The sequence below is a fragment of the Mycobacterium paraseoulense genome (assembly GCF_010731655.1).
Classification (GTDB): Bacteria; Actinomycetota; Actinomycetes; order Mycobacteriales; family Mycobacteriaceae; genus Mycobacterium; species Mycobacterium paraseoulense.
This window is the reverse complement of the sequence record NZ_AP022619.1, coordinates 5,486,155-5,543,115: the sequence shown is the minus strand read 5'-3', so window position 1 is coordinate 5,543,115 and position 56,961 is coordinate 5,486,155. Positions and strand designations below refer to the sequence as shown.

Annotated in this window: 58 protein-coding genes and 1 other RNA gene (1 of these 59 only partly in view); 39 read left to right on the top strand and 20 right to left on the bottom strand. The window is 68.5% G+C overall.

Annotation, left to right across the window (positions count from 1 at the left end; genetic code table 11):
• Positions 1–21: 21 nt before the first annotated feature.
• Positions 22–657, top strand: coding sequence for a TetR/AcrR family transcriptional regulator (locus G6N51_RS25905; protein ID WP_158086227.1), 636 nt, complete (start codon positions 22–24; stop codon positions 655–657).
• A gap of 20 nt (positions 658–677) precedes the next feature.
• On the opposite strand, the gene ssrA is transcribed toward G6N51_RS25905, so the two are convergent.
• From ssrA to prfB, 9 genes are all read right to left on the bottom strand, one after another.
• Positions 678–1,045: a transfer-messenger RNA gene (gene ssrA, locus G6N51_RS25900) on the bottom strand.
• Between the two features lie 90 nt (positions 1,046–1,135).
• Positions 1,136–1,981: a maleylpyruvate isomerase family mycothiol-dependent enzyme gene (locus G6N51_RS25895; protein WP_083172477.1), complete on the bottom strand. Its 846-nt coding sequence runs from the start codon at positions 1,979–1,981 to the stop codon at positions 1,136–1,138.
• 42 nt (positions 1,982–2,023) lie between these two features.
• Positions 2,024–2,773 (bottom strand): EamA family transporter, encoded by a 750-nt coding sequence (locus G6N51_RS25890; RefSeq protein WP_174814422.1) that lies wholly within the window; start codon positions 2,771–2,773, stop codon positions 2,024–2,026.
• 92 nt (positions 2,774–2,865) lie between these two features.
• Positions 2,866–3,375, bottom strand: coding sequence for an SsrA-binding protein SmpB (gene smpB / locus G6N51_RS25885; protein WP_163750833.1), 510 nt, complete (start codon positions 3,373–3,375; stop codon positions 2,866–2,868).
• 2 nt (positions 3,376–3,377) lie between these two features.
• Positions 3,378–4,271, bottom strand: coding sequence for a permease-like cell division protein FtsX (ftsX, locus tag G6N51_RS25880; RefSeq protein ID WP_083173433.1), 894 nt, complete (start codon positions 4,269–4,271; stop codon positions 3,378–3,380).
• Entirely contained in the window at positions 4,272–4,961 is a 690-nt protein-coding gene (gene ftsE, locus G6N51_RS25875; protein ID WP_067920955.1) for a cell division ATP-binding protein FtsE, read from the bottom strand. It abuts the gene before it with no gap.
• Between the two features lie 43 nt (positions 4,962–5,004).
• Positions 5,005–5,484 (bottom strand): hypothetical protein, encoded by a 480-nt coding sequence (locus tag G6N51_RS25870; protein ID WP_083173432.1) that lies wholly within the window; start codon positions 5,482–5,484, stop codon positions 5,005–5,007.
• Complete coding sequence (locus tag G6N51_RS25865; protein WP_083173431.1) at positions 5,481–6,476, bottom strand: mechanosensitive ion channel family protein; 996 nt, start codon at positions 6,474–6,476, stop codon at positions 5,481–5,483. Before G6N51_RS25865 ends, G6N51_RS25870 begins: the two co-directional genes overlap by 4 nt.
• Positions 6,466–7,587: a peptide chain release factor 2 gene (gene prfB, locus G6N51_RS25860; RefSeq protein ID WP_083173430.1), complete on the bottom strand. Its 1,122-nt coding sequence runs from the start codon at positions 7,585–7,587 to the stop codon at positions 6,466–6,468. Before prfB ends, G6N51_RS25865 begins: the two co-directional genes overlap by 11 nt.
• A 163-nt stretch (positions 7,588–7,750) precedes the next feature.
• Between prfB and G6N51_RS25855 the strand changes: the two genes are divergently transcribed.
• A complete protein-coding gene (locus G6N51_RS25855) occupies positions 7,751–9,118 on the top strand; it encodes an FAD-dependent oxidoreductase (protein WP_083173429.1) in 1,368 nt (455 codons plus the stop codon).
• Here the strand turns inward: G6N51_RS25855 and G6N51_RS25850 are convergent, their stop codons facing one another.
• Positions 9,119–9,535, bottom strand: coding sequence for a group III truncated hemoglobin (locus G6N51_RS25850; protein WP_083173446.1), 417 nt, complete (start codon positions 9,533–9,535; stop codon positions 9,119–9,121).
• 328 nt (positions 9,536–9,863) lie between these two features.
• Between G6N51_RS25850 and G6N51_RS25840 the strand changes: the two genes are divergently transcribed.
• The 3 genes from G6N51_RS25840 to G6N51_RS25830 are packed head-to-tail and all read left to right on the top strand — an operon-like array spanning position 9,864 to position 13,611.
• Positions 9,864–12,188 (top strand): nitric-oxide reductase large subunit, encoded by a 2,325-nt coding sequence (locus G6N51_RS25840; protein WP_083173428.1) that lies wholly within the window; start codon positions 9,864–9,866, stop codon positions 12,186–12,188.
• A 2-nt stretch (positions 12,189–12,190) separates the two neighbouring features.
• Positions 12,191–12,817 (top strand): hypothetical protein, encoded by a 627-nt coding sequence (locus G6N51_RS25835; RefSeq protein ID WP_083173427.1) that lies wholly within the window; start codon positions 12,191–12,193, stop codon positions 12,815–12,817.
• Positions 12,814–13,611, top strand: coding sequence for a slipin family protein (locus G6N51_RS25830; RefSeq protein ID WP_083173426.1), 798 nt, complete (start codon positions 12,814–12,816; stop codon positions 13,609–13,611). The genes G6N51_RS25835 and G6N51_RS25830 overlap by 4 nt, the downstream gene beginning before the upstream one ends.
• Before the next feature lie 31 nt (positions 13,612–13,642).
• On the opposite strand, the gene G6N51_RS25825 is transcribed toward G6N51_RS25830, so the two are convergent.
• Complete coding sequence (locus G6N51_RS25825) at positions 13,643–13,972, bottom strand: hypothetical protein (protein WP_083173425.1); 330 nt, start codon at positions 13,970–13,972, stop codon at positions 13,643–13,645.
• A 33-nt stretch (positions 13,973–14,005) separates the two neighbouring features.
• On the opposite strand from G6N51_RS25825, the gene hisN reads away from it, so the two are divergent.
• The 3 genes from hisN (at position 14,006) to G6N51_RS25810 (ending at position 17,519) form a co-directional block, all read left to right on the top strand.
• Positions 14,006–14,785, top strand: a complete 780-nt coding sequence (gene hisN / locus G6N51_RS25820; RefSeq protein WP_083173424.1) for a histidinol-phosphatase — start codon at positions 14,006–14,008, stop codon at positions 14,783–14,785.
• A gap of 84 nt (positions 14,786–14,869) precedes the next feature.
• Positions 14,870–16,279 carry an acyl-CoA dehydrogenase family protein gene (locus G6N51_RS25815; RefSeq protein WP_083173423.1) on the top strand — a complete coding sequence of 470 codons (1,410 nt, stop codon included), beginning with the start codon at positions 14,870–14,872 and terminating at the stop codon, positions 16,277–16,279.
• Between the two features lie 34 nt (positions 16,280–16,313).
• Positions 16,314–17,519: an acyl-CoA dehydrogenase family protein gene (locus G6N51_RS25810; RefSeq protein ID WP_083173422.1), complete on the top strand. Its 1,206-nt coding sequence runs from the start codon at positions 16,314–16,316 to the stop codon at positions 17,517–17,519.
• On the opposite strand, the gene G6N51_RS25805 is transcribed toward G6N51_RS25810, so the two are convergent.
• Positions 17,512–18,369 (bottom strand): oxidoreductase, encoded by an 858-nt coding sequence (locus G6N51_RS25805; protein ID WP_083173421.1) that lies wholly within the window; start codon positions 18,367–18,369, stop codon positions 17,512–17,514. The genes G6N51_RS25810 and G6N51_RS25805 overlap by 8 nt on opposite strands.
• Before the next feature lie 22 nt (positions 18,370–18,391).
• Between G6N51_RS25805 and G6N51_RS25800 the strand changes: the two genes are divergently transcribed.
• The 27 genes from G6N51_RS25800 to nuoN all read left to right on the top strand — a co-directional run bounded on the left by G6N51_RS25800 (position 18,392) and on the right by nuoN (position 45,407).
• Positions 18,392–19,390, top strand: coding sequence for an acrylyl-CoA reductase family protein (locus tag G6N51_RS25800; protein WP_083173420.1), 999 nt, complete (start codon positions 18,392–18,394; stop codon positions 19,388–19,390).
• Between the two features lie 22 nt (positions 19,391–19,412).
• Entirely contained in the window at positions 19,413–20,384 is a 972-nt protein-coding gene (locus G6N51_RS25795; protein ID WP_163750831.1) for an NADPH:quinone oxidoreductase family protein, read from the top strand.
• 171 nt (positions 20,385–20,555) lie between these two features.
• Positions 20,556–21,647, top strand: a complete 1,092-nt coding sequence (locus tag G6N51_RS25790) for a homogentisate 1,2-dioxygenase (protein ID WP_083173418.1) — start codon at positions 20,556–20,558, stop codon at positions 21,645–21,647.
• A 2-nt stretch (positions 21,648–21,649) separates the two neighbouring features.
• On the top strand, positions 21,650–22,831 hold the full coding sequence (locus tag G6N51_RS25785) for an alpha/beta hydrolase family protein (protein ID WP_083173417.1): 1,182 nt from the start codon (positions 21,650–21,652) through the stop codon (positions 22,829–22,831).
• A 47-nt stretch (positions 22,832–22,878) separates the two neighbouring features.
• Positions 22,879–24,084: a CaiB/BaiF CoA transferase family protein gene (locus tag G6N51_RS25780; protein ID WP_083173445.1), complete on the top strand. Its 1,206-nt coding sequence runs from the start codon at positions 22,879–22,881 to the stop codon at positions 24,082–24,084.
• The gene (locus tag G6N51_RS25775) at positions 24,081–24,989 is read left to right on the top strand and encodes a hydroxymethylglutaryl-CoA lyase (protein WP_163750829.1); all 909 of its coding nucleotides are present in this window, start codon (positions 24,081–24,083) and stop codon (positions 24,987–24,989) included. Before G6N51_RS25780 ends, G6N51_RS25775 begins: the two co-directional genes overlap by 4 nt.
• Positions 24,989–25,603 (top strand): TetR/AcrR family transcriptional regulator, encoded by a 615-nt coding sequence (locus G6N51_RS25770; protein WP_083173415.1) that lies wholly within the window; start codon positions 24,989–24,991, stop codon positions 25,601–25,603. The genes G6N51_RS25775 and G6N51_RS25770 overlap by 1 nt, the downstream gene beginning before the upstream one ends.
• 21 nt (positions 25,604–25,624) lie before the next feature.
• A complete protein-coding gene (locus G6N51_RS25765) occupies positions 25,625–26,860 on the top strand; it encodes an acyl-CoA dehydrogenase family protein (RefSeq protein ID WP_083173414.1) in 1,236 nt (411 codons plus the stop codon).
• Positions 26,857–27,855: a phosphotransferase family protein gene (locus tag G6N51_RS25760; RefSeq protein WP_083173413.1), complete on the top strand. Its 999-nt coding sequence runs from the start codon at positions 26,857–26,859 to the stop codon at positions 27,853–27,855. The genes G6N51_RS25765 and G6N51_RS25760 overlap by 4 nt, the downstream gene beginning before the upstream one ends.
• Positions 27,852–28,208, top strand: a complete 357-nt coding sequence (locus G6N51_RS25755; RefSeq protein WP_083173412.1) for a DUF6285 domain-containing protein — start codon at positions 27,852–27,854, stop codon at positions 28,206–28,208. The genes G6N51_RS25760 and G6N51_RS25755 overlap by 4 nt, the downstream gene beginning before the upstream one ends.
• A 10-nt stretch (positions 28,209–28,218) precedes the next feature.
• Positions 28,219–28,620: a nuclear transport factor 2 family protein gene (locus tag G6N51_RS25750; protein ID WP_083173411.1), complete on the top strand. Its 402-nt coding sequence runs from the start codon at positions 28,219–28,221 to the stop codon at positions 28,618–28,620.
• Positions 28,621–28,652: 32 nt separating this feature from the next.
• Positions 28,653–29,189 carry a YceI family protein gene (locus G6N51_RS25745; protein ID WP_083173444.1) on the top strand — a complete coding sequence of 179 codons (537 nt, stop codon included), beginning with the start codon at positions 28,653–28,655 and terminating at the stop codon, positions 29,187–29,189.
• A 30-nt stretch (positions 29,190–29,219) separates the two neighbouring features.
• Positions 29,220–29,633, top strand: a complete 414-nt coding sequence (locus G6N51_RS25740) for an Rv3143 family two-component system response regulator (RefSeq protein ID WP_083173410.1) — start codon at positions 29,220–29,222, stop codon at positions 29,631–29,633.
• A gap of 272 nt (positions 29,634–29,905) precedes the next feature.
• Positions 29,906–30,283 (top strand): NADH-quinone oxidoreductase subunit A, encoded by a 378-nt coding sequence (locus G6N51_RS25735; RefSeq protein ID WP_083173409.1) that lies wholly within the window; start codon positions 29,906–29,908, stop codon positions 30,281–30,283.
• 7 nt (positions 30,284–30,290) lie between these two features.
• On the top strand, positions 30,291–30,845 hold the full coding sequence (locus G6N51_RS25730) for a NuoB/complex I 20 kDa subunit family protein (RefSeq protein WP_083173408.1): 555 nt from the start codon (positions 30,291–30,293) through the stop codon (positions 30,843–30,845).
• Entirely contained in the window at positions 30,842–31,567 is a 726-nt protein-coding gene (locus tag G6N51_RS25725; protein WP_083173407.1) for an NADH-quinone oxidoreductase subunit C, read from the top strand. Before G6N51_RS25730 ends, G6N51_RS25725 begins: the two co-directional genes overlap by 4 nt.
• The gene (gene nuoD, locus G6N51_RS25720; RefSeq protein WP_083173406.1) at positions 31,567–32,904 is read left to right on the top strand and encodes an NADH dehydrogenase (quinone) subunit D; all 1,338 of its coding nucleotides are present in this window, start codon (positions 31,567–31,569) and stop codon (positions 32,902–32,904) included. The genes G6N51_RS25725 and nuoD overlap by 1 nt, the downstream gene beginning before the upstream one ends.
• Positions 32,901–33,659: an NADH-quinone oxidoreductase subunit NuoE gene (gene nuoE / locus G6N51_RS25715; RefSeq protein ID WP_083173405.1), complete on the top strand. Its 759-nt coding sequence runs from the start codon at positions 32,901–32,903 to the stop codon at positions 33,657–33,659. Before nuoD ends, nuoE begins: the two co-directional genes overlap by 4 nt.
• On the top strand, positions 33,656–34,987 hold the full coding sequence (gene nuoF, locus G6N51_RS25710; RefSeq protein ID WP_083173404.1) for an NADH-quinone oxidoreductase subunit NuoF: 1,332 nt from the start codon (positions 33,656–33,658) through the stop codon (positions 34,985–34,987). The genes nuoE and nuoF overlap by 4 nt, the downstream gene beginning before the upstream one ends.
• Positions 34,984–37,398, top strand: a complete 2,415-nt coding sequence (locus G6N51_RS25705; protein WP_083173403.1) for an NADH-quinone oxidoreductase subunit G — start codon at positions 34,984–34,986, stop codon at positions 37,396–37,398. The genes nuoF and G6N51_RS25705 overlap by 4 nt, the downstream gene beginning before the upstream one ends.
• Positions 37,399–37,406: 8 nt before the next feature.
• Complete coding sequence (gene nuoH, locus G6N51_RS25700) at positions 37,407–38,669, top strand: NADH-quinone oxidoreductase subunit NuoH (RefSeq protein WP_163750961.1); 1,263 nt, start codon at positions 37,407–37,409, stop codon at positions 38,667–38,669.
• A complete protein-coding gene (gene nuoI / locus G6N51_RS25695) occupies positions 38,662–39,207 on the top strand; it encodes an NADH-quinone oxidoreductase subunit NuoI (protein ID WP_083173401.1) in 546 nt (181 codons plus the stop codon). The genes nuoH and nuoI overlap by 8 nt, the downstream gene beginning before the upstream one ends.
• A 32-nt stretch (positions 39,208–39,239) precedes the next feature.
• The gene (locus tag G6N51_RS25690) at positions 39,240–40,028 is read left to right on the top strand and encodes an NADH-quinone oxidoreductase subunit J (RefSeq protein ID WP_142275085.1); all 789 of its coding nucleotides are present in this window, start codon (positions 39,240–39,242) and stop codon (positions 40,026–40,028) included.
• Complete coding sequence (gene nuoK, locus G6N51_RS25685; protein ID WP_007168303.1) at positions 40,025–40,324, top strand: NADH-quinone oxidoreductase subunit NuoK; 300 nt, start codon at positions 40,025–40,027, stop codon at positions 40,322–40,324. Before G6N51_RS25690 ends, nuoK begins: the two co-directional genes overlap by 4 nt.
• A gap of 21 nt (positions 40,325–40,345) precedes the next feature.
• Positions 40,346–42,232 carry an NADH-quinone oxidoreductase subunit L gene (gene nuoL / locus G6N51_RS25680; RefSeq protein ID WP_083173400.1) on the top strand — a complete coding sequence of 629 codons (1,887 nt, stop codon included), beginning with the start codon at positions 40,346–40,348 and terminating at the stop codon, positions 42,230–42,232.
• Positions 42,233–42,243: 11 nt separating this feature from the next.
• Positions 42,244–43,821: an NADH-quinone oxidoreductase subunit M gene (locus tag G6N51_RS25675; RefSeq protein WP_083173399.1), complete on the top strand. Its 1,578-nt coding sequence runs from the start codon at positions 42,244–42,246 to the stop codon at positions 43,819–43,821.
• Entirely contained in the window at positions 43,818–45,407 is a 1,590-nt protein-coding gene (gene nuoN, locus G6N51_RS25670) for an NADH-quinone oxidoreductase subunit NuoN (protein WP_083173398.1), read from the top strand. Before G6N51_RS25675 ends, nuoN begins: the two co-directional genes overlap by 4 nt.
• A gap of 2 nt (positions 45,408–45,409) precedes the next feature.
• On the opposite strand, the gene G6N51_RS25665 is transcribed toward nuoN, so the two are convergent.
• The 5 genes from G6N51_RS25665 to G6N51_RS25645 form a co-directional block, all read right to left on the bottom strand.
• Positions 45,410–45,802 carry a hypothetical protein gene (locus tag G6N51_RS25665; RefSeq protein WP_232078589.1) on the bottom strand — a complete coding sequence of 131 codons (393 nt, stop codon included), beginning with the start codon at positions 45,800–45,802 and terminating at the stop codon, positions 45,410–45,412.
• 64 nt (positions 45,803–45,866) lie between these two features.
• Entirely contained in the window at positions 45,867–47,132 is a 1,266-nt protein-coding gene (locus tag G6N51_RS25660) for a DUF58 domain-containing protein (RefSeq protein ID WP_083173397.1), read from the bottom strand.
• Between the two features lie 7 nt (positions 47,133–47,139).
• Positions 47,140–48,117 carry an AAA family ATPase gene (locus G6N51_RS25655; protein ID WP_083173396.1) on the bottom strand — a complete coding sequence of 326 codons (978 nt, stop codon included), beginning with the start codon at positions 48,115–48,117 and terminating at the stop codon, positions 47,140–47,142.
• Positions 48,114–48,596, bottom strand: coding sequence for a hypothetical protein (locus G6N51_RS25650; RefSeq protein WP_083173395.1), 483 nt, complete (start codon positions 48,594–48,596; stop codon positions 48,114–48,116). Before G6N51_RS25650 ends, G6N51_RS25655 begins: the two co-directional genes overlap by 4 nt.
• On the bottom strand, positions 48,593–49,537 hold the full coding sequence (locus G6N51_RS25645; protein ID WP_180134412.1) for a DUF4129 domain-containing protein: 945 nt from the start codon (positions 49,535–49,537) through the stop codon (positions 48,593–48,595). The genes G6N51_RS25650 and G6N51_RS25645 overlap by 4 nt, the downstream gene beginning before the upstream one ends.
• 155 nt (positions 49,538–49,692) lie before the next feature.
• On the opposite strand from G6N51_RS25645, the gene G6N51_RS25640 reads away from it, so the two are divergent.
• Entirely contained in the window at positions 49,693–51,072 is a 1,380-nt protein-coding gene (locus G6N51_RS25640) for a 13E12 repeat family protein (RefSeq protein ID WP_276055334.1), read from the top strand.
• Between the two features lie 11 nt (positions 51,073–51,083).
• Here G6N51_RS25640 and G6N51_RS25635 read toward each other — a convergent pair whose 3' ends face one another.
• Together G6N51_RS25635 and G6N51_RS25630 are read right to left on the bottom strand one after the other, a co-directional pair.
• Positions 51,084–51,956, bottom strand: coding sequence for an SDR family NAD(P)-dependent oxidoreductase (locus G6N51_RS25635; RefSeq protein ID WP_083173392.1), 873 nt, complete (start codon positions 51,954–51,956; stop codon positions 51,084–51,086).
• Positions 51,953–52,555, bottom strand: coding sequence for a TetR/AcrR family transcriptional regulator (locus tag G6N51_RS25630; RefSeq protein WP_083173391.1), 603 nt, complete (start codon positions 52,553–52,555; stop codon positions 51,953–51,955). Before G6N51_RS25630 ends, G6N51_RS25635 begins: the two co-directional genes overlap by 4 nt.
• A gap of 74 nt (positions 52,556–52,629) precedes the next feature.
• Here G6N51_RS25630 and G6N51_RS25625 point away from each other — a divergent pair, with 74 nt between their 5' ends.
• The 3 genes from G6N51_RS25625 to G6N51_RS25615 all read left to right on the top strand — a co-directional run bounded on the left by G6N51_RS25625 (position 52,630) and on the right by G6N51_RS25615 (position 56,316).
• Complete coding sequence (locus tag G6N51_RS25625) at positions 52,630–53,781, top strand: phosphotransferase family protein (protein WP_083173441.1); 1,152 nt, start codon at positions 52,630–52,632, stop codon at positions 53,779–53,781.
• Entirely contained in the window at positions 53,781–54,896 is a 1,116-nt protein-coding gene (locus tag G6N51_RS25620) for a hypothetical protein (RefSeq protein ID WP_083173390.1), read from the top strand. The genes G6N51_RS25625 and G6N51_RS25620 overlap by 1 nt, the downstream gene beginning before the upstream one ends.
• A gap of 73 nt (positions 54,897–54,969) precedes the next feature.
• Positions 54,970–56,316: a flavin monoamine oxidase family protein gene (locus tag G6N51_RS25615; RefSeq protein ID WP_083173440.1), complete on the top strand. Its 1,347-nt coding sequence runs from the start codon at positions 54,970–54,972 to the stop codon at positions 56,314–56,316.
• Here G6N51_RS25615 and G6N51_RS25610 read toward each other — a convergent pair.
• Positions 56,311–56,961, bottom strand: the 3' portion of a protein-coding gene (locus G6N51_RS25610) for an alpha/beta fold hydrolase (protein WP_083173389.1). 306 nt of this gene lie beyond the right edge of the window; only the last 651 of its 957 coding nucleotides appear in the window; its start codon lies beyond the right edge, outside the window; the stop codon is at positions 56,311–56,313. The two genes, G6N51_RS25615 and G6N51_RS25610, sit on opposite strands and share 6 nt — an antisense overlap.

Sequence of the window (56,961 nt, the reverse complement as noted above, 5' to 3'; positions counted from 1 at the left end):
GGCGGGCGTAAGAAGGTGATGGTGCAAAGTTCACCGCCACAGCGACGAGCGCGAGGCTCGCTGACCGCGGACGCGATCGTGGAAGCCGCCTTCGCGGTAGCAGCGGACTCATCGATCGATGAGCTCAGCATTCCACTGGTCGCCAAATCGCTGGGAGTGGGCGTAACCAGCGTCTATTGGCACGTGCGCAACAAGTCAGAGCTTCTCGACGCCATGACCGATCGCGCGTTGCGTCGCAGCGGGTTGCCGGCCTTCGTGGAGTCGGACGATTGGCGCGAGTCGTTGCTGGCGCACGCCCGCGGAGTGCGACAGACGTTCGTCGGTGATCCGGTGTTGACGGACCTGATACTCATTCGAGGTGCTCTGAGCCCCTTGGCGCGACGTCTCGGTGCACGGGAGACCGCGAAGGCGATCGCCTGCATGATCGAAGGTGGACTCGATGAGCAGACGGCTCAGGAAACGTATGCGGCGGTCTCGGAGCTCGTCCGGGGTTCGGTACTTCTCGAACGGTTGGCGCACAAGCACCGCGCAGCACTCGAGATCGAATTCGCCGATGACGTCGGGTTCACCGACGCCGCGCTGAGACGAGACGATCGAGCATTCGAGCTCCTCTTGACGTCCCTGCTCGCTGACGTCGCGCGTCGGACCACCGATTGAGTCGCGGCGCTGAACCTCCAAAGTGGAGCTGCCGGGAATCGAACCCGGGTCCTACGGCATTCCCTCAAGGCTTCTCCGTGCGCAGTTCGCTATGCCTCTGCTCGGATCTCCTGGTCACGCGAACTAGCCAGGATGACGATCCCAGTCGCTGTTGGTGTCCCGATGAGTCCCGCGACCGAACTCATCGGTGGATCCCTCTAGCTGACGCCAGGCTCCGGGTCGAGGGAGTTCCCGGTCTGACGGACTAGCTGTCGCTTAGGCAGCGAGAGCGTAGTCGCGCTGATGTGAATCGGCGCTTATCTGTTTGCAACGACGCTTACGGTGGTCTCTTGCCTGCACCGGCACGCTTCCCTTGATTCGATGCGCGAAGTCGAAACCGTTCAGCCCCTCGCATCCCCGCCGATTTTCGGCAGGACAATCCATAATACGCTGCTATCAACGTGCGGCAACGGACTTATCTTCCCGGTGCCCGCTGCGATCAGATCACGAAATTCAGATGATCGACGATCCGGGCGGCCACGCCTTCGTCGCCGCCAAGGTCGATGCTTTGCGACCGAGCGGTGCACATGCGCCGCCCGCCGGCGAGCCTGGTGAACTGCAGCCCGTCCACCCGAATCGTCACGGTCGGCTCCCGGCCGCCGAAGTCGTCGACCAATTGGGCCCTGCCGTCGACGCTGACGCGGATGTCCCGGGTGAGCGGGCCGGTCAATTCAAACAGGACCCGCGAGCCCTCCGGTGCCTTGGCCCGCTTGCCCACCACGTAGCCCATCGTGGCGGCGATCTCGTCGAGGGATAGTTCCGACGCGGGCCCGACAAGCTGGTCATCGGAAGCGGGCCGCCCTAGCGCGTCGCGAATGTCCTGCTCGTGCATCCAACAGTCGAACACCCGGACCCGCATGAACCGCCCGTAGCTCTCCGGACCGACCGGCGTCAGAGTCACCGCGTCCCACTCTCCGTCGGGCATGCCCGTCAGCGCTTTGCGCCGCTGGTCGGTGATGTCCCTGAACCGGTTGAGCACCTCGGCACCGGGTTCCCCGCTGAGGTGACGGACCCAGCACTCGTTCATCGCACCGATGTCGTTGCGGACGTGCTCGAGCGTCGAGACGTCGATGTCGGGTTGGGGCGCGTGGACGCCGGCGAGGAACGACTCGGTACCGATTATGTGCGCCACCAACGCCTTGACGTCCCAACCGGGCAGCGGGCTGGCCGCCTCCCACTCCGCTTCCGGCAACCCGTCCAGCAGCGCGGTGATGTCGTCCCACACCGCGAAGAGACCGGCGAGCACATCGGACTTGTCGAGCTTGGTGACGGGGCGATCGGCCATTCTCGGATAGTAGGCCGGTCGGCTACCGGGCGGGCGCAGGCGTCAGCTTGCGGCGATCATGGCCACGGATCCCATGGCCATCACCATGCCGAACCCCTGCCAGCGGGTCAGTCGCTCGCGCAAGACGAGCATCGCCAGGATCACGGTTGCCGCCGGGTAGAGCGAGATCAGGATGCTGGCCAGCGAAAGCAACCAGGTGTGCAGCGCCAGCAGCATGGTCACGTTGGCACAGATGTCCAAAAGGGCCACGGCCCAGGCCAGCTTCATGGGCTGCCCGCGCGGCGCGCGCAGGTTGTTGCTGGCCGCCGCCATCACGAAGATCACCACGGTCGCCGAGAGCCGGGCGAACACCAGCGGCCACAGTTTGCATGCGTACGGCGCCTGGTGCAGAAACACCAGGTTCAGGCCCATTGCCGTGCCGGCCAGGAGCGTGAGCCACGCCACCTTCGGGGTGAATCGATACGGCGTGACGCCCTGGGCGGTGGCCTCCCGGCTCACCAGCATGACCGCGATGAGGGCCAGCACCACCCCCGCCGAGGCCCCTGGCCCCGGCCGCTCCCCCAGCGCCACACCGACCGCCACCGGCACAGCGGCGTTGAGGACGGCCGCCAACGGTGAGACGACCGAGATCGGCCCGGCACCCAGCGCCGCGAAGAACGCCCACATGCCGACCGCCATGCCGACGCCGTAGAGGCAACCCCAAAAGATGGCACCGCGCGAAATCGGCCCGCCCACGGCCACGGCCAACGCGCCCAGCAGGAATGTCTCGATCGGGTAGACCACCAGCATCACGCGCAGCGCTGCCACCCGTCGAGCGGCTACACCGCCCACGAAATCGCTGACGCCGTAGGTAACGGCAGACAGCTGGGCGTAAGCGGCCCCGATCAGTTCATGCCCTTGGCTCGGCGACCCAACTCACGGACCACTTCGCGCTGGGCATCGCGGCGGGCCATGTCCTGACGTTTGTCGTGCGCTCGCTTGCCGCGCGCCAACGCGAGCTCGACCTTGACCTTTCCCTCGGAGAAATACAGAGACATCGGCACGAGGGCGAGGTTACCATCTCGTATCTTTCCGACCAGACGGTCGATTTGTTGCCTATGTAACAACAACTTTCGATTCCGACGGGGCTCATGGTTCGTCCAGCTACCGTGCTGGTACTCGGGAATGTACAAGTTACGCAACCACACTTCGCCGTCGTCGACGGTTGCGAAGGCGTCGGCCAGCGATGCATGGCCCTCGCGCAGGCTTTTCACCTCTGTCCCCTGTAAAGCCACGCCGGCCTCGAACTCTTCGAGTATCGAATAGTTGTGCCGCGCTTTGCGATTGGTGGCCACAATCTGTTTGCTGCCACGCTTGCCGCCCGCCCCCTTGGCCCGGCCGGGATCCTTGGCCATAGCTACCGCCGGATGTAGAGGCGCAAAGTCGCGTACGCGGTCAGGCCTGCCATCGACACGCCGAGCAGGAACAACCACGGCGAGATGTAGAGGATGTCGGCATAGTCGACCTTCGCGATCAAATGGGCTTGGTAGAACTGGCTGAGCGCGTTGTCGAGGAACCAGGCCCGCACCAGAACCAGGCCGGCGATCGCGATGGCCACACCGATGGACGCGGCCAGCATCGCCTCCACCAGGAAGGGCAACTGGGTATACCAGCGGCTGGCGCCGACCGACCGCATGATCCCGATTTCGGTGCGCCGCGTGTACGCCGCGACTTGGACCATGTTGGCAATCAACAGGATCGCCCCCACGGCCTGCACCAGGGCGACGGCGAACGCGGCGTCGCGCAAACCGTCCAGAACCGCGAACAGCCGGTCGATCAAATCCTTTTCGTTGAGAATGCTGCGCACCCCGGGCTGCCCCTGCATCGCGGCATCGAACTCCGCGTGCTGTTCGGGGTTGTTCAACTTGACGATGAACGACGCGGGAAATGATTCCTTGCCGGCGACGTCCTTGAACTCCGGGAACTTCTTGATCGCTTCGTTGTAGGCGTCCTGCCGGTTGACGAAGCGCACCGATTTGACGTCCTGTCGCGCATCGATCTTGTCCCGCAGCGCTTTGCATGGGCCGGACGAGCACGTCGCGTCGTTGGCGGAGATGTCGTCGGTGAGGAACACCTGCGTCTCGACGCGGTCCAGATAGATCTCCCGCGAGTTGTCCGCCAGCCGGACCACCAGCAGTCCGCCACCGAACAGGCCGATGGAGATGGCCGTGGTGAGGATCATCGCGGCCGTCATCGTGACGTTGCGACGAAGACCGGTCAGGACCTCGTTGAACAGGAAGCCGAAGCGCACTTAGCGGTCCATCCCATAGATGCCGCGCTGCTCGTCGCGAACCAGCCGCCCCAGAGACAACTCCACGACGCGCTGGCGCATCGAGTCGACGATGTGGTGGTCGTGCGTCGCCATCACCACCGTCGTCCCGGTGCGGTTGATCCGCTCCAACAAATCCATGATGTCCTTACTGGTGTCGGGGTCGAGATTGCCAGTCGGCTCGTCGGCCAGCAGAACCAGGGGCCGGTTGACGTACGCGCGCGCGATCGCCACGCGCTGCTGTTCACCACCGGACAACTCGTTCGGCAACCGGTTGGCCTTGCCCGACAGGCCGACGGTTTCCAGCACCTCGGGCACCACCCGGTTGATCGCGTCGGTCCGTTTGCCGATCACTTCCAGCGCGAAGGCGACGTTCTCGTACACCGTCTTTTGCTGCAGCAGGCGAAAGTCCTGGAAGACGGTCCCGATCACCTGACGCAACTTCGGTATGTGGCGGCCGCGCAACTTGTTGACATGGAACTTCGAGACCCGGATGTCGCCGGACGTCGGGTTCTCCTCACCGAGCAGCAGCCGCATGAACGTCGACTTGCCCGAGCCCGACGGGCCGATCAGGAAGACGAATTCACCCTTGTCGATTTTGACGTTGACGTCCTCCAACGCCGGACGGGCCGACGCTTTGTACTTCTTGCTGACATGGTCCAGGGTGATCATCACGGCACGCCAGTGTAGCCGTGCGTTTCGCTGGCAAGCCAAGTCAACTGGCTGGCGGCGGTGAACTTGGCGCCGGACCGGGCCCCGGCTGCGGTAGCTGGGGCGGCGGTGCGGTCGGGCTCGTGCTGGGTGGGCAGAACGGCGGCGGCAGCAGACAAGGCAGCTGCGGCAGCTGAGCCGGCGGGGTGGTGGTCGTCGTCACCGGTGGTGGCGGCGGTGGCGGCGGCGTGCTCGTCGGGGTCGGCGTGTAGGTGGGGGTGGCCGGCGGCTGCTGCACGCGGCTGCGGGGCACCCAGGTGTAGTTCGGGTCGGGGACGAAACCCGGCGGCACCACCTGTTGCGCCGGCGGCTTGGGCGCCGGTTCCGGGCGGTAGGTGTCGTAGACCCACCACACGGCGAAGAATGCGACGATCAACACGATGGTCGACGTGCGGACTCGCCCGCCGAACATGTAGTGCGGCCAGCGACGATCCGCATCGGAGTCCTCGCTGCGCTTCTCGAAGATGCTCAGGGTGAACTTCAACGCTTCTGCACCGCGCCTTGCACGTCATCGCCGATTCGCTCTTCGGCGGCCTGGGCGGCCGGGACCGACGGGTCGTCCACCAGGCCCACCGTCGCGTCCGCCGCGGTCATGATGCCGACGCGGGCCAGCGCCCGAATGACCAGGACGCGCAGTTGCCGGCCGGCCTCGAACTGCTTGCCCGGCAGGGTGCGGGCCACCAGTCGCAGGGTGACGGTGTCGACTTCGATGCTCTCGACGCCCATCACCGTGGGGGCGTCCAACAGCAATTCGCCCAACACCGGGTTGTCCATAGCGCGGTCGCATTCCTGGTGCAGGACCTCGTTGACCCGGTTCAGGTCGGCGCTGGTGGACACCGGAATGTCCACCACCGCGCGCGCCCAGTCCTTGGACAGGTTCACGACCTTCACGATCTGCCCGTTGGGAATGGTCAGGACCTCGCCGTCGGGCGAGCGCAGCCGGGTCACTCGCAACGTCACGTTCTCGACGGTGCCGCTGGCTTCCGTCGCCGAGACGACCGTGAGGGTGACCAGATCTCCGAAGCCGTACTGGCGCTCCGCCAGGATGAAGAACCCGGACAGCAGGTCCCTGACCAGCTGCTGCGCCCCGAAACCCAGCGCGGCACCGACCACCGTGGCCGGCGCGACCAGTCCCCCGACCGAAAACTGCAGCACGTCGGCGATCTGCATCATCACCCAGATGGCGATGAGGACCACCGACACCCAGGAGATCACCGAGGCCATGGCCTGGCGGTGTTTGGACGCTTCCGAGCGCACCAGCGCGTCGCTTTCGGCGAAGCCCAAGTTGAGCTGACGGGTCACCTGCTGGGCCACCCAGTTGACGAACCGGGCCGCCAGCACCGCCACGATCAACACCATCACGATCCGCAGACCGCGGGTGATGATCCATTGCCCGACTTCGCCGCGCCAAAAGTCGTGCCAGCCCAGCGCCTTTGCCAAGGCGGTCGAGGCGGAAAAAGTTGTGTTAGTCGTCATCTTTTCGATTGCGCCACCGGATTCCCGCTTCCAGGAACCCGTCGATGTCTCCATCCAGGACGGCGGCCGGATTGCCGACCTCGTACTCGGTCCGCAGGTCCTTGACCATCTGATACGGGTGCAGAACGTAGGAGCGCATCTGATTGCCCCACGAACTGCCGCCTTCGCCCTTCAACGCGTCCAGCTCGGCGCGTTCTTCGGAACGCTTGCGCTCCAACAACTTTGCCTGAAGCACCCGCATCGCCGAAATCTTGTTCTGCAGTTGCGATTTTTCGTTCTGGCAAGTCACGACGATACCCGTTGGGATGTGCGTTAAACGAACCGCCGAGTCGGTGGTGTTCACCGATTGGCCACCCGGACCGCTGGAGCGGTAAACGTCAACGCGCACATCGCCTTCCGGGATGTCAATGTGATCGGTGGTATCCACCACCGGAAGAACCTCGACTTCGGCGAACGACGTCTGGCGCCGACTTTGGTTGTCGAACGGGCTGATCCTCACCAATCGATGGGTGCCCTGCTCGACGGACAACGTGCCGTAGGCGAACGGGGCGTGCACCGCGAACGTGGCGCTCTTGATGCCCGCCTCCTCGGCATAGGAGGTGTCGAACACTTCGACCGGATACTTGTGCTGTTCGGCCCACCGCATGTACATGCGCATCAGCATCTCGGCCCAGTCGGCGGCGTCCACGCCGCCGGCGCCGGATCGGATGGTGACCAGGGCTTCGCGTTCGTCGTACTCACCGGAGAGCAGGGTGCGCACCTCGGTGGCTTCGATATCGGCGCGCAGCGCCTTCAGCTCGGCGTCCGCCTCGGCGAGCGCTTCGACTTTGCTCGCCGCGCCTTCGGTCTCCTCGGCCGCGAGTTCGTAGAGCACCGGCAGGTCGTCGAGGCGCCTGCGCAAGTCCCCGACCCGGCGCAACTCCCCCTGAGCGTGCGACAACTCGCTGGTCACCCGCTGCGCGCGGGTCTGGTCGTCCCACAGCTGGGGATCGGACGCCTCCTGCTCGAGCTTCTCGATGCGGGTGCGTAGACCGTCCACATCCAGCACCCGCTCCACCGTGGTCAGGGTGGAGTCAAGGGCGGCGATGTCGGCTTGACGGTCGGGTTCCACAGCCGACCACGTTACCGGGACCTCCCAAGCGCCCCGGCTCCCGGCGAGTGCTCAGGCCACGACCAGCGGTCATGCGTTTAGCATCGAGTCACGATCATGTGCGCCCCGCGCTGCGCGCCGACAGCCCCCTGCGCGCTGACCGGGCACGAATAGAAGGTCGAGTATGCGCCCATACCACGTTGCCATCGTCGGCTCCGGACCGTCGGGGTTCTTCGCCGCGTCGTCGCTGCTCAAGGCGGCCGACACGGCCGAGGACATCGATGTCGCGGTCGACATGCTGGAGATGCTGCCCACGCCGTGGGGGCTGGTGCGTTCCGGCGTCGCGCCCGACCACCCGAAGATCAAGTCGATCAGCAAGCAGTTCGAAAAGACCGCCGAGGACCCGCGCTTCCGCTTCTTCGGCAACGTGGTCGTTGGTGAGCACGTGCATTCCAGCGAGCTGGCCGAGCGCTACGACGCCGTCGTCTACGCCGTCGGGGCACAGTCCGACCGCGCGCTCAACATCCCCGGGGAGGACCTGCCGGGCAGCGTCGCGGCCGTCGACTTCGTCGGCTGGTACAACGCGCACCCCAATTTCGAGCAGGCCACTCCCGACCTCTCGGGTGCCCGCGCGGTGGTCGTCGGCAACGGCAACGTGGCGCTCGACGTGGCGCGCATCCTGGTCACCGATCCTGACGTGCTGGGGGTCACCGACATCGCCGATCACGCGCTCGAGTCGCTGCGACCGTGCGGCGTCGAGGAGGTGGTGATCCTCGGCCGGCGTGGGCCCCTGCAGACCGCGTTCACCACCCTCGAGCTGCGTGAGCTGGGAGACCTCGAAGGGGTTGACGTGATCGTCGACCCCGCCCAGCTGGAGGGCGTCACCGACGAGGACGCGGCCGCCGCGGACAAGACGACGAAGCTGAACCTCAAGGTATTGCGCGATTACGCCGCGCGCACGCCGCGGCCGGGCCATCGTCGGATCGTGTTCCGGTTCATGACTTCGCCGATCGAGATCAAGGGCGAGGGCAAGGTGGAGCGGATCGTGCTGGGCCGCAACGAGCTGGTGACCGACGAGAACGGGCGGGTGTCCGCCAAGGACACCGGCGAGCGCGAGGAGCTGCCCGTTCAGCTGGTGGTGCGGTCGGTCGGCTACCGCGGCGTGCCCACCCCGGGCCTGCCGTTCGACGACAAGTCCGCCACGATCCCCAACACCGCCGGCCGGATCGAGGGCAGCCGCAACGAATACGTCGTCGGCTGGATCAAGCGCGGACCGACCGGTGTCATCGGTACCAATAAGAAGGACTCGCAGGAGACCGTCGACACCCTGCTGGCAGATCTGCACAGCGCCAAAGACGGTGGCCTGGCCGAGTTCCCCGACGACCACGCCGGCAAGCTGGCCGACTGGCTCGCCTCACGCCAGCCGAAGCTGGTCACCTCCGCACACTGGGAAATCATCGACCGTCACGAGCGTGCCGCCGGCGAGCCGCACGGGCGCCCCCGCGTCAAGCTGCCCAACCTGAACGAGCTGCTGCGGATCAGCCACGGCTGATCACGAGGCGACGGTGGCGAGCAGCTCGGGCGCATCGAGTCCGGTCAGCCGGCGGTGCATGGCCCACGCGATCCTGGCGGCCTGAATCTTTGCCCGTTCAGCCGCTGCCCCGCAATACATTTCGTCGACGGTGTCGTGCCAGATGGTGAGCCAGCGCAGAAAGTGCCGGTTGGACAGGGGTGTCCGCCGGTGGATGTCGCGGTGCGCCTGCAGCGCGCTACCGCGGTACCGTCCGGCGCGAAACAGCACCGTCTCCCAGAAGTCGCACATCGTCGGAATGTGTGAGTCCAGACCGACGGCCAGCAGCTCGGAGAACGGCGCGGCCAGCACCTCGTCGGCCAGCGCCCGTCCGTAGAAGCGGCGCAGGAGCGCCTCCACGTCGGCGCGGTCGATCAGATCGGTGCTCGCTTCAGCCATCGTCACATCCCGGGTTGGTCGTTAGCTTGCTCGGCCGCCGTCGACCCGTCCACACCCACGACCACCGCCGGAGCCGGAAGGCTATTGCTCATCGCGGCCTCCTCTGCTGAGCTGTACGCGGGAAATTTCATCTGGCTGAGCCATGAGGTTATGGCGGGGAAACGACCCTCTCCCAGGGGCATTGGTCCCGAAACAGATGCCATTGGCCACCAGGGGACGCGCGGCGGCGGAGGTTGCCGTTCGCACCCGACCACAACGGAATACAAGCTGTTTGCGCAGATGGACAGCGGGGCACGACCACCCATCACCGGAGACCGGAGACTCGCGTATGGCCGCTCGACAGACCGCTCAACCGACTTCCTCGGAGCCCCTGGTGGGCAAAGGCTGGATCCAGGGCGTCGCCCTGGTCATGATCTTCGGCTTTCTGGTCATGGGCATCCTGGCCTACCGCACCTACTCGGCATCGATGCCGATGCCGGACAAGGTCGTCAACGAATCCGGTCAGCTGCTTTTCACCGGCGATGACATCACCCGGGGGCAGGAGCTCTACCAGGCCCGGGGCCTCATGGAATACGGCTCGGTGCTGGGGCATGGCGCATACCTGGGGCCGGACTACACCGCCGAATACCTGCGGATGGCCACCCAAGACGACGCCGATCAGCTGAGGGCTCAGGGGGTGGCCGATCCGCGTGAGCGAGTGGTCACCGAGTTCCGCACCAACCGGTACAACCCCGGCACCAAGACGTTGGTGTTCACCGACCGCCAAGCCGCGGCCTTCGACCACATCCAGAGCCACTACGCCGCCTACTTCGGTGAGAACTCGACCAAATACGGGCTGCTGCCCCACATGATCACCGACAAGGCACAAATCCACGACCTGACCGCGTTCTTCGCGTGGACCGCTTGGGCCGGTGCGGCCGAACGCCCCGGCCACAAATACAGCTACACGAACAACTGGCCGGCCGAGCCGCGGGTCGACAACGGCCCGACCGCTCCGGTGATCGTGTGGTCGGCGCTGTCACTGATCGCGTTGCTCGGTGGCATCGGCATCATGTTCGCGGTCTACGGGCGGTGGAGCCAGAAGGTCGGCTGGCACGGCGCCGAGTCGTCCACACTGTCGTTCCGCCAACCGGGCGAGGTGAGCCTGACGCCGGCCCAACGGGCCACGATCTGGTTCTTCGCGATCGTTTCGGTGCTGTTCCTGGCGCAGACGCTGCTGGGGGCGGCGGCCGAGCATTACCGGGCCGACTTGTCGAACTTCTTCGGGCTGGATTTGGCCCGCGTCCTGCCGTACAATCTGGCCCGCACCTGGCATGTGCAACTCTCGCTGTTCTGGACCGCGGCGGCCTTCCTGGCCGGTGGGATCTTTTTGGTGCCGTTCATCTCCCGCCGCGAGCCGCGCCGTCAGGGCTTGCTGGCCTACGTGTTGCTGGGCGCGGTCGCGGTGGTGGTGTTCGGCTCGCTGATCTGCGAGGCGCTATCCATCTACGGAGTGATCCCGCATGGGCTGCTGTCCCAGCAGTGGGAGTATCTCGACCTGCCGCGGCTGTTTCAGATCCTGCTGATCGTCGGCATGTTCGTCTGGATTGCGATCATCTTCCGGGGCATGCGCGCCCGGCTCAAGGCCGAGTCGAAGATGAACATGCCGTGGTTGTTCTTCTTCTCCGGACTGGCGATCCCGGCGTTCTACACCGTCGGGCTGTTGGCCAGCAGCGGCACGCATTACACCGTCGCCGAATTCTGGCGGTTCTGGGTGGTGCACCTGTGGGTCGAGGACTTCCTCGAGCTGTTCACCACCGTGATGGTCGCCTACATGTTCGTGCTGCTGGGCGTGGTGCGCGAACGGATCGCGCTCGGCGTGATCTTCCTTGACGTCATCCTGTACTCCGCCGGCGGTGTCATCGGGACGATGCACCACCTGTACTTCTCGGGCACCCCGGTGGAACACATGGCGCTGGGCGCCTTCTTCTCGGCGGCCGAGGTCATTCCGCTGACCTTCCTCACCGTCGAGGCGTGGGCGTTCCTGCAGCTCGGTTCGCGGCAACAGTCCGGCGACACCAACCCCTTCCCGCACCGGTGGGCGGTCATGTTCCTGGTCGCGGTCGGATTCTGGAACTTCTTGGGGGCCGGCATCTTTGGCTTCCTGATCAACCTGCCGATCGTGTCCTACTACCAGATCGGCACCGCACTGACCGCCAATCACGCGCACGGCGCGATGATGGGGGTCTACGGCATGCTCGCCGTCGGCTTGGCCATGTTCGCCTTCCGCTACGTGATCCCCGCGGACAAGTGGCCGGAGAAGTTGGCACGAACCTCGTTCTGGTGCATGAACATCGGTCTGGCGTGGATGGTGTTCGTCACCCTCTTACCGCTGGGCGTGCTCCAGCTCTACCACTCGGTCAACGACGGCTACTTCGAGGCACGTTCGCTGGGCTACATCACCAGGCCCGGCAATGCCGTCCTGGAATGGCTCCGGCTGCCCGGCGACGTCATCCTGATCGTCGGCGGCGTGCTGCCGTTCGTCTGGATCGCCTGGACCGCGTTGCGGCATTTCCGCACGGGCACAACGGTTCAGGAGTTGCCCGAACACCCGCTCTACGCCGAGGCCCCCACCGAGCCGGAGACCGGCGCCGCGGTGTCGGCGAAGGACTGACCGTGACTCAACCGGCCGCCACCGTATGGCTGATCGCCGGGTACTCCCTTGCGCTGCTCGCCATCGGCTGGAGTTTCGACTCGATGGCGCGACGGGCGTCGGCGCGCGCCGCGCGCTGGCGCACGGGGCAATTCACCTACCGGCCGGACCACGACGCCTGGGTGTGTCCGCGCGACCACTGGCTGTGGCCCACTTCGTTCGATCCGGGTCACCGGGTCATGCGATACCGCGCCCTACCGGTCGTGTGCAACAGTTGTCCCATCAAATCCAGCTGCACGACATCCGACCACGGCCGGGAGATCAGCCGTGAGGTGGACCCGTGGCCGCATTCGGACGCGGGGCGGTTCCACCGCGGGATCGCCTGCTGCGTGGCGGGCTTCGGAATCGTGCTGCCCCTGGCGACGTTGGCCGCCAACCACTCGGGCGCTGACGTGCTGGTCTTGACGGGAACCATCGGAGTCGTCGCGCTGCTGGGCCTGCCGCTGCTCCGTCACCTGTGGAACACCCCGTCCAACGCGCCCGAGCACCTTCCCCACCGCACCGCGCTCGAGGACCGGGCCGCCGCGGCGATAGACAGGTATTCCACTCGTTGGGGCAGCTGGGAAAGCAAGGAGGGCAACCCGACATGATTGCCGTCGTGATCGTCGTCGTCGCCGCCGCGATCGTGGGGCTTGCCGTGCTCGCGACGTGGTCGCTGGCTGTGCTGCGCGAGTACGAACGCGGAGTCGTCTTCCGGATGGGGCATGTCCGCCCGCTGTACGGTCCCGGGCTTCGGCTACTGATCCCCTTCTTGGACAAGATGATCCGCGTCGACCAGCGGCTGGTGACGCTGACCATTCCGCCGCAGGAGGTGATCACCCGCGACAACGTGCCCGCCAGGGTCAACGCCGTGGTGATGTTCCAGGTGATGGAACCGCTGAAAGCGATTCTGGCGGTGGAGAATTACGCGTTAGCCACCTCACAGATCGCCCAGACGACGCTGCGTTCGCTGCTGGGCCGGGCCGACCTGGACACGCTTTTGGCCCACCGCGAGGACCTCAACAGCGATCTGCGCACCATCATCGAAAAGCAGACCGAACCGTGGGGCGTGCAGGTCCGCGTCGTGGAGATCAAAGACGTCGAGATCCCCGAGTCGATGCAGCGGGCGATGGCCCGCGAAGCCGAAGCCGAGCGCGAACGCCGGGCGAAGGTCATCAACGCCCGCGGCGAATTGCAGGCCTCCGAGGAACTGCGCCAAGCGGCGGAGACCCTTTCCAAGAGCCCTGCCTCGCTGCAATTGCGTTATCTGCAAACGCTGTTGGAATTGGGGGCGGACCAGAATTCGACCGTCGTCTTCCCGTTGCCCGTGGACATCATCACACCGTTCCTGCGGCATCCGGAGGCACTACAGGGCGTCGTCGATAACGTCAACAATCGGCGATGAATTCCGCCGCCCCGCCGCCGGCTGACTGCCGCTACACCGGGGGCGGCTCGGGCGGGGCCAACCTCCAGTTGTCCGGATTCTTCGGCGAATACACCACGGGAAACAACTGGCCCATGGTCGGCCAGTGCTCGACGTCGACCGCCATGCGCTGATACACGGCGTGCTCGCTGACGGTGGGCCCGTTGATCACGCCGGCGATGGTGACGAACTGTTCACCGGTGGCGTCCGGTCGTGGGCTCACCCCGGTCACCAGCAGCGTGCCGTTCAGCAGCTCGCCGCGGGGGCCACGCGGACGGAACCGCTGGGCGAGGGCGACGGCCAAAACGGCCACCAGAAGGATCAGCACACCGAATTCCCACACGCCGCCATGGTAGAGCCGTGGTAGGACTGCGTCATGAGTCGGGACGATCTGACGCTGGCGCAGACGCTGGCCGACCGCGCGGACGCGCTGACCTCGGCCCGGTTCGGCGCGCTGGACCTGCGCGTTGACACCAAACCCGACCTGACCCCGGTCACCGACGCCGACCGCGCGGTGGAGACGGAACTACGGGAGACGCTGGGACGCGAACGTCCGCTCGACAGCATCGTCGGCGAGGAGTTCGGCGGAACCACCACGTTCACCGGACGCCAATGGATCATCGACCCCATCGACGGCACCAAGAACTTCGTGCGCGGCGTGCCCGTGTGGGCCAGTCTGATCGCACTGCTCGAAGACGGTGTCCCCACGGTCGGCGTCGTCAGCGCGCCCGCACTGCAACGTCGCTGGTGGGCCGCGCGCGGCGAGGGCGCCTTCGTCACGGTCGACGGCGCACCGGCGCGCCGGCTGACGGTTTCTTCTGTGGCGCAACTGGATTCGGCCAGCCTCTCATTCTCGAGCCTGTCCGGCTGGGCGCAGCGCGGACTGCGAGAGCGCTTCATCGCGCTGACCGACGCCGTGTGGCGGGTGCGCGCCTTCGGCGACTTCCTCTCCTATTGCCTGCTGGCGGAAGGGGCCGTCGACATCGCCGCCGAGCCCGAGGTGTCGGTATGGGATCTCGCGGCGCTCGACATCCTGGTGCGCGAGGCCGGCGGGAACCTGACCGGCCTGGACGGCGGCGCCGGACCGCACCGCGGCAGCGCCGTGGCGACCAATGGGCGGCTGCACGAAATCGTGCTCCGTTCACTGGCGCTGTGAATTAGTTAACAAGTGTTCTCTGTTATCTTACTCCGGAGTAAGATAGGCTTGTCCGCACCGCCCCGACAACTACAGGCTGACGACATGACCGACACTCGTTCCGGTTCACCGAAGACTTCAGAAGCCGCCCGCTCCCGCCGCAAACGCAAAGACCGGCAGAGCGGAATCGGCCTGCAACCGCACAAGCGCACGGGCATCGACATCGCCATCGCGCTGCTCACCCCGCTCATGGGCCAGGAGTTCCTGGACCGCTACCACCTGCGCGATCCGGTCAACCGCGGCCTGCAGTACGGCACCAAGACCATCTTCTCCACCTCGGCCGCCGCCTCCCGTCAGTTCAAGCGACTGCAGAACCTGCGCGGCGGACCGACCCGGCTCAAGTCGAGCGGCAAGGACTACTTCGACCTGACGCCCGACGACGACCAGAAGATGATCGTCGAGACGCTCACCGAGTTCGCCGAGGAGGTGCTGCGGCCCGCGGCTCACGACGCCGACGAGGCCGCGGCCTACCCGCCCGACCTGATCGCCAAGGCCGCCGAGTTGGGCATCACGGCGATCAACATCCCCGAGGATTTCGACGGCATCGCCGCGCACCGCTCCAGCGTGACCAACGTGCTGGTGGCCGAGGCGCTGGCCTACGGCGACATGGGTCTGGCCCTGCCGATCCTGGCCCCCGGGGGTGTGGCCGCCGCGCTGACCCACTGGGGCAGCGCGGACCAGCAGGCCACCTATCTGCACGAGTTCGCCGGCGACAACGTGCCGCAGGCCTGCGTCGCGATCGCCGAGCCGCGGCCGCTGTTCGACCCCACCCGCCTGACGACCACCGCGGTGCGCACCCCGAGCGGCTACCGCCTCGAGGGCGTGAAGTCTTTGGTCCCGGCGGCGGTCGATGCGGAACTGTTCGTCGTCGGCGCACAGCTGGACGGCAAGCCCGCCCTGTTCATCGTCGAGTCGTCGACGAAAGGCCTTACCGTCAAAGCGGATCCGAGCATGGGCCTGCGCGCGGCGGCACTGGGCCACGTGGAGCTCTCCGGGGTTTCGGTCCCGCTGAGCGCGCGGCTCGGTGAGGACGAGGCGACCGATGACGACTACTCCGAAGCGATCGCGCTGGCCCGGCTGGGGTGGGCGGCGCTCGCGGTGGGCACCTCGCACGCGGTGCTCGACTACGTCGTGCCCTACGTCAAGGAGCGCGAAGCCTTCGGCGAGCCGATCGCGCATCGCCAGGCCGTCGCGTTCATGTGCGCCAACATCGCCATCGAGCTGGACGGGCTGCGGTTGATCACCTGGCGCGGCGCGGCCCGCGCCGAGCAGGGCCTCCCCTTCGTCCGCGAGGCGGCGTTGGCCAAGCGGCTCGGCGCCGACAAGGGCATGCAGATCGGCCTGGACGGCGTGCAGCTGCTCGGCGGCCACGGCTTCACCAAGGAACACCCGGTCGAGCGCTGGTACCGCGACCTGCGGGCCATCGGCGTGGCCGAGGGCGTCGTCGTCATCTAGGCCGTCACCGATCCGGACTACCGAAAGACCAACCATGGCAATCAATCTGGAACTGCCCCGCAAGCTGCAAGCGGTCGTCGTCAAGACCCATCAGGGCGCCGCCGAGCTGATGCGGCCGATCGCCCGCAAGTACGACCTCGCCGAACACGCCTACCCGGTCGAACTCGACACGCTGTACAACCTGTTCGCGGGCGCGTCCGAATCGATCGAATTCGCCGGGGCCGACAACCTGGGCGACGAGAACCAGGACCGGGACCAAAACCACAACGGCGCCAACATGGCCGCGCTGCTGCAGACTTTGGAGGCCTGCTGGGGCGACGTCGCGATGATGCTCTCGGTCCCCTATCAGGGCTTGGGCAACGCGGCGATCTCCGCCGTCGCCACCGACGAACAGCTGGAGCGCCTGGGCAAGGTGTGGGCGGCGATGGCCATCACCGAACCGGGCTTCGGCTCCGACTCGGCGGCGGTGTCGACCACCGCCAAGCTGGACGGCGACGAGTACGTGATCAACGGCGAGAAGATCTACGTCACCGCCGGCTCGCGGGCCACCCACATCGTGGTGTGGGCCACGCTGGACAAGTCGCAGGGCCGTGCGGCGATCAAGTCGTTCATCGTTCCGCGCGAGCACCCCGGCGTCACCGTCGAACGGCTCGAGCGCAAGCTCGGCATCAAGGGCTCCGACACCGCCGCGATCCGGTTCGACAACGTCCGAATCCCCAAGGAAAACCTGCTCGGAAACCCCGAAATCGAAGTCGGCAAGGGCTTTTCGGGGGTGATGGAGACCTTCGACAACACCCGGCCCATCGTGGCCGCCATGGCGATCGGGGTCGCCCGCGCCGCCCTGGAGGAGATCCGCAAGATCCTCACCGAGGCCGGGGTGGAGATCTCCTACGACAAACCGTCGCACGCCCAGAGCGCCCCGGCGGCGGAGTTCCTGCGGATGGAGGCCGACTGGGAGGCCGCCTACCTGCTCGCGCTGCGCGCGGCGTGGCAGGCCGACAACAAGATCCCCAACTCCAAAGAGGCCTCGATGAGCAAGGCCAAGGCCGGCCGCATGGCCAGCGACGTGACCCTCAAGTCTGTCGAATTGGCCGGCACCACCGGCTATTCCGAGCAATCGATGCTGGAGAAGTGGGCGCGCGACTCCAAGATCCTCGACATCTTCGAGGGCACCCAGCAGATTCAGCAGTTGGTGGTCGCCCGCCGCTTGCTGGGCCTGTCGTCGGCCGAGCTCAAATAGCGACCGCGTCCAGCCGCTCGCGGGTGTCGTCGTCGAGTTGGACGGACGCGGCGTCGAGGTTCTCCTCCAGGTGACGCACCGACGAGGTGCCGGGGATCAGCAGCACATTGGGCGCCACGCTCAGCGTCCACGCCAGCGCGACCTGCGCCGGCGTCCGTCCGAGCCGATCGGCGACCTCGACCACCAGTTCGTGGGTGAGCACGGGGTTCGGCTGGATGAAGGCGGCCCCCAGCGGGAAGAACGGAACGAACGCGATACCCCGCGCCGTGCACTCGTCGAGAACGGGCTGCGACGACCGGTCGATGAGATTGAAAGCGTTTTGCACGCACGCGATTTCGGTGCGGTCCAGGGCGTGCAGCAGGTGTTCGCGATTGACGTTGCTCAGCCCGATGCCGCCGATCAACCCCGCCTCGCGCGCTTGGATCATGACCGAAAGCTGGTCGTCGAACAGCTGATCCGGACCGTCGCTTTCGAACACGCGCAGGTTGACCGCGGCCAATTGGTCGACGCCGAGGGCGCGCAGGTTGGTCTCGATGTCGCGGCGCAGGTCGGCCGGTGCGTCGACCGGCAGCCAGCCGCCGCCGTCGTCGCGGCGCCCGCCGACCTTGCTCACCAGGGCCAGGTTCTCCGGATAGGGATGCAGCGCCTCGCGGATCAGCTCGTTGGCGACGTCGGGGCCGTAGAACTGGGCGGTGTCGATGTGATCGACGCCGAGTTCGACCGCCCGCCGCAACACGGCCAGCGCCTCGTCGCGGTCCCGGGGCGGGCCGAACACGTTGGGGCCCGGCAACTGCATGGCGCCGAAGCCGACCCGGGAGACCGAAAAGCGACCGAGTGGAAAGGAATCCATACGGTGAGGTTAGCGTCGAGGCATGGACACGTTTCAAGCGCTCGTCGCCCGCGAAGATGGTGACCGGATAACCGCCTCGGTCGAGACATTGAGCGACTCGGATCTGCCGCCCGGTGAGGTGACGATCCGGGTGCTCTATTCGAGCGTCAACTACAAGGACGCGTTGGCGCTGACCCCGCGCGGCGGCGTGGTGCGCGGCTACCCGGTGGTGCCGGGTATCGACCTGACCGGCGAGGTCGTCGAGTCGCAGTCCCCCGACTTCCCCGTCGGCGAGCAGGTGCTGGCCCACGGGTATCAGATCGGCACCGGCCACCACGGCGGCTACGCGCAATACGCGCGGCTGCCGGCCGACCAGGTCGTCGCGCTCGGCGCGTTGAGCCCGCGCGATGGCGCCGCGATCGGGACCGCCGGCTTCACCGCCGCGATGAGCGTGCAGGCGCTGATCGACTGGGGCGTCCAGCCCGGCGCCGGATCGGTGGTCGTCACCGGCGCCTCCGGCGGCGTGGGCTCGGTCAGCGTCGATTTGCTGGCCGCCGCGGGGTATCGGGTGGTCGCCTCGACCGGGAAGGAGTCGGCGGCCGGGCTGCTGAAAGAGCTTGGCGCCGCGGAGGTTATCGGCCGGCTGCCGGAGGATCCCGACGCCAAACCGCGGCCGCTGGCCAAGGCGCGCTGGGCGGCCGCGGTGGATTGCGTGGGCGGCGCGACGCTGGCCGACGTGCTCAGTGCCGTCGACTACGGCGGGGCGGTGGCCTGTAGCGGCCTGACGGGTGGTCCCGCGTTGCACACCACGGTGATGCCGTTCATCTTGCGCGGTGTCGCGCTGCTCGGGATGGATTCGGTGCTGATGCCGATCGACCGGCGCCGCAAACTGTGGGCGCTGCTGGGTGATTCGTTGCGTCCGCGTCATCTGGACGCGCTCATCAGCGAGGTCGACGTCAAGGACGTGGTCGAGGTGCTGGACCAGGTGCGCGCCGGCAAGTTCACCGGGCGGGCGGTGGTGCGGGTCGCCGACGGATTTTGAGCCGGCAGTAGGCTGTCCGACCATGCGAGCTGCACGGGTGACCCGGCTGGACGGTCCGGACGCGATCGAGGTGGCGGAGGTCGACGAACCGTCGGGTGACGGCGTGGTCGTCGAGGTGCACGCCGCCGGTGCCGCCTTCCCCGACGCCCTGCTGACCCGGGGCCTCTATCAGTACCGCCCCGAGCCGCCGTTCGTGCTGGGGGCCGAGATCGCCGGGGTGGTGCGCTCGGCGCCGGGCGACGCACACGTGCAGGCCGGCGACCGGGTCGTCGGACTGACCATGCTCAGCGGCGGCATGGCCGAGGTCGCAATCCTGCAGCCCGACCGGGTGTTCAAGCTTCCCGACAACGTGAGTTTCGAGGCGGGTGCCGGCCTGCTGTTCAACGACCTGACGGTGTACTTCGCCCTGACGGTGCGCGGCCGGCTGGCCCAGGGCGAGACGGTGCTGGTGCAGGGCGCCGCCGGCGGCATCGGGACGTCGACGCTGCGGCTGGCGCCGCTGCTCGGGGCGTCGCGCACCATCGCCGTGGTCAGCACCGAAGAGAAGGCGGACGTCGCGACGGCCGCCGGGGCCACCGACGTGGTGCTCGCCGACGGGTTCAAGGACGCGGTCAAGGAGCTGACCGGCGGACGCGGCGTCGACGTCGTGCTCGACCCGGTCGGCGGCGACCGGTTCACCGATTCGCTACGGTCCCTCGCCCCCGGCGGGCGGCTGCTGGTCGTCGGCTTCACCGGCGGGGACATCCCGACGGTGAAGGTGAACCGGTTGCTGCTCAACAACATTGACGTGGTGGGCGTGGGCTGGGGGGCGTGGACCGCGACGCACCCGAACGCGCTGGCCGAGCAGTGGGCCGGGCTCGAGATGCTGCTCAGCTCGGGCCGGCTGGCCGCACCCAACCCCGAGGTCTATCCCCTGGATGAGGCCGCCGCCGCGGTGGCGTCCCTGGAGAACCGCACCGCCAAGGGCAAGGTCGTGGTGCGCGTCCGGAATTGACGCCGGCCGAACCGGCCGCGCCCGGTCGGGGTGGGCTTCGCAGGATCTGATAGCGCGGGCGATATCAGACCGTGGCAGCCGCGCATGGTCGGCGGATCCGGCCTTGTGCGCGCCGGAAACGAAAAGTAATGTCACTTTCAGTTTTGTAGTCGCCCGAACCGGGGGTCACCCATGGAATCCTTCGTCCACATGCGAAAAGGCAAGACGCCGCGGCGCCTGCATGCCGACCTCGACGGCCTCAAGGACGACGAGCTCGGCCGGGGCGGATTCACCGGCCGCACCGCGAACCTCTACCGCCGTCACGACCCCACCGCCTACCGGTCGGTCGGCCCGCTGCGCCCCGTCGACGTGCTGGCCGGCGAGCTCAAGCCCAGCGATGCCACCGACGCCGACGGCGGTCCCCTGCTGATGTTCAGCAACGCCGACTGCCGAATCCTGTTGAGCCGTCGCCACGAGCCGATGCCGTTCTACGTACGCCATGTCGACGGCGACCTGCTGTGCTTCGTGCACCGGGGCGCCGGTCTGCTCGAAACCGAGTTCGGCCCCCTGCGTTACTCCGAAGGCGACTGGGTCTACCTACCCAAGGCGTGCACCTGGCGCCAGGTGCCGGATGGCGAGACGACGCTGCTCATGGTCGAGGCGACCGACGAATTCCGGGTGCCCCCGCCCGGGCCGCTCGGCCGGCACTTCCCGTTCGACCCGTCGCAGGCCACCATCCCCGAACCGGCACCCATCGACGACGACGGACGCGACGAGTACGAGGTCCGGCTGATCCACGAAGGCGGGCCGACAACGCTGTTCTACCAACACCATCCGCTCGACGTCGAGGGCTGGCGCGGTGACAACTTCGCGTTCACCTTCAACATCGCCGACTACAACGTCGTGACCTCCGACAGCGTGCACCTGCCGCCGACGGTGCACCTGTTCATGCAGGCCACCGGCGTCTACGTGATGAACTTCCTGCCGAAGCCGGCCGAAGGGGTTCCGGGGACCGAGCGCACTCCGTGGTATCACCGCAACGTCGACTATGACGAGATCGCCTTCTTCCACGGCGGCTCGCTCTACGGCATCCCGATGCCGCCCGGCCTGATTTCCCATGCGCCGCAAGGCGTTCACCACGGCGCACCGGAAAAGGCCCGGGAACGGGCGCGCCGCAAGTTCGACGACTACTCCCGCGTCGATTGGCAAGTGATCGCCGTCGACACCCGCCGGCGCCTGACCCCCTCGGCCGAGGTGCTGGCGCACGACTTAGGACAACACTGACCATGACGACCCGCCACGAATACGACCGATTCCCCTATCTCGTTGCCTTCCAGAACGATTCCGGCGTCCGCGACGTGTACGGCGGCCTCGCCGAGATCACGGTGCTGGAGAGCTACCTGCTCAAGCCGAAGGACAAGCCGTCGGACACCGTGCTGGTGTTCATGCATCCCATCGGCGGCGGCGCCTACCTGCCGATGATCAATGCGCTGGCCCGGGCCGGCCACCACGTCATCTACTGCAACAGCCGGTTCCGCGGCACGGACTCGGCGCTGCTGATGGAGAAGGTCGTCGAGGACCTCGGCGAGTGCATCAAGGACGCCAAGAAGCGGCTGGGCTATCAGAAGGTGGTGCTGGCGGGGTGGAGTGGCGGCGGCTCGCTGTCGGTGTTCTACCAGCAGCAGGCCCAGCACCCGACCATCACGTCGAGCCCGTCGGGGGACGGCCCGGACCTGACCGCCCTGGACCTGATCCCCGCCGACGGCATCATGCTGCTGGCGGCGCACATCAGCCGGCACGGCACGCTGACCGAATGGCTCGACGCGTCGATCCTCGACGAATCCGACCCCACCAAGCGCGATCCCGAGCTGGACCTGTACAACCCGGACAACCCGAACCAGCCGCCCTACCGCCAAGAATTCCTGGCCCGGTATCGCCGGGCACAGGTGATGCGCAACCGCCGGATCACCGCGTGGGTCAAGGAGAAGCTGGCCGAACTGAGGGCCGCCGGACGTCCGGACGAGGAGTTCTGCTTCGTGGTGCACGGCACCATGGCCGACCCGCGCTGGCTGGACCCGACCGTCGATCCCAACGAACGCACCCCGGGAACCTGCTACCTGGGGGATCCTCAGGTGGTGAACATGAGCCCCGTCGGGCTGGCCCGCTTCTCCACGCTGCGGGGCTGGCTCTCGCAATGGAGTTACGACGACGCCCGCGGCGACGGGGTGGCCTGCGGCGCCGACCTCGCGGTCCCGGCGCTGGTGATCGGCAACCTGGCCGACGACGCCTGCACCCCCAGCCACACCCGACGGCTCTTCGACGCGATCGGGCATCACGACAAGGAGATGCACGAAATTCCCGGCGCCACCCACTATTACGCGGGGCCCGACCAGCGCGACAAGCTGCGCGCGGCCGTCGACATCGTCACCGACTGGCTGGTCCGTCACGACTTCGCGGGCAGGCAATGACGACCGCCGGCGACGATGCAGAGCGCAGCGATGACCAGGAGCGGCGCATGGCACCGGCCGGACCGCTGGACGGCATCCGGGTGCTCGAGCTCGGCACGTTGATCGCGGGCCCCTTCGCCGGCCGGTTGCTGGGCGACATGGGCGCCGACGTCATCAAGGTGGAACCGCCCGGCGCCCCCGACCCGTTGCGCACCTGGGGTCAGGCCGAGCTCGACGGGGAGCACGTCTTCTGGACCGTCCACGCGCGCAACAAGAGGGCGGTCACCCTGGACCTGCGCCGCCCACGCGGCCGCGAACTGTTCTGCGACCTCGTCGAGAAGTCCGACATCGTCGTGGAGAACTTCCGCCCGGGGACGCTGGAGAAATGGGACCTGGGCTACGACGTGCTCAGCGCCCGCAACCCGGGCATCATCCTGGTCCGGGTGTCCGGTTACGGGCAGACCGGGCCCGACGCCCGCAAGGCCGGCTATGCCTCGGTGGCCGAGGCGGCCAGCGGGCTGCGGCACCTCAACGGTTTCCCCGGCGGCCCGCCGCCCCGGCTCGCGCTCTCCCTCGGCGACAGCCTGGCCGGCATGTTCGGCGCCCAGGGTGCGCTGGCCGCGCTGTACCGCCGCGGCGTCACCGGGCGCGGCCAGGTTGTGGACGTCGCGCTGACCGAATCCTGTTTGGCCGTGCAGGAATCCACCATTCCCGACTACGACGTCGGCGGCGTGGTGCGTGGACCGTCGGGCACCCGGCTGGAGGGCATCGCGCCGTCCAACATCTACCGCAGCGCCGACGGCTCGTGGGTGGTGATCGCCGCCAACCAGGACACCGTCTTCGCCCGGCTGTGCAAGGCGATGGGCCGCCCGGAGCTGGCCGTCGACGACCGGTTCGCCACGCACGTCGCGCGCGGGCGCAACCAGGACACGCTCGACGAGATCATCGGCGCGTGGGCCGCGGAACGTGAGCCCGGTGACATCATCGAAACCCTCAGCGCCGCGGGGGTGATCGCCGGTCCGATCAACACGGTCGCGGAGGTGGTCAACGACCCGCAGCTGCGGGCCCGCGGCATGCTCGTCGAGCACTACGACGAGCGGGTGCGGCGCAACGTCCTGGGCCCGGGCATCGTCCCGGTGCTCTCGGAGTCCCCGGGCCGGGTCCGCGCCGCCGGTCCCGCCCGGCCCGGCCAGCACAACGACGACGTCTACATCGGGCTGCTGGGCAAGAGCGCCGAGGAGCTCGACGAGCTGCGGGCGGAGGTGGTGATATGAGCGGGCACGTGACCATCCGCGAGGTCGCGCTGCGCGACGGCCTGCAGATCGAGACGCCGATCCCGTTGGCGGACAAGCTCGAACTGCTGGCGGCGATCGCCGCGACCGGGGTCCGCGAGGTGGAGGCCACCGCGTTCGTCTCGCCGTCGAAGGTGCCGTCGATGGCCGACGCCGCCGAGCTCGCCGCGCACCTGCACGACTACCCCGACATCGAGTTCTCCGCCCTGGTGGCCAGCCCGAACGGCGCCAGGCGTGCCGTCGCGGCGGGGCTGCGCTCGATCGAGTACGTGGTGGCCGCCGACGACGCGTTCAGCATGGCCAACGTCGGGCGGACCAGCGCCGAGGCCACCGCGGCGATCGACGAGATCGTCGCCATCGCGCACGACGGCCCCTCAAGCTTTCCGGTGACCGTCGAGGTGGTCATCGCCACCGCGTGGGACTCACCGTTCGAAGGCCCCACCCCGCCCCGGCGGGTGCTCGACATCGCCGCGGCCGCCCGCGACCGCGGCGCCGACCGCCTGTCGATCGCCGACACGATCGGCACCACCACCCCGGGGCGCGTGAGCTCCCTGATCGCACAGGTGCTTCCGGTGATCGGCGACCTGCCGCTGGGCGGTCATTTCCACAACACCCGCGGCTGCGGGCTGGCCAGCGCCTACGCCGCGGTCAGCTCCGGAGTGACCCGACTGGACGCCTCGGTCGGCGGCCTGGGCGGTTGTCCGTTCGCACCGGGGGCCACCGGTAACATCGCCACCGAGGATTTGGTGTACCTGCTGCGCGACAGCGGCATCGACGTCGACGTCGACCTGCAGGCCGCCATCGCCGCGGCCGGCGTGGCGAAGTCCGTTGTCGGCCACGACCTGCCGAGCGCGCTGCTGCGGGCCGGCGACCGGATGCGCACCTGATGCCCGCCCAGGACACGCTCACCGCCAAGGGCCGCCAGACCAGGCAGGCCATCGAGCAAGCCGCACGAAAGCTGTTCGCGGAGCGTGGTTTCCACGGCACCACCCTGGCCGACATCACCTCGGCGGCGGGCAAGTCGCCCGCGGTGTTCTACCGGTATTTCGCCGACAAGGAGGACCTGCTCGCCGCCCTGGCCGAATCGTTCCTGCACGACGTCGTGACACCGTCCGGGCTGAGCCTCGAGCTGCCGGAATCGCCGGACGACGACGCCTTTTTCACCTCGGTGGTCACCGGCTACTGGAACATGTTCAAACAGAACATCGGCATCATGATCGCCGTGGCCCAGCTCGCCGCCACCCAGCGCCGGTTCGCGGCCGTGCAGAACGAATTCCGCCGTTTCGGCATGGACATCGTCGCAGCCTCGGTCCGCCGCGCCCAGGAGCAGGGCTACGGAACCGAGCTGGATCCGCAACACACCGCGGCGGCCATCGCCCTGCTGTTCGAGAACTTCACCACCGTGTTCGTCGGCCCCTCCAACCTGGGCATCAAGATCAGCGACACCGACGCCATCGCCACCCTGTCGACGATCTGGAAGAAAACCCTCTACGGCGCTTGAGCCTTTCCAAAGGAGACACCTGTGGATTTCACACTGCCCGAACACCTTCCGGGCCTGCTCACCGAGATGGACGAGTTCATCGAGTCCGAGATCAAACCGCTGGAGCGCGAACACATCCAGTATTTCGACAAGCGCCGCGAACATGCCCGCACCGACTGGGACAACGATGGCATCCCCACCCGCGAGTGGGAGGACCTGCTCGCCGAGATGCGCAGACGCGCCGACAAGGCGGGCTGGCTGCGGTACGGGCTGCCGGCCGCGCTCGGCGGCCGGGACGGCACCAACGTCGACATGGCGGTCATCCGGGAACACCTCGCCCACAAGGGTCTTGGCCTGCACAACGACCTGCAGAACGAGTCCTCGATCGTCGGGAACTTCCCCCAGGTGATCATGATGGAGCGCTTCGGCACCGACGAGCAGCGACGGCTGTGGTCCGAGGCGCTGATCACCGGCGAACGGTCCATGGCGTTCGGCCTGACCGAGCCGCAGCACGGCTCGGACGCCACCTGGCTGGAGACGCGCGCGCAGGCCGACGGTGACGGCTGGGTGATCAACGGGTCCAAGCGGTTCAACACCGGGGTCCACCGCGCGACCCACGACCTTGTCTTCGCCCGCACGTCCGGTGAGCCGGGCCAGGCGCGGGGCATCACGGCGTTTCTGGTGCCGACGGATGCGCCCGGCTTCGACATTCCCTACTACTGGTGGACGTTCAACATGCCGACCGATCACGGCGAAGTCCGGTTGACCGACGTCCGGGTGCCCGCCGACGCGGTGCTCGGCGAGGTGGACCGCGGCCTGGAGGTCGCGCAGACGTTCTTGCACGAGAACAGGATTCGGCAGGCGGCCAGCAGCCTGGGCGCGGCGCAGTACTGCATCGACCGCGCCGCCGAATACGCCGGCCAACGGAGCGTCTTCGGCAAACCGCTGTCGGTCAACCAGGCAGTGCAGTGGCCGCTGGCCGAATTGCAGACGGAAGCCCAGATGGTGCGGCTGCTGGTGGCCTACGCCGCCTGGCACCTGGACCGGGACCACCACATGGAGGTCTCGGACAAGGTGTCGATGGCCAACTATCGGGCCAACCGACTCGTCTGCGACGCCGCCGACCGGGCCATGCAGATCTTCGGTGGCCTGGGCTACAGCCGCCACGAGCCGTTCGAGCACATCTATCGGCACCACCGCCGCTACCGGATCACCGAGGGCGCCGAGGAGATCCAGATTCGCCGGGTGGCGCAGCGGCTGTTTAAGTTTGGCAAGTGACGACGACCGAGGAGCTGGCCTCTCGACTCGCCGCGAAACTCACGCCGGTGCTGGGTGCCGATGTCACGGTGCAGAACCTGCGCGCCTTGACCGGCGGCGCGAGCCGATCCACCTGGGCGTTCGACGCCGTCACCGGCGACCGGCGCCACGCGCTGATCCTGCGCACCGGCGCGCCCGACGACCTGCACGCCGGCATGGAGCTGGAGGCGCGCGCGCAGGCCGCGGCGGCCGCGGCCGGCGCCCCGGTCCCCCACGTCCTCATCGCCGACGATTCGCCTGCCGCACTGGGCAATCCATTTCTGATCTGCGACGAGATCGCGGGCGAGACCATCGTCCGGCGCATTCAGCGTCAGCTCGACGCCGCGGGTGGGCAAGCGGCCCGGGCGGGGCTGCTGGGGCAGTGCGCGCAGGCCCTGGCGGCCATTCACCGCGCCGACCCGTGCATCCCCGGCCTGGCGGACGAGGACCCGCTTACGCAGTGGCGTGAGCGGCTCGACGCCATGGGTGACACGACGGCCACGTTCGAGTGGGCGTTTCGCTGGCTCGAGCTCAACCGGCCTCGAAAGGGCCCGCCGTCGGCGGACGTCCTGGTGCACGGCGACTACCGGATGGGCAACCTCATCGTCGACGGCTCCCGCCTGGCCGCCGTCCTCGACTGGGAGCTGGTGCACCGCGGCGACCCGTACGACGACCTCGCCTGGTTCTGCATCCGGGCCTGGCGCTTCGGCGCCCCGGCCAGCCTCGGCGCGGGCGGCCTCGGCAGCATCGAGAGCTTCCTTCGCGCCTACGAACAGGCCGGCGGGACCAGCGTCGACCGGGTGGCGTTCCACTGGTGGCTGGTGCTGGCCACGCTGCGTTGGGGCGTGATCTGCCGCTACCAGGCGGAGCGGCATCTGACCGGTCAGTTCCGCTCGGTGGAACTGGCCGCGATCGGTCGCCGCGTGTGCGAGACCGAGTGGGACCTGCTCGACCTGCTCGAAGAGGTCCCCGAATGATCGGGCCGTACGGCCGTCCCCTCGCGGCCGAGCTGGTGGCCGCGGTGGCCGAATTCCTGGAGACCGACGTGCGGGCGGCGACCAGCGGGCAGGTCAACTTCCACGCGAGGGTGGCCGCCAACGCGTTGCGCATCGTCGAGCGCGAACTGCTCGACGAGAGCGAGTCCGAGTCCCGCGCCGCGCTGACCGACCTGGGGTTCGCCGACGAGGAAGAGCTGGCCGCCGCGATCCGGGCGGGCGAGCTGGACGGACGGGCCCGGGAGGTCACCGCCTGCCTGCGCACCCTGGTGCGGCGCCGGGTGGCGGCCGCCCACCCCGGATACGACAGCGCCGACGGCGACGACAGCGAATAGGAGCGACATCATGACCGCTGCGAGTAAGGAAATCGTGGCCGACGCGGCCGACCGCCTGTTCACCGCGATCGAAAAGGGCGACGTCGCCGCGGTTGACCGCATGTGGAGCGAGGACATCACGGTCTGGCGGGCCGGCGCGCGGCGCGATTCTTCGGCGCCGGACGGCAAGGCCCGGGCGCTGCGGGTCATCGACTGGTTCATCGGCGCGACCACCGAACGCCACTACGAAATCCTGGACCGGCAATTCTTCGAGGGCGGCTTCGTCCAGCAGCACGTGCTGCACGCCACCGGCCATGCGGGCCAATCGATCTCGATGCGCGTCTGCATCGTGATCAGGGTGGGCCCCAACGGCCGGCTCGACCGGATCGACGAGTACTTCGACCCCGCCGAGATCGCGCCACTGATGGGATAGCCGTTAGATTCGCCACGAGAGATGGGGTGACGATGACGACTCTGGAAACACTGCTGAACGATCCCGACATGGCCGGGGTGTGGAACCTCGTCCCGGACCGCTCGGCGATCACCTTCAAGATCGCCAACATGTGGGGCCTGCTGCGCGTCAAGGGCCGGTTCACCGAGTTCGGCGGCGACGGCCAACTGACGGGCAAGGGCGCGGTTTTCGGCCGCCTGGACATCCGCGCCGCATCGCTGGACACCGGGATCGGCCGCCGCGACAAACACCTGCGCTCGGCCGACTTCTTCGACGTCGAGCGATTCGGTGAGATCAGCGTCGTCGTCACCGGGGTCCAGCCGACCAAGGGCAAGGCCGCCGAGCTGCGGGCGGCCTTCACCATCAAAGGCATCACCGCGCCGCTGCCGCTGCCCGCCACGATCACCGAGCTCGACGACGGGTCGATCCGGATCGCCGCCGAGGCCAAGATCGACCGCACCCAGTTCGACCTGGGCTGGAACCGCCTCGGCATGATCGGATCGACGGCCACCGCGGCGGCCGAAGCCGTCTTCGCGCGGGCTGCCCAGTAACGCCGGTGCGACACCAGTAGCATCTGCACCGTGTCGGACTCCAGCCCCGAATCCAGCGTCGCCCTGCGGATCCTGGTCTACAGCGATAACGCCAGAACCCGCGAACAAGTGATCCGGGCGCTGGGCAAGCATCTGCATCCGGACCTGCCCGAGCTGACCTACCTCGAGGTGGCGACCGCCCCGATGGTGGTGCGGCAGATGGACGAGGGCGGCATCGACTTGGCCATCCTGGACGGGGAGGCCACCCCCACCGGCGGCATGGGAATCGCCAAACAACTCAAGGACGAACTCGCGACGTGCCCGCCGATCGTGGTGCTCACCGGACGCCCGGACGACGCCTGGCTGGCGAACTGGTCGCGGGCCGAGGCCGCCGTGCCGCATCCCATCGATCCCATCGTGCTGGGCCGCACGGTGCTCGGACTGCTGCGCACCCCCACTCGCTAGCGCATTAACCTGCGTCGATACCGCGCCCGTCGGCTCGCCGGCGGGCGCCGATGCGGCGTTGGTCCGGCGCGGGCCACCCGCGGCGACGGGCCGCCCGGTTGCGGCGACACAAAAACGAAACGAATACCCCCACCCCGACAAAACGCACCCGCCTTCACGACGCTATGTTGTGGAGGTCACTGTGATTGCCCGCGGCCCGGGTACGTCACAGCAGCCCGGCCCCCCGCCCGGCCGCCGCACCGGCGACCCGTACGAGGAGATCTTGGAGCGAGTTGAACGTCTACATACCCATCCTGGTACTCGGAGCGATAGCCGCGGCCTTCGCCGTCGGATCGGTGGTGATCGCGAGCCTGGCCGGCCCGTCGCGCTACAACAGGTCGAAGATGGCCCCCTACGAGTGCGGCATCGAGCCCACCGCAACGCCGGTGAGTGGCCCGCACGCGACGCCCGGCCAGCGGTTCCCGGTGAAGTATTACCTGACCGCAATGCTGTTTATCGTCTTCGACATCGAAATCGTGTTCTTGTATCCCTGGGCGGTCAGTTATGACGCGCTGGGAACGTTCGCGTTGGTCGAGATGGTGGTGTTCATGCTCACGGTTTTCGTGGCGTACGCCTATGTGTGGCGCCGCGGCGGCCTGACGTGGGATTGAGGTAGACGTGGGTCTCGAAGAACAGCTGCCCGGTGGGATTCTGCTGTCCACGGTCGAGAAGGTGGCCGGCTATGTCCGCAAGAACTCCCTGTGGCCGGCGACGTTCGGGTTGGCCTGCTGCGCCATCGAGATGATGGCAACGGCCGGGCCGAGATTCGACATCGCGCGGTTCGGCATGGAGCGGTTCTCGGCGACTCCGCGACAGGCGGACCTGATGATCGTGGCCGGGCGGGTGAGCCAGAAGATGGCACCGGTGCTGCGCCAGATCTACGACCAGATGGGCGAGCCGAAGTGGGTGCTGGCCATGGGCGTGTGCGCGTCGTCCGGCGGGATGTTCAACAACTACGCGATCGTGCAGGGCGTGGACCACATCGTCCCGGTGGACATCTACCTGCCCGGCTGCCCGCCGCGCCCGGAGATGCTGCTGCACGCAATCCTCAAGCTGCACGAGAAGATTCAACAGATGCCGCTTGGCGTCAACCGCGAAGAAGCGATCGCCGAGGCCGAGCAGGCGGCGCTGTCGGCCCGGCCCACGATCGAGATGCGCGGGCTGCTGCGATGAGCTCGCCGGATCACGACCCTCAGGAAGCGGCGACCGAAGGCGGTGGGCCGCCCCGCGCCGACGGCGAGGTGATCGGCGTGCGCCGCGGCATGTTCGGCATCTCCGATTCCGGCGACACCACCGGCTACGGGCGGCTGGTGCGGCAGATCACCCTCCCGGGCGGCAGCCCGCGGCCCTACGGCGGCTACTTCGACGACGTGGTGGACCGGCTGGCCGAGGCGTTGAGCGGCAGCGGTGCCGAATTCGAAGAAGCGGTCGAGAAAGTCGTGGTGTACCGCGACGAGCTGACGCTGCACGTTCGCCGCGACAAGCTGGTGGCCCTGGCCCAGCGCCTGCGCGACGAACCGGAGCTGCGGTTCGAGATGTGCCTGGGCGTCAGCGGGGTGCACTACCCCAACGAGACGGGCCGCGAACTGCACGCGGTGTACCCGTTGCAGTCGATCACGCACAATCGCCGCGTCCGCCTGGAAGTGGCTGTGCCCGACGAGGATCCGCACATCCCGTCGCTGTACGGGGTCTATCCGACCTGCGACTGGCACGAGCGCGAAACCTACGACTTCTTCGGCATCATCTTCGACGGACACCCGTCGCTGACCCGCATCGAGATGCCCGACGACTGGCATGGCCACCCGCAACGCAAGGACTATCCCCTCGGCGGCATCCCGGTGGAGTACAAGGGAGCCCAGATACCCCCGCCCGACGAGCGGAGAGCGTACAACTGATGAGCACAATCACTGACTCGACCAACGGTGGGGGCGGCGCCGAAAGCCCGGAGACCGTGCTGGTCGCCGGTGGCCAGGACTGGGACCAGATCGTCGACGCCGCCCGCAAGGCGGACCCCGGCGAGCGGATCGTCGTCAACATGGGTCCCCAGCACCCGTCCACGCACGGGGTGCTGCGGCTGATCCTGGAGATCGAAGGGGAAACGGTCACCGAGGTCCGCTGCGGAGTCGGCTACCTGCACACCGGGATCGAGAAGAACCTCGAATACCGGTACTGGACCCAGGGCGTCACCTTCGTGACCCGAATGGATTATCTGGCACCGTTTTTCAACGAGACCGCGTACTGCCTGGGCGTGGAGAAGCTGCTCGGCATCACCGATCAGATCCCGGAGCGGGTCAACGTCATCCGGGTGATGATGATGGAACTCAACCGGATCTCCTCGCATCTGGTCGCACTCGCCACCGGCGGCATGGAACTGGGGGCGATGACCCCGATGTTCGTCGGTTTCCGCGGCCGCGAGATCGTCCTGACCCTGTTCGAGAAGATCTCGGGTTTGCGGATGAACAGCGCCTACATCCGGCCCGGGGGCGTCGCGCAGGACCTGCCGCCGGGCGCGGAGACCGACATCGCCGAAGCCCTCGAGCCGCTGCGCCAGGTGCTGCGCGAAATGGGCGATCTGCTCAACGAGAACGCCATCTGGAAGGCCCGCACCCAGGACATCGGCTACCTCGACCTGACCGGCTGCATGGCGCTGGGCATCACCGGGCCCATCCTGCGCGCCACCGGGTTGCCCCACGATCTGCGCAAGAGCGAGCCGTACTGCGGATACGAAAACTACGAATTCGACGTGATGACCGCTGACACGTGTGATGCTTACGGCCGCTACATGATTCGCGTCAACGAGATGTGGGAGTCGATCAAGATCGTCGAGCAGTGTCTGGACAAGTTGAAGCCGGGCCCGATCATGGTCGAGGACCGCAAGATCGCCTGGCCGGCCGACCTGAAGGTGGGCCCGGACGGCATGGGCAACTCACCGGAGCACATCGCCAAGATCATGGGCGGCTCGATGGAGGCGTTGATCCACCACTTCAAGCTGGTCACCGAGGGCATCAGGGTTCCGGCGGGCCAGGTCTACACCGCGGTGGAATCGCCGCGCGGGGAGCTGGGCGTGCACATGGTGAGTGACGGCGGCACCCGGCCCTACCGGGTGCACTACCGCGACCCGTCGTTCACCAACCTGCAGTCGGTCGCCGCAATGTGCGAGGGCGGGATGGTGGCCGACCTGATCACCGCGGTCGCCAGCATCGACCCGGTGATGGGCGGGGTGGACCGGTGACCGGCCCGCAAGGACAGCCGGTCTTCATCCGGCTCGGACCCCCGCCGGAGGAACCCAACGCGTTCGTCACCGAGGGTGCGCCGCAAACGTATTCACCCGAGGTCCGGGCGCGGCTCGAGGTCGACGCCAAGGAGATCATCGGCCGCTACCCCAACAAGCGCTCCGCGCTGCTGCCGCTGCTGCACCTGGTCCAGGCCGAGGACTCCTACCTGACCCCGGCCGGCTTGGAGTTCTGCGGCGAGCAGCTGGGGCTCACCGGCGCCGAGGTGTCGGCGGTGGCGAGCTTCTACACGATGTACCGCCGCGGGCCCACCGGCGACTACCTCGTCGGCGTCTGCACCAACACGCTGTGCGCGATCATGGGCGGCGACGCCGTATTCGACGCCCTGAAAGAGCATTTGGGCATCGGCAACGACGAGACCACCCCCGACGGGTCGGTCACTCTGCAACACATCGAATGCAACGCCGCCTGCGACTACGCCCCGGTGGTGATGGTCAACTGGGAGTTCTACGACAACCAGACACCGGAGTCGGCGCGCGACCTCGTCGACTCGCTGCGCTCCGGTGAGCCAAAACGTCCCACCCGCGGCGCCCCGCTGTGCGCCTTCCGCGAGACGTCGCGCATCCTCGCCGGCCTGCCCGACCCGCGCGCCGACGAAGGCCAGGGCGGCGCGGGTGAGGCCACCCTGGCGGGTCTGAGGGTCGCCAAGGAACACGGCATGTCCGCGCCCACTCCCCCGGCGGGCCGGTCATGACGAACTCACAGGCGACGCCGCTGACCCCGGTCATCAGCCGGTTCTGGGACGACCCGCAGTCGTGGACTCTGGAGACCTACCGGCGTCACGACGGCTACGAGGCGATGAAGAAGGCGCTGGCCATGGCGCCCGACGACGTGATCGCCACCGTCAAGGACTCCGGGTTGCGGGGCCGCGGCGGGGCCGGCTTCTCGACCGGGACGAAGTGGTCGTTCATCCCGCAGGGCGACACCGGCGCGGCCGCCAAGCCGCATTACCTGGTGGTCAACGCCGACGAGTCGGAACCCGGTACGTGCAAAGACATTCCGCTGATGCTGGCGACGCCGCACGTCCTCGTCGAGGGCGTCATCATCGCCGCTTACGCGATCAGGGCCAGCCACGCGTTCATCTACGTGCGCGGGGAGGTGCTGCCCGTGCTGCGCCGCCTGCAGAACGCGGTGGCCGAGGCCTACGCCGCCGGTTACCTGGGCCGCGACATCAACGGCTCGGGCTTCGACCTGGAGCTGGTGGTGCACGCCGGCGCCGGCGCGTACATCTGCGGTGAGGAGACGGCGCTGCTCGATTCGCTGGAAGGCCGGCGCGGCCAGCCACGGCTGCGGCCGCCGTTCCCCGCGGTGGCGGGGCTCTACGGCTGCCCGACGGTGATCAACAACGTCGAGACCATCGCCAGCGTGCCGTCCATCATCCTCAACGGGGTCGAATGGTTCCGGTCGATGGGCAGCGAGAAATCCCCTGGCTTCACGCTGTATTCGCTGTCGGGGCACGTCGCCAAGCCCGGCCAGTACGAGGCCCCGCTGGGTATCACGCTGCGCGAGTTGCTCGCCTACGCCGGCGGGGTGCGGGCCGGGCACCGGCTCAAGTTCTGGACACCCGGCGGGTCGTCCACCCCCCTGCTCACCGACGAGCACCTCGACGTGCCGCTGGACTACGAGGGTGTGGGCGGGGTGGGCTCGATGCTGGGCACCAAGGCGCTGGAGATCTTCGACGAAACCACCTGCGTGGTGCGCGCCGTGCGCCGCTGGACCTACTTCTACAAGCACGAGTCGTGCGGCAAGTGCACCCCCTGCCGGGAGGGCACCTTCTGGCTGGACCAGATCTACGAGCGGCTGGAAACCGGCAGGGGCACCAGCGAGGACATCGACAAGCTGTTGGACATCTCCGACACCATCTTGGGAAAGTCGTTCTGCGCGTTGGGCGACGGCGCCGCCAGCCCGGTCATGTCGTCGATCGAGTACTTCCGCGACGAATACGTGGCCCACGTCGAAGGCGGTGGATGCCCGTTCGATCCCCGAGACTCCATGCTGATGGCCAACGGAGGTAACGCGTGACGCAGGCGGCCAAGACCGAGACCGGCGACGAGGTGCGTCCGCCGGACATGGTGACGCTGACCATCGACGGCAACGAAATCAGCGTGCCCAAGGGCACATTGGTGATCCGGGCCGCCGAGTTGATGGGCATCCAGATCCCCCGGTTCTGCGACCACCCGCTGCTCGAGCCGGTCGGCGCATGCCGGCAGTGCCTGGTCGAGGTCGAGGGGCAACGCAAACCGATGGCGTCGTGCACCACCGTCGCCACCGACGACATGGTCGTGCGCACGCAGCTCACGTCGGAGGCCGCCGACAAGGCCCAGCACGGCGTGATGGAGCTGCTGCTCATCAACCACCCGCTGGACTGCCCGATGTGCGACAAGGGCGGCGAGTGCCCCCTGCAGAACCAGGCGATGTCCAACGGCCGCACCGATTCTCGCTTCACCGACGTCAAGCGCACCTTCGCCAAGCCGATCAACATCTCCGCCCAGGTGCTGCTGGACCGGGAGCGCTGCATCCTGTGCGCGCGCTGCACGCGGTTCTCCGAGCAGATCGCCGGCGACCCCTTCATCGACATGCAGGAGCGCGGCGCCCTGCAGCAGGTCGGCATCTACGCCAACGAGCCGTTCGACTCGTACTTCTCGGGCAACACCGTGCAGATCTGCCCGGTGGGCGCGCTGACCGGAACGGCCTACCGTTTCCGGGCCCGCCCGTTCGACCTGGTGTCCAGCCCCAGCGTCTGCGAGCACTGCGCGTCCGGCTGCGCCCAGCGCACCGACCACCGCCGCGGCAAGGTGCTGCGGCGGCTGGCCGGCGACGACCCCGAGGTCAACGAGGAGTGGAACTGCGACAAGGGCCGGTGGGCGTTCAGTTATGCGACGCAGCCCGACCTGATCACCACCCCCCTGATCCGCGACGCGGACGGATCGCTGGTGCCCGCGTCGTGGTCGCACGCGATGGCGACGGCGATCGGTGGCCTCGCTGCGGCCCGCGGGCGCACCGGCGTGCTGGTCGGCGGCCGGGCCACCCTGGAAGACGCCTACGCGTACTCCAAGTTCGCCCGAATCGTGTTGGACAGCAACGACATCGACTTTCGCGCCCGTCCGAGCTCGGCCGAGGAGGCCGACTTTCTGGCGGCGCGGGTCGCCGGACGGCGGGACGTCAGCTACGCGGACCTGGAATCGGCGCCGGCGGTGCTGCTGGTCGGCTTCGAGCCGGAGGACGAGTCGCCCATCGTGTTCCTGCGGCTGCGCAAGGCCGCCCGCAAGCACCGGCTACCGGTGTACGCGGTGGCGCCGTTCGCCACCCGGGCGCTGGCGAAGATGTCCGGACGACTGATCAAGACCGTTCCCGGGGCCGAGGCGGCGGCCCTGGACGGGCTGGCCACCGGTGAGGTGGGCGACCTGCTGTCCACCACCGGCTCGGTCATCCTGGTCGGGGAACGCCTGGCCACGGTGCCCGGCGGATTGTCCGCCGCCGCCCGGCTCGCCGACGCCACCGGGGCGCGGCTGGCGTGGGTGCCGCGCCGGGCCGGCGAGCGGGGCGCGCTGGAGGCCGGCGCGCTGCCCGCCCTGCTGCCGGGTGGTCGCCCCCTCGGCGACGAGACCGCCCGCGCGCAGATCGCCGCGGCCTGGCACGTGTCCGAATTGCCTTCCGCCGCCGGGCGTGACGTGGACGGCATGCTGGCCGCCGCTGCCGACGGAACGCTGGGCGCCCTGCTGGTCGGCGGCGTCGAACCCGACGACTTCGCCGACCCGGAAGCGGTGCTGGCGGCGCTGGACGCCGCGGGCTTCGTGGTCAGCCTGGAGCTGCGACACAGCGCCGTGACCGAGCGCGCCGACGTGGTGTTCCCGGTCGCGCCGACGGCGCAGAAGGCCGGGGCCTTCATCAACTGGGAGGGCCGCTACCGCCCGTTCGGCCCGGCGCTGCACGGCACCACCCAGCAGGCCGGCCAGTCCGATCATCAGGTGCTCGACGCGCTGGCCGACGAGATGGGCGTCTACCTCGGGCTCTCGACCGCCGAAGCGGCCCGCGCCGAGCTGTCCGGGCTGGGCACCTGGGACGGCGGCTGGGCCGCCGGCCCGGGCGTCGCGACCCCGGAGCCGACCGAGGTGGGCGCCGGCGAGGCGGTGTTGACCGGCTGGCGGATGCTGCTGGACAACGGCCGCATGCAGGACGGCGAGCCGCACCTGGCCGGGACGGCGCGCCAACCCGTGGCGCGGCTCTCGGCCGACACGGCGGCCGAGATCGGCGCCGCCGACGGCGACGCGGTCACCGTCAGCACGCCGCGCGGCTCCATCAGCCTCCCGCTGGTCGTCACCGACATGCCCGACCGGGTGGTGTGGCTCCCGCTGAACTCGCCGGGCTCGGCCGTGCACCGGCGGCTGGGCGTAACGCTGGGCAGCACAGTGAAAATCGGAGTGGGCTCATGACGAACTCCCTGACCGCCTTCGGTCACGACCCCTGGTGGCTGGTGCTGGGCAAGGCGCTGGCCATCTTCGTGTTCCTCATGCTCAACGTGCTGGTCGCGATCCTGCTCGAACGCAAGATCCTCGGCTGGATGCAGCTTCGGCCCGGCCCCAACCGGGCGGGCCCGTGGGGCGCCCTGCAGAGCCTGGCCGACGGAATCAAGTTGGCGCTCAAGGAAACCATCACCCCGGGCGGCGTCGACAAGTTCGTCTACTTCGCGGCGCCGGTCATCTCCACCATTCCCGCGTTCACCGCCTTCGCCTTCATCCCGTTCGGGCCGGTGGTGTCGGTGTTCGGCCACCGCACACCGCTGCAGCTCACCGACCTCCCGGTCGCGGTGCTGTTCATCCTCGGGTTGTCGGCGATCGGGGTGTACGGCATCGTGCTGGGCGGCTGGGCATCCGGGTCCACCTATCCGCTGCTGGGCGGCGTGCGCTCCACCGCGCAGGTCATCTCCTACGAGGTGGCGATGGGGTTGTCGTTCGCGGCGGTGTTCCTCTTCGCCGGCACCATGTCGACGTCGCAGATCGTCGCGGCGCAGGACCGCGTCTGGTACGTGTTCCTGCTGCTGCCGTCGTTCGTCATCTACCTGATCTCGATGGTCGGCGAAACCAACCGGGCGCCATTCGATCTGCCCGAGGCCGAGGGCGAGCTGGTGGCGGGATTCCACACCGAGTACTCGTCGCTGAAGTTCGCGATGTTCATGCTGGCCGAGTACGTCAACATGATGACGGTGTCGTCCCTGGCCACCGCGTTGTTCTTCGGCGGGTGGCATGCGCCGTGGCCGATCAACATGTGGGCGGGGGCCAACACCGGGTGGTGGCCGGTGCTGTGGTTCACCGCCAAGATGTGGACCTTCCTGTTCATCTACTTCTGGCTGCGGGCCTCATTGCCCCGGCTGCGCTACGACCAGTTCATGGGGCTGGGCTGGAAGCTGCTGATCCCGGCCTCGCTGGTCTGGGTGTTGATCGCGGCGGTGATCCGCACGCTGCAGAACCAGGGGTATGCCCATTGGACCCCGTTGCTGGTGGCCTGCAGCATCGTGTTCGCCACGGCGCTGGTGCTGTTGCTGCGAAAACCGTTCGCCACACCCGGGATTCGCGCGCTGGAGCGCCAGCTCCGCCGGCAGGCCAAACAACTCCCGGCCGGACAGCCGCCCGCACCGGTATTCCCGACACCGCCGCTGCCGATGAAGTCCCTGGCGGCTGCGAGCAAGGAGAAAGCACGTGGCTAAGTTCTTGGACGCCGTGGCCGGATTCGGCGTGACGTTCGGATCGATGTTCAAAAAGCACGTCACCGAGGAGTATCCGGAGAAGCCGGGCCCCGTCGCGCCGCGCTACCACGGCCGCCACCAGCTCAACCGCTACCCGGACGGCCTGGAGAAGTGCATCGGGTGCGAGCTGTGCGCCTGGGCCTGCCCGGCAGACGCGATCTACGTCGAGGGCGCGGACAACACCGAAGAGCTGCGGTACTCACCCGGCGAACGCTACGGCCGGGTCTACCAGATCAACTATCTGCGCTGCATCGGCTGCGGGTTGTGCATCGAGGCGTGCCCCACCCGGGCCCTGACGATGACCAACGACTACGAGATGGCCGACGACAACCGCGCCGACCTGATCTACGAAAAGGACCGGCTGCTCGCGCCGCTGCTGCAAGACATGACCGCGCCGCCGCACCCCCGGGCGCCCGGCGCCACCGACAAGGACTACTACCAGGGCAACGTCACGGCCGACGGCCTGCGCGAGATCCAACAGGCCGGAGACTCCCGGTGACTCCGTCAACGGTCCAACTGCTGGCTTCCAATCTGGCTTCGGATCTGGCTTCCGACACCATCGTCCGCACCTCCACCGGCGAAGCGGTGGCGTTCTGGGTGCTGGGCGCGCTGGCGCTGATCGGCGCGATCGGGGTGGTGCTGGCGGTCAACGCGGTGTACTCGGCGATGTTCCTGGCGATGACGATGATCATCCTCGCGGTGTTCTACATGATCCAGGACGCGCTCTTCCTGGGCGTCGTCCAAGTCGTGGTCTACACCGGCGCGGTGATGATGCTGTTCCTGTTCGTGCTGATGCTGATCGGCGTGGACTCCGCGGAATCCCTGAAGGAGACGCTGCACGGACAGCGCATCGCCGCGGCGCTGGCCGGGGTCGGGTTCGGCGTGCTGCTGATCGCCGCCATCGGCGCCGGCGCGACCCGGGGCTTCGCGGGGCTGACCACCGCCAACGCCAACGGCAACGTGGAAGGGCTTGCGGCGCTGATCTTCTCCCGGTACGTGTGGGCGTTCGAACTCACCAGCGCGCTGCTCATCACCGCGGCCATCGGGGCGATGGTGCTGGCACACCGCGAGCGTTTCGAGCGCCGCAAGACGCAACGGGAGCTTTCCCAGGAGCGATTCCAGCCCGGGGGGCACCCGACCCCGATGCCCAGCCCCGGCGTGTACGCGCGCCACAACGCGGTCGACGTGGCCGCGCTGCTGCCGGACGGGTCGTATTCGGAGCTGTCGGTGTCGCCGATCCTGCGTAGCCGCGGCGCCGACGGCGAGCAGACCCCTTCCCGTCAGGCGAGCCCGAGTTTGTCACAGGGCGGTGCGTCGTGAATCCGGCCAATTACCTGTACCTTTCGGCCCTGCTGTTCACCATCGGGGCCTCGGGCGTGCTGCTGCGGCGCAACGCCATCGTGATGTTCATGTGCGTCGAGCTGATGCTGAACGCCGTCAACCTGGCCTTCGTCACGTTCGCGCGGATGCACGGGCACCTGGACGGACAGATGATCGCGTTCTTCACGATGGTGGTGGCCGCGTGCGAGGTCGTCGTCGGCCTGGCGATCATCATGACCATTTTCCGTGCTCGCAAATCGGCGTCGGTGGACGACGCGAACCTACTCAAAGGCTGACATCGCCAATATGGGGCCAACATGACTCACTACACCTGGCTGCTGGTGGCGCTGCCGCTGGTGGGCGCCGCGATCCTGCTGTTCGGCGGGCGGCGCACCGATCCGTGGGGGCACTGGCTGGGTTGCGCCACCGCGCTCGCGGCGTTCGGCGTGGGCCTGAGCCTGCTGAACGAGCTGCTCGGACGCGGCGCGGAAGACCGCGTCATCCACCAGAGGTTGTTCACCTGGATCCCGGTGGGCCAGCTGCAGGTGGACCTCGGCCTGCAGATCGACCAGCTCTCCGTGTGTTTCGTGCTGCTGATCACCGGGGTCGGGTCCCTCATCCACATCTATTCGGTCGCCTACATGGCCGAAGACCCGGACCGCCGACGGTTTTTCGGCTACCTCAACCTGTTTCTGGCGTCGATGCTGCTCCTGGTGGTCGCCGACAACTACGTGGTGCTCTACGTCGGCTGGGAAGGCGTCGGCCTGGCGTCCTACCTGCTGATCGGGTTCTGGTACCACAAGCCGACGGCGTCGACGGCGGCGAAGAAGGCGTTCGTGATGAACCGCGTCGGGGACGCGGGGCTCGCCCTGGGAATGTTCTTGATGTTCAGCACCTTCGGCACGCTGTCCTACGCAGGGGTGTTCGCCGGTGCGCCCGCCGCGGGCCGTGGCGCGCTGACGGCCATGGGGCTGTTGCTGCTGCTGGGCGCCTGCGCCAAGTCCGCGCAGGTCCCGCTGCAGGCCTGGTTGGGCGACGCGATGGAAGGCCCCACCCCGGTGTCCGCGCTGATCCACGCCGCCACCATGGTGACCGCCGGCGTATACCTCATCGTGCGGTCCAATCCGCTCTACAACCTGGCGCCCGACGCGCAAACCGCCGTGGTCGCCGTCGGCGCCGTCACGCTGCTGCTCGGGGCGTTCATCGGCTGTGCCAAGGACGACATCAAGCGCGCGCTGGCCGCGTCGACGATGAGCCAGATCGGCTACATGGTGCTCGCCGCCGGCCTCGGCCCGGCCGGCTACGCGTTCGCGATCATGCACCTGCTCACCCACGGCTTCTTCAAGGCCGGGCTGTTCCTGGGCTCCGGCGCGGTGATCCACGCGATGCACGAGGAACAGGACATGCGCCGCTACGGCGGCCTGCGCGCCGCGCTGCCGATCACCTTCGCCACCTTCGGCCTCGGATACCTGGCGATCATCGGCGTCCCGCCGTTCGCGGGATTCTTCTCCAAGGACGCCATCGTCGAGGCCGCCCTGGGCGCGGGGGGCATCCGCGGCTACGTGCTGGGCGGGGCCGCGCTGCTGGGCGCGGGCGTCACCGCGTTCTACATGACGCGCGTGATGCTGATGACCTTCTTCGGTCAAAAGCGTTGGGCGCCGGGCTCCCATCCCCACGAGGCGCCCGGGCTGATGACGTGGCCGATGATCCTGCTCGCCTTCGGCTCGGTGTTCTCCGGCGGCCTGCTGGCATGGCGGGGCACCCTGCAGAGCTGGCTCGAGCCGGTCGTCGGGAAGCACGAGGAAATGACCCACGCGTTCCCGGCGTGGGTGAGCACCGCCCTGGCGCTGGGCGTCGTCGCCATCGGGATCGCGGTGGCCTACCGGTTGTACGCCACCGCGGAAATCCCCAGCGTGGCGCCGCTTTCGGTGTCGCCGGTGACGACCGCCGCCCGCAGGGACTTCTACGGGGACGCCTTCAACGAGGAGGTGTTCATGCGTCCCGGTGCCGAACTGACCCAAGCGCTTGTCGACGTGGACAACGCGGGGGTGGACGGCTCGGTCAACGCGCTGGCCGCGCTGGTGGGCCGGACCTCGAATCGCCTGCGGGGGCTGCAAACCGGCTTCGCCCGCAACTACGCATTGTCGATGTTGACGGGCGCGGTCCTGGTGGTCGCGCTGATCCTGGCGGTGAAACTGTGGTGAACGCGGGTGCTATGAATACGGTTCCCTGGCTGAGCGTCCTGTGGCTGGTGCCGCTGGCCGGCTCGGTGCTCGTCATCCTGCTGCCGCCCGGGCTGCGCCGGGTCGCCAAGTGGACCGGCCTGGTCTTCGGCGTCGTGACACTGGCGGTCGCGATCGTCGTCACCCTCGGCTTCAAGACCGGTGGCAGCACTTACCAGTTCGTCGAAAGCCGTTCCTGGATACCGGCTTTCGGCGCCACCTACTCCCTGGGCGTGGACGGCATCGCGGTGGTGCTGGTGCTGCTGACCGCGGTACTGATCCCGGTGCTGCAGGTGGCCGGCTGGAACGACGGAGGCGAAGGCAACCCGCGCGGCGTGCACGCGTACATCGCCCTGACGCTGGCGATCGAGTCGATGGTGCTGATCTCCGTCGTGGCGCTGGACGTCTTGCTGTTCTACGTGTTCTTCGAGGCCATGCTGATCCCGATGTACTTCCTGATCGGGGGCTTCGGCGGTGGCGCGGGCAGGTCGCGCGCGGCGGTGAAGTTCTTGCTGTACAACCTGTTCGGCGGGCTGATCATGCTGGCCGCGGTGATCGGGCTGTACGTGGTGACCGCCCAGCACGGTTCGGGCACCTTCGACTTCCGCGAGATCGTGGCCGGCGTCGCCTCCGGCCGCTACGGCGCCGACTCCGCGGTGTTCAAGGCGCTGTTCCTGGGCTTCATGTTCGCGTTCGCCATCAAGGCGCCGCTGTGGCCGTTCCACCGTTGGCTGCCCGACGCCGCGGTGGAGGCCACCCCGGCCACCGCGGTGCTGATGATGGCGGTGATGGACAAGGTGGGCACCTTCGGCATGCTGCGCTACTGCCTGCAGCTGTTCCCCGGCGCCTCAACGTATTTCCGCCCGCTGATCGTGGTGCTGGCCGTCATCGGTGTCATCTACGGCGCGATCGTGGCCATCGGGCAGACCGACATCATGCGCCTGATCGCCTACACCTCCATTTCGCACTTCGGTTTCATCATCCTGGGCATCTTCGTGATGACCAGCCAGGGACAGAGCGGGTCGACGCTGTACATGCTCAACCACGGCCTGTCCACGGCCGCGGTGTTCCTGATCGCGGGATTCCTGATATCGCGGCACGGCAGCCGGGCGATCGCCGACTACGGCGGGGTGCAGAAGGTGGCGCCCATCCTGGCGGGGACCTTCCTGGTCTCGGCCATGGCCACCCTGTCGCTGCCCGGCCTGGCGCCGTTCATCAGCGAATTCCTGGTCCTGCTGGGCACTTTCAACAGGTACTGGCTGGCCGCCGCGTTCGGGGTCACCGCACTGGTGCTGTCGGCCATCTACATGCTGTGGCTCTACCAGCGGGTGATGACCGGGCCGGTGGCCACCGGCAACGAGAAGATCGGCGACCTGCGGGCCCGCGAATTGCTGGTCGTCGCACCGTTGATCGCGCTGTTGCTCGTTCTCGGCGTCTACCCGAAGCCGGTGCTCGACATCATCAACCCCGCCGTCGAGAACACCATGACGACCATCGGTCAGCACGATCCCGCGCCGAGCGTGCCGGCAGTCAACCGCGTACCCCGGACAGCCCAAGGACCGCGCCAATGACCCTCCCCACCCCCAGCATCGAGTACTTTCTGCTCTGCCCGACGCTCATCGTTTTCGGCGTCGCCGTGGTGGGCGTCCTCGCGGAGGCGTTCCTGCCCAGGCGGGCCCGCTACGGCGCCCAGGTGACGATCGCCCTCGCCGGCCTCATCGCGGCATTCGTCGCGGTGATCGCGGTGAGCCGGTCGCTTCCGGCCTCCGGCCGCGCGACGGTGCTGGGCGCGATGGCCATCGACCGGCCGACGCTGTACCTGCAGGGCACCGTGCTGCTGGTCGCGGTGCTGGCCGTCATCTTCATGGCCGAACGCACGCAGACCAAGGCGGAGAGCAAGGTCGCCGCCGGGGTGGCGGCGGCCGGGTCCGCCGGCCTGGATTCCTTCACGCCGCAGGCGTCGGCGGTTCCCGGCAGCGACGCCGAGCGCGACGCCGAGCGGGCCGGGGCCGCGCAGACGGAGCTGTTCCCCCTGGCGATGCTGTCGGTCGGCGGCATGATGGTCTTCCCCGCCTCCAACGACCTGTTGACGATGTTCGTTGCGCTCGAGGTTCTTTCGCTGCCGCTGTATCTGATGTGCGGCCTGGCCCGGCACCGCCGACTGCTGTCGCAGGAAGCGGCGATGAAGTACTTCCTGCTGGGCGCGTTCTCGTCGGCGTTCTTCCTCTACGGCGTGGCGCTGCTGTACGGCGCGACCGGCACGCTGCTGCTGACCGGCATCCGCGACGCGCTGGCGGCGCACGGAGACACCTCGATGGCGCTGGTGGGCGTCGCGCTGCTGTCGGTCGGCCTGCTGTTCAAAGTGGGTGCGGTTCCGTTCCATTCGTGGATTCCGGACGTCTACCAGGGTGCGCCCACCCCCATCACCGGATTCATGGCGGCGGCCACCAAGGTCGCGGCCTTCGGCGCGCTGCTGCGGGTGGTCTACGTCGCGCTGCCGCCCCTGCACGACCAATGGCGGCCGGTCCTGTGGACGATCTCGATTCTCACCATGGCGGTGGGCACCATCACCGCGGTCAACCAGACCGACGTCAAGCGCATGCTGGCCTACTCGTCGGTCGCCCACGTCGGGTTCATCCTCACCGGCGTCATCGCCGACAACCAGGCGGGCCTGTCGTCCACGCTGTTCTATCTGCTGGCCTACAGCTTCAGCACCGTGGGCGCGTTCGCCATCGTGGGCCTGATCCGCGATGCCGACGGCGTCGAAGACGCCACGCTGGCGCACTGGGCGGGGCTCGGGCAGCGCTCACCCATTGTGGGCGTGATGTTTTCGATGTTCCTGCTGGCGTTCGCCGGCATCCCGCTGACCAGTGGTTTCGTCAGCAAGCTCGCCGTGTTCAAGGCCGCCGCCCAGGGCGGTGCGGCGCCCCTGGTGATCGTCGGTGTGGTCGCCAGTGGGATCGCCGCATACTTCTACGTGCGGGTGATCGTGTCGATGTTCTTCACCGAGGCCACCGACGACACCCCCCACGTGGTCGCGCCTGGCATTCTGAGCAAGGCCGCGATCGCGGTGTGCGCCGCGATCACCGTGGTGCTGGGCATCTTCCCGCAGCCGCTGCTCGACCTGGCGGACCACGCCGCCCAGCTGCTGCACTGAGCTCAGCCCAGAAACGGGCGCACGGCCAGCACGTAAACGGCCAGCGCCGCCAGCGGCGCGGCCAACGGCAACCACGGCAGCTGCAGCGGGAACGACGCCGCGACCCACCCCGCGAACGTAAAGCCCACGGCGCCAACGGCTGTCGGAACGCTGCCCATCACCACACCGGCCGGCGCGCCGACCGCGTGACGGCAGACCAGGTATGCGGCGGCGCACAGCCCGGACAGCGCGACGAAAACCAGCGGCGGGTCGGACAGCACGATCGTGATCACCGACAGCAACACGGCAAGCGTTGCCGCAGACCGGATTACCGTTCCCCCGACCACCGCGATCAGCGCCGCCACCCACGCGGCCACCGCGAGTCCGTGCGAGCCATCGGCGGCCAACCCCACCATCAGCAGGCCGAATGCCACCGACGACGCCGTCGCCCACAGCCTCGGCACTCCCGCGGCGTCGCCACTAGCCACGAAGCCGGCCCCGCACCCGCCGCCGGCGATCCGGCAGCACACCCATGGACTGCTCCAATCCGCTGTCGCCCTGCCACGAAACGATGTCGACACCGACGGTCGCCATGTCGCGATACATGGCGGAACGCTGCAGCGACCACATCCGGTCCACCAGGGGATCCTGCTGATCCTCGAACGGCGAGCGGTCGAGGACGTCGACGGCGATGACGACGTGACCGCGCCGGCGCAGATCGATCAACGCGAGCGCGAACTCGGTGTCGAGCAGCGTGGAGAAGGCGATGACGATCGCGCCCGCGGGCATGGCCGCCCGCGGCGCCAACGTTCCCGTCGTGCTTTCGAATCGATCGCCGGCGCCGAGCACCGTGTCGAGCACCCGATAGAACTGGCGCTGCCCGATGTCGGCGCCCAGCCAGCGCGGGTGGTTGCCGCCCAGGGCGACGATCCCGGCGCGGTCCCCGTGCCGCAGCGCGGTCTGCACGACTTGAGCCGCGCCGCGGACGACCCGCTCGGTGGCCACGGTCGCCGGGCCCGCGGGCTGCCGGTATGTGTCGATCAGCACCACCACGTCGGCGGCGCGATCGGTGAGGCGCTGGGTGACGTGCAACTGGCGGCGGCGGGCGCTCACCGGCCAGTTCACCGACCTCAGTTGGTCTCCCGGCACATAGGTGCGAATGTCGGCGTATTCGACGCCCGGGCCGATATGCCGGGTGAGGTGGGCGCCCAGGCGGTCGAGCAGTTCGGTCTGCGGGATGGGCGTCGGCTGCGGCGGCGTCAGGGGAAACACGATGACCTCGGCGGCGTCCACCGTGGCCGTCCCCGACAGCAGCCCACCGCGCGCGACCGTGTCGACCCGGGCCCGGATCAGGTACCGGCCCCACCGTTGCGCGGTGGCGGCGACCGCCTTGGCGTGGCGGGAATCCCCGTCCAGCGTTTCGAGCTGCATCCCCTCGACGGGCGGGACCGTGACCTCGACGGCCGAAAATCCCGCCGCCTCACCCTCTTCCGTCGCCCAGATGCGCAGCCGCGAGCGGTCGTTCTCGAAGCACCGCTGCGAAGCGGGATCGCCGTGTATGCGGATTTTCGGCACGGGCCGTTGCCAGCTGATCGAGCACAGCACGCCGAGCAGCGGCGCCGCGAAGGCGATCAACTGCCACCGCGCACCGATGACCGCGGCCGCCAGCGCCAACCCCGCGCAGGTCGCGACGGCGCGCGTCAAGTGGGATGCGCGCCAACGGAATTCGACCTCACGCCCAGTCACGCCGCACTCATCCGCCGCCCCCGTGCCCCTCGCCGGTTCGGGGCACCGGTAGGCGGCGCAGCAGCTCCCCGACGACGTCGGCGCCCTGGATCTTGCGCACCCACATCTCGGGTCGCAGGGTGATCCGGTGCGCGACCGCCGGGACGGCGAGCGCCTTGACGTCCTCGGGGATCACATAGTCGCGGCCCAGCAGCAGCGCACGGGCGCGGGCGAGTTGAACCAGGTCGAGTTCGGCGCGCGGGCTGGCTCCCACGGCGACCTGCGGATGGTGCCGCGTGGCGTTGGCCAGCGACACCACGTAGTGCAAAACGTCCTCGTGCACGGTGACCTGCTCGACGGATTCGCGCATCGCGAGCAGGTCGTGCGCATCCACGACTTGGTTGACGGTCGGCTCGACCGAGCCGCGGTCGAGGCGGCGGCGCAGCATCGCGGTCTCGTCGCGCTCCGAGAGGTACCGCAGCTCCAAGCGGATCGCGAACCGGTCGAGCTGGGCCTCCGGCAACGGGTAGGTGCCCTCGTACTCGATCGGGTTGTCGGTCGCCAGGACGATGAAAGGCTGTGGCAACTGGTGTGTTTCGCCGTCGATGCTCACCTGGCCCTCGGCCATCGCCTCGAGCAGCGCCGCCTGGGTCTTGGGCGGCGTGCGGTTGATCTCGTCGGCGAGCAGCAGGTTGGTGAAGATGGGTCCGGGCCGGAAGGCGAAACGACTCGATTGCATGTCGTAGATCGTCGAGCCGAGCAGGTCCGCGGGCAGCAGGTCCGGGGTGAACTGCACGCGGGTGAACTGCAGCCCCAGCGCGGCGGCGAACGACCTGGCGATGAGCGTCTTGCCCAGGCCGGGCAGGTCCTCGATCAGGACGTGGCCGCGCGCGAGCACCGCGATGAGGATGAGGGTGAGCGCGGAGCGCTTGCCCACCACCACGCGTTCGATCTCGTCGAGCACCGCCTCGCAGCGCGCTGTGGTTGTTGCCGCCGGCAGCGTCATACCTGTTCCAACTTTCGCAGGATCTCTTCCAGCGCGGCACGGCCGGGACCGGGCCGCCGGTCACCGGTGCGCGCGACATTGTTCGGATTAACCCATTCCCACAGATCGGTCCCGAAGAGCATCTGACCGCTCGCCTGATATGCCACGGGGTCTTTGGATCGTCGCTGGCCCGTCGCCATCTCGTATCGGCGCGCAAGCATCGGGCGCAGGTGACGGTCCCAGTCGACCCGGGTGGATTCCGACCACCGGATCGTCGTCGCGGTGGTGGACAGCCAGCGCCGCAACGAATCACCGAGGTCGTCGGGATCCGTGTCGGTCTCGGGTTGCGGGCCACGCCCGAGCACCCGGCGGACGGTGAACAGCACGAGACCGAGGGCACCTCCCGAGGCGGCCAACACGAGCCGGCGATCGTGCTGCAGCAGCGCGAGCAGCTCGATCCCGGCGATCAGGCAGATGCCAAGGGCCAGCGTTTTTCTCATGCTGCGCTCCGTGAGCCCAGTTCGTCGAGGACCAACTGCAGAACGCGCACCGCCAGGTCGCGGTGGCCCTCGTTCATCACGTGCGGGCTGAACCGCGCCTCGGCGAACAGATCCACCAATTGCACGGCGTTCTCGGCGTGCAGCGCATGGCGTTCGACCGCCCGCGCCAGCACCTCGGTCGGGGTGTCGAAGTCCTGCGGGACGGCGCCGGGCACGTTGGCGAGCTCGCGCTCCATGGCCGCGTAGCAGGCGATGATCGCCTCGCGGGGTTCCCGGCTGAGGTCGGTCATCTCGGCCAGCCCCCGTTCGGCCGCCCGCGCCAATGATTCCGAACGCGTTGGTGCGACGGCGGTTTCGGCGGGATCGGCGGCGACGGTAGCCGTCGCCCCGCGCCCCCGGCGCCGCGATATGACCAGCGTCCCGGTGACGATGATCAACATCATCGGAACGGTGGCGGCGAGCAGGATGCCGAGCATGTCCCCGCTCTGCCGATGGGGCCGCTGCGGCGCCGGGGCGTTCACATCCTGCGGCGATGCGGCGCCGGTCGCCGGCGGGGGCGGCGCCTGACCGACACCGTGGGTCGACAACAGATGCGACACCACCAACACGAGCAGCAGCCACGCCACGATCACCGCCGACCCGATCAGCACCACCCGCCAGCTCGGCCGGCCCTTCCCGTTGCCGAGCATCTCGGACAGCTGGCCGGCGTGCGGCGCCGCCGCGCGCGGGTCGCGCAGCCGGGCGACCACGGCGACCGCCACCAGCGCCAGAGTGACGCCCAGGGCCGCCACCACGATGATCAGCGCCGCCCGGCCGCTGCCCTGCTCGCCGTATGCCGCGTGGTGGGGGGCCGGCAGGTAACCACGCAGGGCGGCGGAGACGACGAGCAGCAGCGCGATCAGGGCGACGACCCGCCCCGTCGGCTTGTCCATACCGGGCATTGGCATACCACTCGACCGGTTGTTGCGGCACTGGCTTGCCTCATCCTGGCACGTCAGGCCGCGCGTTATCCACAGTTGGCGGTTCATCCACAAACCGTGTTCTCGACGGCCCGCTTCGCACACTTGTTCGATAACGTGGCGGCGTGGGTTTCCGGATGAGCGCCGAACAGGCACGAGAGCGGATGGGCGCCGCTCTCGACGCGATCGACGCCGCCCACGACGTGCTGCGGGAGACCTCGTCGGACGTGGTCGGCAACGACTTCAGGGTCGGGGTCGCCGAACGGCTGGAATTCCAGGACCGCACCAACCGGGGGCTGATGTACCGGTTCTTCGCGGAAATCGCCGACCCGCCCGACGGAAGCGGCTACGTGCCGTCGGTCCGCGACAAGCTGTGGGCGCGGCTGCGCATCACGCCCAACGAGATCACCCGCCGCTTCCGGCTCGCGGCGCGGATCCGGCCGCGGCGCTCGCTGACCGGGCCGCCCGTGCCACCGGAGCTACCGGCACTGGCGGCCGCGGTCGCCGACGGCGCGGTCGGCGAGGACCACATCCGGGCGGTGTGCGCGGCGGTGGATGTGCTGCCCTCCTGCGTAGCGCCCTCGGATGCGGCGGACGCGGAGCTCGCCCTGGTGCGGCACGCGACCAAGCTCGACGCCGGCGTCGTCGCCAAGCTGGGCCGGCGGATCGCCGACCACCTCAATCCCGACGGCCTGTTCGACGACGCCGACCGGGCCCGACGCCGGCGGCTGCACCTGGGCCCGCAGGGGCCCGACGGCATGTCGCCGCTGTCCGGACTGCTCGACCCCGAGGCCCGCGCCTACTTCGAAGCCGTCGCAGCGGCCGTGCGGCCGGGCCGGCATCAACCCGGTGGGCAGGACGAAGATCCCGAAGCGCGCGATCGGCGCACACCGGCCCAACGCTGCCATGACGCGTTCAAGCTCGGCCTCGAAGCCGCCGTCGCCTCCGGGCGGCTCGGGGCCCACCGCGGCCATCCCGTCACCGTGGTCGTCACCACCACGTTGGGCGAGCTCGACCGGGCCGCACACGCGGTCGTCGACCCGTCGGTGCCCATGCCGGCGCCCGCCACGACCGGCGGCGGTTCCAGGCTGCCGATGCCGGATCTGATTCGCATGGCGGCCAGGGGAATTCATTACTTGGCGGTGTTCGACGACCATACCGGCCGGCCACTGTATCTGGGCCGGCAGAAACGCATCGCCACCGCCGACCAGAGACTCATCTGCTATGCCCGCGACCGCGGTTGCACCCGGCCCAACTGCCTCGAGCCGGGTTATCACTGCGAGGTTCACCATTGCCCGGACTGGGCGGCCGGTGGCCGAACCGACGCGGACAAACTGTTTTTCGCGTGCGGATGTGACCACGCCGCGGCCAGCCGTGGTGAATGGCGCACGGAGGTCGACGGCGACGGGCGGCTCGGCTGGACGGATGGCAGCGGGCCAGCCGAGACCAATCACGCTCACCACCCCGACGAACTGCTGCGCGGCGATCCCGACCCGCCAGATACGGACGAGGGCTGACCCAGCGGCGCCTATTCCGGCTCGAAGGGCCGGAAGCTGCCGTCGAGCACCTGCAGATGACCGATCGTGCGACCGGTGACTTTGCCGGGATCGACGAGTGTCAACTCCACTGCGGCCCGGGCGAATTCGTCCGCTGCGGCGGTATCGTCGAACTCTCGCGCATAGTAGGCCAGACCCGGCGTGAGGATCGGTTTCGACGGCGACAGGGCATTCACCGCGATGCGGTGATCGGCGAGATCGAACGCCGCGCACCGGGTCAGATGCTCGAGCGCCGCCTTGGATCCGCCGTACCCGGGCAGCACGCCGCCGCTGCGGTCCGGGTACGGCCCGTCGCCCGGGATCCGCGACGCGACCGAGGTGACGTTGATGATCGACCCCCGACCCGCTTCGATCATGTCGGGGCAGACCAGCTGCATCAGCTCGTAGGCGGCGAAGACGGCGATCTCGAAATGCCGGCGGTACGCGGCCAGCGGGATGCTGACGAATCCCGGCCACCCCGGTTTGCCGGGGCCGCTCGCCGGCTTGGCCGACTTGGCGCGCGGTTCGGAACCGGGCGCCGGCGGGCGGCCGGGCGCGGTGAAGGCCGCATTGTTCACCAGAATCGTGATGGGCCCCAGCGCATCCCGCGCCGTGCCCACCAACCGGGCGATGTCCTCGCGGTCGGTCAGGTCGGCGCGGATCGCCACCGCGCGTCCGCCCGCCGCCTCGATGTCGGCCACCGTCTCGCCGATGGTTCCCGGCAGCCGCTCGTCCCAGACCCGCTCGGTGCGACCCGCCACCGCCACGGCGGCGCCGTCGGCCGCGAGGGCCAGCGCGATCGCCCGGCCCAGTCCGCGGCTGGCGCCGGTGACGATCGCGGCCCGCCCGGCCAGGCGCCCCGTCATCGCGTCACCCCGTGCACCAGGATGGCGGTGGTCTGCCGCACCCACTCATCGTCGAGGTCGTCCTCCGGGCGCAGCAGCATGCGCAGCATCGTGGCCCCGCCGATCAACTCGATCAACCGGTCCGGATCCACGTCGGGATGCGCGTCGCCCCGCTCGACGGCGTCACTCAACCGCGCGCGCACCGTCGCGAACAGGTCCGCGAACCGCGACATCACCCGGGCGTTCAGGGCGGGATCGGCCGTCATGTCGGCCACCAGGCCCGGCAGAGCGGCGCGGACGACCGGGGTGGTGAAGACGTCGCGGGTGGCCTCGATCATCATGCGGATGTCGGCGGCGAAGTCCCCGGCCGGTGCCTCCAGCGCGGTGGGCGCCACCGGGAAGGCCGCCTCGTGCACCAATTCGGCCTTGCTCGACCAGCGGCGGTACAGCGCCGATTTCGTGGTTCCCGCGCGCTCGGCGACCGCGGCCAGGCTCAAGCTGGAATAGCCCATTTGGACAAGCAGTTCCGCGGTGGCCGATAGGATGGCGGAGTCGATTCGCGGGTCCCGCGGCCGGCCGGCACCGGGGGCCTTGTCAATGGCGGACGGGTCTGCTTTCATAACGCTACCTACCGTATCGTAATTGCCGCGCCGAGGTCTCAAAGAGGACGAAGTCTCAAAGGATGGAGGCACCCGTGGCCAACGAACCCGTGCTCGACAAGGTCGACCGGCTCCAGCGCTCCAGCAGAGACGTCACGACGCTACCCGGCGTGATGTCGAAATGGCTTTCGACCGTGCTGCCCGCCGGGGCCGCGCCGGAGGTCACCGTCGAAAGCGGCGTCGACTCGACGGGGATGTCTTCGGAAACCATCATCCTGACCGCCCGCTGGCAGCAGGACGGCAGTCCCGTCGAGCAGAAACTCGTGACCAGGGTGGCGCCCGCCCCCGAAGACGTGCAGGTGTTCCCGACCTACCGGCTCGACCACCAATTCGAAGTCATCCGCAAAGTCGGCGAACTCACCGACGTCCCCGTCCCGCCGGTGCGCTGGCTCGAGCCCACCGGCGAGGTGCTCGGCACCCCGTTCTTCGTGATGGACTACGTCGACGGTGTGGTGCCGCCCGACGTCATGCCCTACACGTTCGGTAACAACTGGTTTGCCGACGCCCCGGCCGAGCGGCAGCGCGAACTGCAGGACGCAACCGTCGGGGTACTGGCGAAGTTGCATTCAATCCCCAACGCGGAGAAGACCTTTGGCTTCCTGGCCGATGGGCACGATGGCGACACCGCGCTGCGTAGGCACTTCAATTGGGTGCGGTCCTGGTACGACTTCGCGGTGCCCGACATCGGCGCCTCGCCGCTGCTGGAGCGGACCTTCACCTGGCTGGAGGACAACTGGCCGGCCGAACCCGCCGCGCGTGAACCCGTGCTGCTGTGGGGCGACGCGCGGGTGGGCAACGTCTTGTACCGCGACTTCCAGCCGGTGGCGGTGCTGGACTGGGAGATGGTCACCCTCGGCCCACGCGAGCTCGACGTCGCGTGGATGATCTACGCCCACATGGTGTTTCAAGAGCTGACCGGCCTGGCCGGGCTGCCGGGCCTGCCCGAGGTGATGCGCGAGGACGACGTGCGTGCCACCTATCGGCGACTGACCGGCGTGGAAGTCGGTGACTTGCGCTGGTTCTACGTCTACTCGGGCGTCATGTGGGCCTGCGTGTTCATGCGCACCGGCGCGCGCCGGGTGCACTTCGGCGAAACCGAGAAACCCGACGATGTGGAGTCGCTGTTCTACCACGCCGGGCTGATGCGAAGGTTGGTCGGCGAGGGCCTGATCGGAGAGGACAACTAATGCTCGGACCGCTCGACGAGTTCCCGGTACACCAGGTTCCGCAGCCGATCGCGTGGCCGGGCTCCTCGGACCGCAACTTCTACGATCGCTCGTACTTCAACGCACACGACCGCACCGGAAACATCTTCGTCATCAGCGGTATCGGCTACTACCCCAACCTGGGCGTCAAGGACGCGTTTTTCCTCGTCAGGCGCGGCGACACCCAGACCGCGGTGCACGTGTGTGACGCCATCGACCAAGACCGGCTCAACCAGCACGTCAACGGTTACCGGATCGAGGTCATCGAGCCGCTGCGCAAACTGCGGCTGGTGCTCGACGAAACCGAAGGCATCGCAGCCGATCTCACCTGGGAGGGGCTCTTCGACGTCGTGCAGGAGCAGCCGCACCTGATGCGGTCCGGCAACCGGGTGACGCTGGACGCGCAGCGGTTCGCCCAGCTCGGCAGCTGGAGCGGCCGCATTGCCATCGACGGCGAGGAGATCGCCGTCGACCCCGGGACCTGGCTCGGCAGCCGCGACCGGTCGTGGGGCATCCGCCCGATCGGCGAGCCGGAGCCCGCGGGACGGCCGGCCGACCCGCCGTTCGAGGGCATGTGGTGGCTGTACGTGCCGATGGCGTTCGACGACTTCGCCATCGTGCTGATCATCCAGGAAGCGCCCGACGGCTTCCGCTCGCTCAACGACTGCACCCGGGTGTGGCGCGACGGACGCGTCGAGCAGCTGGGCTGGCCGCGGGTCAAGATCCACTATCGCTCGGGCACCCGGATCCCCACCGGGGCCACGATCGACGCCACCGCCCCCGACGGCACGCCGGTCCACTTCGACATCGAGTCCAAGCTGCCGGTGCCCATCCACGTCGGTGGCGGCTACGGCGGCGACTCGGACTGGCTGCACGGCATGTGGAAGGGCGAGAAGTTCGTCGAACGCCTCACCTACGACATGACCGACCCGGCGATCGTCGCGCGGTCCGGCTTCGGGGTGATCGACCACGTCGGCCGGGCGGTGTGCCGCGACGGCGACGGCGAGCCGGTGGAGGGCTGGGGCCTCTACGAGCACGGCGCGCTGGGCCGCCACGACCCGTCCGGGTTCGCCGACTGGCTCACCGTCGCCCCCTAGGCGGCCCGCGACGCCAAAAACGGCGGCCGCGTTTGCCGCACGAAAGCACGGGAATTGCGGTTGACTGGTGCGCGTGCCAAACCCGCCGTGGATCGTCGACGTCGTCGTGGTCGGCGCAGGCTTTGCGGGGCTTGCCGCGGCGCGCGAGCTGACCGGCCAGGGTCATGACGTGGTGGTCTTCGAGGGCCGCGACCGCGTCGGCGGCCGGTCCTTCACCGGCAGCGTGGCGGGATTGCCCGCAGACCTGGGGGGCACCTTCGTCGGCCCGACCCAGGACGCGGTCCTGGCGCTGGCCGCCGAACTCGGCGTCCCGACCGTCCCGACCCACCACGACGGCAAGAACGTCATCCACTGGCGGGGCTGGACGCACTCCTACCGCGGCACCATTCCCAAGCTTTCGCTGACCGGGCTGATCGACATCGGGCGGCTGCGTTGGCAATTCGACCGGATCGCCCGCAGCGTCCCGCTGTCCGCCCCGTGGGACGCGCGACGGGCGCGCGAGCTCGACGACGTGTCGCTCGGTGGCTGGCTGCGGTCCGTGCGCGCCACCGGCTCCTCGCGCGACCTGCTGGCGATCGTGTCCCGGGTGACCTGGGGGTGTGAACCCGACGACGTGTCAATGCTGCACGCGGCCCGCTATACCCACGCCGCCGGGGGCCTGGATCGCCTGCTCGACGTCGAAAACGGCGCCCAACAGGACCGTTTCCCCGGCGGCACCCAGCAGATCGCCGAGGCCGCGGCCGCCGAACTGGGCACCCGCGTCGTGCTCAACGCCCCGGTCCGCCGCATCGACCGGCACGGCGCGGGAGTGACGGTCACCACCGACGTCGGCCAGGCGGAGGCCGGGTTCGTCGTGGTCGCGGTCCCGCCCGCCCACCGCGCATCGATCGAGTTCGCTCCCCCGCTGCCGGCCGAGTACCACCAACTCGCCCAGCATTGGCCCCAGGGTCGGCTCAGCAAGGCCTACGCGGCGTATTCCACGCCGTTTTGGCGGGCCGACGGCTTCTCCGGCCAGGCGCTGTCCGACACGGGACCGGTGTTCATCACCTTCGACGTCAGTCCCCACGCCGACGGGCCGGGCGTCCTGATGGGCTTTGTCGACGCGCGCGCGTTCGACTCGCTGTCCCCCGAGCAGCGTCGCCACGACACGTTGCGCTGCTTTGCGACGTTGTTCGGCGACGATGCGCTCAAACCGCTCGACTATGTCGACCACCGTTGGGGCGCCGAACAATTCGCGCCCGGCGGTCCGACCGCGGCGGTCCCACCGGGATCGTGGACACAGTTCGGGCCGTGGCTGCGGGAACCGGTCGGGCCCATCCATTGGGCCGGCACCGAGACCGCGGACGAATGGACCGGATTTCTCGACGGCGCCGTCCGGTCCGGCCAGCGCGCGGCCGCCGAGATCAGCGCCTTGCTATGAACTGATCCGCACGTCCCGGGTCACCGACTCGGCGAGTGCCCGCAGGTGGCGGTTCACCTCGCGCGGGTGTTCCAGCATCGAGCAGTGGCCGCCGGGAAGCTCGACGAGGCCGACGACGTTGGGCGCGGTGCCCGCGATCCTGCGGGCCTGACTGATCGGGGTCAGCCGGTCGCGTTCGCTGCCGATGACCAGGGTCGGCACCGTCAAACCGTCCAGCTCCAGGTATCGCGAGCCCAACGCGGCGACCAGCATCCTGGCGCAACCGGCGCGCCCCGCGGGTGAGGTCTGCTCGAAGAGCCGATGGACGATCCTCGCGATGCTGGGATCGGCTTCCCGGCCCACCGCCAGCATTCCGACGAGGTAGCGGCTCGGGACGCGGGCGGCGCTCGGGATCGGAAACCCGCCGAACGCGTGGATGAGAGCGCGGGCGGCGGCCACCCGGGCCGGCGACAGCCCGCGCGGCACCGACAGCAGCTGCACCTTGCGGACCAGATCCCCGGTCGTGGTATTGATCAGCGCGACCGCGTCGGCGCGCCGGCGGACCATGTGCCGGTACCGCGCCGACCACGCGGCGATCGTGATGCCGCCCATCGAATGTCCGGCCAGCACGGCGCGCTCGTGCGGCGCCAGCGTCGCATCCAGCAC

Coding starts and splice junctions, on each gene's coding strand:
- G6N51_RS25895 (WP_083172477.1), bottom strand. CDS start 1,981: ATGGCCGATCGCCCCGTCACCAAGCTCGACAAGTCCGATGTGCTCGCC.
- smpB (WP_163750833.1), bottom strand. CDS start 3,375: ATGGCCAAGGATCCCGGCCGGGCCAAGGGGGCGGGCGGCAAGCGTGGC.
- ftsE (WP_067920955.1), bottom strand. CDS start 4,961: ATGATCACCCTGGACCATGTCAGCAAGAAGTACAAAGCGTCGGCCCGT.
- G6N51_RS25865 (WP_083173431.1), bottom strand. CDS start 6,476: ATGACGACTAACACAACTTTTTCCGCCTCGACCGCCTTGGCAAAGGCG.
- G6N51_RS25855 (WP_083173429.1), top strand. CDS start 7,751: ATGCGCCCATACCACGTTGCCATCGTCGGCTCCGGACCGTCGGGGTTC.
- G6N51_RS25850 (WP_083173446.1), bottom strand. CDS start 9,535: ATGGCTGAAGCGAGCACCGATCTGATCGACCGCGCCGACGTGGAGGCG.
- G6N51_RS25840 (WP_083173428.1), top strand. CDS start 9,864: ATGGCCGCTCGACAGACCGCTCAACCGACTTCCTCGGAGCCCCTGGTG.
- G6N51_RS25830 (WP_083173426.1), top strand. CDS start 12,814: ATGATTGCCGTCGTGATCGTCGTCGTCGCCGCCGCGATCGTGGGGCTT.
- hisN (WP_083173424.1), top strand. CDS start 14,006: ATGAGTCGGGACGATCTGACGCTGGCGCAGACGCTGGCCGACCGCGCG.
- G6N51_RS25815 (WP_083173423.1), top strand. CDS start 14,870: ATGACCGACACTCGTTCCGGTTCACCGAAGACTTCAGAAGCCGCCCGC.
- G6N51_RS25810 (WP_083173422.1), top strand. CDS start 16,314: ATGGCAATCAATCTGGAACTGCCCCGCAAGCTGCAAGCGGTCGTCGTC.
- G6N51_RS25805 (WP_083173421.1), bottom strand. CDS start 18,369: ATGGATTCCTTTCCACTCGGTCGCTTTTCGGTCTCCCGGGTCGGCTTC.
- G6N51_RS25800 (WP_083173420.1), top strand. CDS start 18,392: ATGGACACGTTTCAAGCGCTCGTCGCCCGCGAAGATGGTGACCGGATA.
- G6N51_RS25795 (WP_163750831.1), top strand. CDS start 19,413: ATGCGAGCTGCACGGGTGACCCGGCTGGACGGTCCGGACGCGATCGAG.
- G6N51_RS25790 (WP_083173418.1), top strand. CDS start 20,556: ATGGAATCCTTCGTCCACATGCGAAAAGGCAAGACGCCGCGGCGCCTG.
- G6N51_RS25785 (WP_083173417.1), top strand. CDS start 21,650: ATGACGACCCGCCACGAATACGACCGATTCCCCTATCTCGTTGCCTTC.
- G6N51_RS25780 (WP_083173445.1), top strand. CDS start 22,879: ATGGCACCGGCCGGACCGCTGGACGGCATCCGGGTGCTCGAGCTCGGC.
- G6N51_RS25775 (WP_163750829.1), top strand. CDS start 24,081: ATGAGCGGGCACGTGACCATCCGCGAGGTCGCGCTGCGCGACGGCCTG.
- G6N51_RS25770 (WP_083173415.1), top strand. CDS start 24,989: ATGCCCGCCCAGGACACGCTCACCGCCAAGGGCCGCCAGACCAGGCAG.
- G6N51_RS25755 (WP_083173412.1), top strand. CDS start 27,852: ATGATCGGGCCGTACGGCCGTCCCCTCGCGGCCGAGCTGGTGGCCGCG.
- G6N51_RS25750 (WP_083173411.1), top strand. CDS start 28,219: ATGACCGCTGCGAGTAAGGAAATCGTGGCCGACGCGGCCGACCGCCTG.
- G6N51_RS25745 (WP_083173444.1), top strand. CDS start 28,653: ATGACGACTCTGGAAACACTGCTGAACGATCCCGACATGGCCGGGGTG.
- G6N51_RS25725 (WP_083173407.1), top strand. CDS start 30,842: ATGAGCTCGCCGGATCACGACCCTCAGGAAGCGGCGACCGAAGGCGGT.
- nuoD (WP_083173406.1), top strand. CDS start 31,567: ATGAGCACAATCACTGACTCGACCAACGGTGGGGGCGGCGCCGAAAGC.
- nuoF (WP_083173404.1), top strand. CDS start 33,656: ATGACGAACTCACAGGCGACGCCGCTGACCCCGGTCATCAGCCGGTTC.
- nuoL (WP_083173400.1), top strand. CDS start 40,346: ATGACTCACTACACCTGGCTGCTGGTGGCGCTGCCGCTGGTGGGCGCC.
- G6N51_RS25675 (WP_083173399.1), top strand. CDS start 42,244: ATGAATACGGTTCCCTGGCTGAGCGTCCTGTGGCTGGTGCCGCTGGCC.
- nuoN (WP_083173398.1), top strand. CDS start 43,818: ATGACCCTCCCCACCCCCAGCATCGAGTACTTTCTGCTCTGCCCGACG.
- G6N51_RS25665 (WP_232078589.1), bottom strand. CDS start 45,802: ATGGTGGGGTTGGCCGCCGATGGCTCGCACGGACTCGCGGTGGCCGCG.
- G6N51_RS25655 (WP_083173396.1), bottom strand. CDS start 48,117: ATGACGCTGCCGGCGGCAACAACCACAGCGCGCTGCGAGGCGGTGCTC.
- G6N51_RS25650 (WP_083173395.1), bottom strand. CDS start 48,596: ATGAGAAAAACGCTGGCCCTTGGCATCTGCCTGATCGCCGGGATCGAG.
- G6N51_RS25645 (WP_180134412.1), bottom strand. CDS start 49,537: ATGCCCGGTATGGACAAGCCGACGGGGCGGGTCGTCGCCCTGATCGCG.
- G6N51_RS25640 (WP_276055334.1), top strand. CDS start 49,693: ATGAGCGCCGAACAGGCACGAGAGCGGATGGGCGCCGCTCTCGACGCG.
- G6N51_RS25635 (WP_083173392.1), bottom strand. CDS start 51,956: ATGACGGGGCGCCTGGCCGGGCGGGCCGCGATCGTCACCGGCGCCAGC.
- G6N51_RS25630 (WP_083173391.1), bottom strand. CDS start 52,555: ATGAAAGCAGACCCGTCCGCCATTGACAAGGCCCCCGGTGCCGGCCGG.
- G6N51_RS25620 (WP_083173390.1), top strand. CDS start 53,781: ATGCTCGGACCGCTCGACGAGTTCCCGGTACACCAGGTTCCGCAGCCG.